This is a genomic window from Halolactibacillus sp. JCM 19043 (assembly GCF_001310395.1).
Classification (GTDB): Bacteria; Bacillota; Bacilli; order Bacillales; family Amphibacillaceae; genus Halolactibacillus; species Halolactibacillus miurensis.
Genome location: NZ_BAXD01000009.1, coordinates 1 through 57,671 on the forward strand (window position 1 = coordinate 1; position 57,671 = coordinate 57,671).

Consider the following 57,671-nt stretch of genomic DNA (forward strand, 5'->3'; position numbering starts at 1 on the left):
CAACCTTACTTTTAAGGAGGAATATCCAATGATGGATAAAAAAATACCCGGGTATATTTAATGATGGTGTTACCCGCGTTAATATTATTCTTTAGTTTTCATACCTTTCCATTGATGCAAGGGATTTTTTATAGTTTCACAGATTATCGTGGATATGGTGATTGGAACTTTATCGGTATCGAAAATTATATCAATGTTTTTAAAGACCCACGCATTTTAAACTCCTATCAATTTACCTTTAAATTTGCGATCATATCAACGATCTTAGTTAATATCATCAGTTTAACGATTGCACTTGGTCTTAATTCAAAAGTGAAGTTTCATAAGACATTACGAGGCATCTACTTTATGCCAAATATTTTAAGTATTCTCATTGTAGGTTTTGTCTTTAAGTTCATTTTCTCCGTGTTCATTCCTGAAATTGGCCAATCTTTTGGTATTGAAGGACTTGCGAAAAGTATCCTCGGTGACAAAGATTCTGCTTGGATAGCGATCGTCATTGTCGGTGTTTGGCAAGCTGCTGCACTAAATGTCATTTTATACTTATCGGGACTAGCGACGATTCCAGAAGATTTATATGAAGCATCAGGCCTTGATGGAGCCAGTAAGTGGCAACAATTCCGTCACGTGACCTTCCCGTTAATCGCACCATTCTTTACAATTAACATGGTTCTTGCGATGAAAAACTTCTTAATGGTATTTGACCATGTTGTTGCGCTAACGGGTGGTGGACCTGGTCGTTCGACACAATCCATCTCACTATTAATTTATGAAGATGGCTTTACAGGCGGTCAATTTGCCTTGCAATCAGCTAACGCTGTTATTTATTTCTTTGTGATTGTCACCATTTCTATTATTCAGATTAGATTCCTGCAGAAACGGGAGGTGCAAATGTAATGCGTAATAAAACAAATTATGTCACGACAATTTTATTAATGTTAGGATCAATTTTCATCCTTTTTCCGGTATTTATTACAATTGTGAATGCTTTTAAAACACCGGCAGAGACAGCTCAATCGATTCTATCATTACCATCCACATGGACCTTTGATAATTTTAAAACCGCGATTGAGATGACGAATTTCTTCAACGCGTTTGGTAACAGTGCGTATGTGACCTTCTTTACCGTGATTTTAACGATTCTATCTAACTCACTTGTCGCTTATGCAATTGCTCGTAACTTACATCGTAAGGCATTTAAATTCTTGTACTTCTATTTAGTCAGTGCGATGTTTGTGCCTTTTCCAATTATTATGTTACCGATTGTTAAGCAAATGAGTGCGCTTGGTCTAATGAATCTTAATGGTTTAATTATTCTTTATGTTGTGTATGGATTAGCTTTTAATACGTTCTTATACACGGGCTATGTTAAGACAATTCCGAAGGAATTAGAAGAAGCTGCCATTGTAGATGGCTGTTCAAAGTGGGGCGTGTTCTGGCGAATTATCTTCCCAATTTTATCTCCAATGAATGCGACTGTGGGTATTTTAACAGCACTCTGGGCATGGAATGATTTCTTATTACCACTCGTCGTCTTATCTGATCAAGGTGACCGTACGTTACCACTTGTTCAATATGTATTCCAGAGCCAATTTGCGACGAACTATAACTTGGCGTTTGCCTCATATCTCATGGCGTTACTACCAATGTTAGTTGTGTATCTCTTCTTGCAAAAACGCATTATTAGTGGAGTCACACAAGGGGCAATTAAATCATAAGAAAGTAGGGTGACTATGACAATCTATTTTGATAAAGAGACAAAAATATTTCACTTACAGACAAACCAATCAAGTTATCTATTTCAAGTTGTAAATAACGATTATCTAGCTCATTTATATTGGGGTAAGCGTGTGCGTTCGACCTCTATGCCGAAAAGCTTACGCTATATCGATCGAGGGTTCAGTGGGAATCCGAATAAAGAAGACCGTACGTTTTCTTTAGATACATTACCACAAGAATACCCTGCCTATGGACATACAGACTTTCGTTCACCTGCTGTTCATATTGAAACAGCTGATGGCGGACGAATTACCGATTTACGTTATGTAAGTCACGAAATCTTACCAGGTAAACGACGGCTTGAAGGGCTTCCGGCTACCTATGTAGAAGATACTTCAGAAGCGGATACGTTAAAGGTATCTATGCTTGATGAAGTCACACAGTTACACGTGACATTAATTTATACCGTTTACGCAACAAGAAATGCCATCACACGTGCGGTACACGTTGAAAATAAAGGAGAAGACACACTTGGGCTTGAAAAAGTGGCTTCGATGAGTGTTGATTTTAGAGAGACTGATTTTGAGATGATCAACTTACCAGGTGCTCACGTGAGAGAACGTGATATTGAACGTGCACCTCTGCGGCGGGGGATGCAAAGTGTGGAGAGTAGACGCGGTTCAAGTAGTCATCATCAAAATCCTTTTATCGCCTTAGTGCGAGAAGAAACAACAGAAACGACAGGTGAAGTCTATGGTTTTAGTCTAGTCTATAGTGGCAACTTTAAAGCTGAAGTTGAAGTGGATCAAACATGTCAATCACGTGTCATTATGGGCATCAATGACTTTGATTTTAAGTGGTTATTAAAACCAGCTGAAACATTCCAAACACCTGAAGTCGTGATGGTCTATACGGACCAAGGTTTAAATGATATGTCGCGTATGTATCATGATTTATACGGCAGAAGGTTAGCTCGTGGCAAACATCGTGACGCGGAGCGTCCCGTGCTGATTAATAACTGGGAAGCGACGTATTTTGATTTTAATGAAGATAAAATTTTAACGATTGCTGATAAAGCAAAAGACACTGGCGTTGAGTTATTTGTTTTAGATGACGGTTGGTTTGGAAAACGTGATGATGATTTTACATCACTCGGTGATTGGTTTGTTTATGACGAAAAACTTCCAAGTGGTCTTAAAACACTTGCTGAAAAAATCAATAAGATGGGCATGCAGTTTGGTCTTTGGTTTGAGCCTGAAATGGTGTCGCCAGAAAGTGAACTATACAAAGCGCACCCAGATTGGTGTCTGCATGTGCCAAATCGTCGTCGTTCAGAAAGTCGTAATCAACTCGTATTAGACTTTTCGCGTCCAGATGTGTGTGATGAGATGATTCAACGCGTCACCGCTATTTTAGAATCTGCGCCGATCAGTTATGTGAAATGGGATATGAATCGTAATATGACTGAAATCGGTTCGCATTATTGGCCAAAAGAACAACAAAAAGAAGTGGCCCACCGTTATATGTTAGGGCTTTACCGGGTGATGGAAACTATTACAGCTAAGTTCCCTGAGATTTTATTTGAAAGTTGTTCGGGTGGAGGCGGCAGATTTGATCCAGGGATGCTTTATTATATGCCGCAAACATGGACAAGTGATAATACTGATGCAATCTCACGCCTACGGATTCAATACGGTACGAGTTTAGTCTATCCAATTAGTTCAATGGGGTCTCACGTATCTGAGGTGCCTAACCATCAAGTGGGACGAATCACGCCTCTTGAAACAAGGGGACATGTCGCTATGGATGGGAATTTAGGTTATGAGCTAGATGTAACAAAATTATCTGATGAGGAAATTAGCGGTATTAAAACGCAAGTAGACTTATATAAATCTATTCGACAAACGATTCAGTACGGAACATTCTATCGTTTAGTGAGTCCGTTTGAGACAGGTAATTACGGTTCGATTCATGTGAGTGAAACAAAAGATAAGGCTGTCTTTATTTATGTGCACACACTTGCTGAGGCGAATGGACTGTTTAAAGCCGTTAAATTACAAGGTTTAGATCCTGAAACAGATTATTGCGTATTAGAAACAAATGATGTGTATAGTGGCGATAGTTTAATGCATATTGGGCTTAATGTCCCGTATGCCAACCATGATTTTAAAAGCACGCTTTATCGTCTAGAAGCGGTCAAGTGAGAAAGGGGAGGTTACTTTGATAAAATTAAATCAACCTTTCACCTTAAAACAAGCACCGGTTGATGTGTTATCGATTGGTGAGATATTAATTGATATGATTTCTGATAGCTATCATTCTCTCACTGAGAATAATGGTTTTCATGCATTCTTCGGTGGCTCGCCAGCTAACCTTTGCATGAATATCAATCGTCTTGGTGGTGAAGCGCGCCTTGTTGCTGCGGTAGGTGACGATCGATTTGGTGACTTTTTAATTCACCACCTTGAGAAAGAATCTGTTGATACGACATTGATTCAGCGGACAGATAAATCAACCAGTATGGTCGTCGTGAACAAAAGTAAAGGCAGTCCGACTCCGATTTTTTATCGGGGCAGTGATTTTGATATTCGTTTAACAGATGAACTTGAACAAGCAATTAGAAATACAAAGATCATGCATATTTCATCATGGCCCTTGTCTAAATCATCATCCAGAAAAGTCGTTTATGACGCCGTTAAAATCGCAAAAGAGGCAGAAGTCCTTGTCGGCTTTGATCCGAATTATCACCCAGGGTTATGGGATGAAGATGAAGATGGGATTCAGATTATGAAAGAGATGATTAGTCAAGCAGATATTGTTAAGCCATCAGAAGACGATGCTTTCAGGTTGTTTGGTGACGATTCCCCTGAGAATCACATTGAAAAGTTTCATGCGCTAGGGTGTCCCATTGTTCTAATGACCTTGGGAAAAGATGGCGCCATTGCTTCATTTGATGGAGAAAAAACGTACTATAAAACAAAAGCAACGAAAGTTGTCGATACAACTGGGGCAGGAGATGCTTTTTGGTCCGGTTTTTATACAGGGATTACCCAAGGAAAAACGGTAGAACAAGCGCTTGATTTAGGCTTTTCAACAAGCGCTTATAAACTGCAATTTACAGGTGCAGTAGTAAAATTACCGCATTATGAAGAATTTTTAGATAAAGAACCACATCTGTAAGAAGGGAGAGCGACGTGTGCTAAATAATAATGTTCAACTCATTACGTATCCAGATTCATTAGGTGGCGACCTCAAAGCTTTGGATTACTTATTAGACAAGCATTTTTCTGATGTTTTCACTGGGGGTGTGCATATCTTACCGCCATTCCCCTCATCGGGAGACCGAGGGTTTGCGCCACTAAATTATTTAGAGATTGAGCCTCAGTTCGGTGGCTGGGAGGATATTAAAAAGATTGGTGAGAAGCGTGATGTATTATTAGATTTGATGGTCAATCATATTTCCCAGCAATCACCGTATTTCCAAGATTTCTTAAAGAACGGCCGTGACTCAGCGTACGCGGATTACTTTTTAACGCTCGATAAAATTTGGCCGGATGGTGAACCAAAACAAGCGGACATTGATAAAATGTTTTTGCGACGTAAGGTACCTTACTCAACATTTGAGATTGAAAAAACGGGTGAGACCGAGCGTGTATGGACCACATTTGGTAAGACAGATCCGTCTGAACAAATTGATTTAGATGTCCATTCTGAGAAGGTAAAGGCACTCTTTACCGAGTTCTTTTTGAACTTCAAGAAAAATAACGTCAGTATCGTTAGACTTGATGCGGTCGGTTATATTATTAAGAAGCTTGGTACGAGTTGTTTCTTTGTCGAACCAGACATTTATGATTTTCTCGATTGGATTAAAGACTTGGCGGACTCACTTGATATCACACTTTTACCAGAGGTACATGCGCATCATTCTATTCAATATAAATTAAGTGAACATGGCTTTTGGATTTATGATTTTATTCTACCTTACCGCATTTTAGAAGCATGATCAATGGTGATTCAGAAGCGTTGACGGCTTACTTAAAAGACCGCCCATCTAATCAATTCACCATGCTGGATTGTCACGATGGTATTCCGGTTAAGCCAGATTTAGATGGTATGGTAGATACGAAAGAAGCAAAAGCTTTAGTGGATGAAACGGTCCAAAGAGGATCTAACCTAAGCTTAATCGTATCTGAAGACCATAAAGATCCTGATGGTTTTGATGTGCACCAAATTCGTTGCACCTACTATTCAGTCCTTAATGAAGATGATGACCGTTACCTTGCTTCGCGTGCGATTCAGTTTTTTGCCCCTGGTATTCCTCAAGTGTATTATGTAGGATTACTCGCTGGTGTGAATCAAGACCAACGCGTAAAAGAAACAGGCGATGGCCGGGAAATTAACCGGGAGAATTTCTCAGTTGCAGATGTCGAACAGCATTTGGAAAAAGAAGTTGTTCAGCGATTACTTGATCTCATTCGCTTTAGAAATGAATATCCGGCGTTTGATGGTGACTTTACGGTCTTATCAAGTTCATCAGAAAAAGTGGCATTGCGCTGGGATAAAGATCTGTACTATTGTGAGCTACATGTTGATTTATCATCAGGTCAATCAGCCATTCACTATGTCGATGAATTAGGAGAACAAGCGGTTTACACTATTTAATGTACCAGACGATGGTAGATTATATATGATAAGATAAATATGAAAAAGCGGGGAAGACATCGTCTTCTCCGCTTTTTATGATGACATTATTTTAAGTTTTTAGCGACGGCTTTTACTTTTTCTAAGCCTTCTGCGATGATTTCATCAGATTTCGTTGGGTCTTGGTTATGACCTTCGATGATCACTTCATCAATGATTTCCATGCCCATCACACCACCGAAAGATGTGCGCATATAGTTAACAGCCATTTCTAGTGGTTGCATTTCTTTTGTTGAGTATACGCCACCACGTGCGTTAAGAAGAATGATTTTCTTATCATTCATTAATTGAATCATGTTGCCTTCTGCATCATATTTGAAAGTAAAACCTGCAGAGAAGACGTAATCAACAAATGTTTGTAACTTAGCAGGAATGGTTAAATTCCATAATGGGAAAACGAAAGCGATTGTATCTGCCTTTTCAAATAAGTCACGTGCTTTTGATTGTGCATTGAATAAACGTTCTTCTGATTCTGTTAAAGGCTCATGACCTTCTAGTTTCATGTATGCATTAAAGATGTCTTGGCCTAAGTATGGTGTGTCTTCTTCGTAAACATCATAGACGGTCACATCAACGTTATCGTTTTGTTTTAATTCCTCCATAAATGCGTCATACATTTTTGGTGTTGTTGCTTGACTTGATGGGCGATCGTTTGCCTTTACTACTAATAAATTCATAAAAATAATTCCTCCAAATAATTCTTTATATTTAGCCACATATAAAAAAGAGTTTTAAATAGTAGCTACATTTGGTATTATAATATTATCTTTGATTCAAGACAAATAATATGAATCCAAAATATCTATTTTTATCAAATATGTGACATTTGATCTATAAACGTCTAAATTCAACCATGAATAAGATGAGGATGAAATCATGACAGATGGGGAGAGAACCTATGCAAACAGACCCAAGAATTATTCGTACGAGAAAAAGTGTCGTAGATGCTTTACTGGCACTTATGTCAGAACGAGAAATAGAAAAAATTACGGTGAAAGATATTACACAAAAAGCAGATGTGAATCGGGCGACCTTTTATCATCACTTTAAAGATAAACAAGCCTTATTACAATATACATTAGAGGAACATTTGATTCGTTACTGTGTCGAACCGTTCAATGAGATAGACACATTTTCTCGTGAGCTTATCTTAGGGGTATTAGAAGCCATTATTGAGTTACATGATTACTTAGAGGGACATTGTCAATTGAATTTTCATAAGTTCTTACTTGATATTGAACAAGAAATAAAATCAACGTTAATTGCACGATTTTTCCCTATTGTTAAACAGGGCTTGAATCATCCATCTGATGATTATGCGCTACTTGAGACTTACAAACTTGTAGGTGGCCTATATAGCAGTGCTGTTGCGATTAGAAAAGTTAATCATCAACGGAGTCAGTTGATTAATTATACGGCCGATCAATTGATAAAATAGTCTGTCCTTTTTGGTTTAAACTGACTGTTGGGAGGGGAATAGGTCAGTGTAAGTATAAAAGGAGGCGACATGTATGCAAGCACGTTTAAAGAAGTTACGACGATTTAATTTGATTATGGGTGGATTCCACCTAGTACAAGCAATTATCATGTTGTTTTTAGCCACGTCTGTCATTCAGACGATTTCAGAGTTTAGTCCAACGATTACGCAATTCTATTTATCTTTTAACCCGGAAACGCAATCACTTGAACTCGCGCAAGATCAATTATTTGATTTACCGTTTGGTATCATTGTCAGTTCATTTCTATTTATTTCTGCTTTGGCGCACGCGATTATTGCCTTGCCTAAGAAAACAAATGACATTTACAATCGCGATTTAGAACGGGGCATTAATAAGTTTCGCTGGTTCGAATATGCCTTAAGTTCATCGATTATGATTGTACTCATTTCAACCTTATTTGGTATCTATGATATTGCGTCACTCATTCTAATCTTTATCGTGAATGCGACGATGAATTTATTTGGATTAGTGATGGAGCAATTAAATGAAGGACGTGATAAAGATAACGTTCGCTGGGGTGCTTTTATTTGGGGATCGATTGCGGGGATAGCCCCATGGATTGCCATCTTCCTCTATATGTTTGGTACGGGTAACTTTGATATGGTGCCGTGGTTTGTTTGGGCCATTGTTGTCACGTACTTCATTGCTTTTAATACGTTCCCGGTAAATATGATTTTGCAATATAAAAAAGTAGGTAAGTGGAAAGATTATTTATACGGTGAACGCGTGTATATTATCTTAAGTCTTGTCGCTAAATCGATTCTTGCTTGGCTCGTTTTATTTGGGGCGATGCAACCATAAATAGTCTAGACATAACTAAGTTTGATGAAAATACCGTCCTTGTGAGCTAACCAGTCACAAGGACGGTATTTTTAGATGTGATCCATTAAGTGTTTAGCGACACGGGTATAGTCATCGCGGTCTAAACCTGGTGCGAAAAATTCAGGTAAACTCTCTAAGTCAGGCATCTTTCCGCCAATCGGTGTGCCTTCTCTTACCGTTAATTGAGCATTTGTTTCTGGATGTGTCCCAGTGAAGATGTCTTCAATGCCCAAGTAATCGCCGACCTGATTCCAGTTGTAAAGGACATTGCCAAGTCCTTGGTCTTCAAATTTTTTAGCGGTATCAAATGTCTCATTAGACACATTAGGTATGGGCAGTAGTTTACCTAGAGACACGCCTGTTAATGATTCAATCGCTTTTTGGTAAGCGACGACATGGGTCCCACCTCTCACGAGTAAGTAACCAATCATTTCTCTTGCAGTAGGGTGGTCAGTCATTTCATATACGCGCATTTTGTGTGTACGTGCGCCAATCTCTAAAAAGAAATTATGCAACAAATCAAGGACAAGGTTACCGCTTGAAAAGACGTTATCTCCTGTCCAACTATTTCCTGTTGCGTCAATCGGTAACGATGTATTAGCAGAGTGAATAAAGTGTTTCGGATGCGGGAATGTGACGGCGCTCTTTAATGCAGTATCATTCACATCAAAGGGTACCTCTGTTGTATCTTTGAATAAGAGATTAATCGTATGACTGACGAGTTCCACGTGCCCGAGTTCTTCGGCGGTAATGCTTGAGACGAGGTCATAGTAGGGTTTGAGTTTTTTACGTTCTCTAAAGTTAAACGACTGAAATAAGTAATTGTTTAAGGTGGATAACTCACCAAACTTTCCGCCCAATAATTCCTGTACAGCGAGCGCGGCTTTTTTGTCCCCGTAGTCCGGTTCAGGTAGATCAATCAATAGCTTATTTGTCCGTTGAAACATCTCATCACCTTTTCTCTATATATTAGGCTAAACCAAAAATATTTATCATATAGCTGTTTAAGAGGTAGAAAAATAATTTTTGGTGCCTTTGTAGCTACAGTATATGTAACGATCAGGACTTTTGTGCGAAAATTAAGAAAAACATCGCTTTGGATTAGGAGGTTTGTTATAATTGGTAATTAGTAGAAGTAGTGCCTTAAACGAATGGAATAGGAGGTGGATGTGATGCATGAGACGAGTTTAGTGCTAGAAGGTGGCGGTATGCGTGGTGTATTTACTTCTGGGGTTCTGGATTATTTAATGACTGAAAACATGTATTTTCCCTATGTCATTGGTGTATCAGCCGGGGCGTGTAACGCGCTGAGTTATTTATCAAGACAACCGGATAGAAGTCGCTATATCAATGTGAATTTTGCGAATGACCCACGTTACATTAATATGCGCAATCTGCTTAAGGGCAAAGGGATGTTTAATATGGACTTTTTGTTTAATGATATTGCCAATGAACTTGTCCCGTTTGATTTTAAAACCTTTCATCATATTGATGAACGTTTCGTCATTCCAACAACAGATTGTGAAACAGGAGAGGTGCGTTATTTTGATAACTCTCAGGAAACGGACATCTTTACAGCTGTGCAAGCTTCAAGTAGTTTACCACTTGTAGGCGTCCCGATTGAGCTTGATGGCTATACATTACTAGACGGTGGAATTGCTGACCCGATACCGGTTCAAAAAGCCATTGACGATGGTTTTAGACGCCATGTTATTGTATTAACAAGACCGAAAGGGTATCGAAAAAAACCATTTCGAGCGAAATTTACATCAAAATTACTTTATCGAGAATACCCAAAACTAGTTGAAACGATGCTTAACCGTCATGAGATTTATAACGAGACACTTGATCAATTAGAAGCACTTGAAGACCAAGGTGATGTATTTATTATTAGGCCAAAAGGTCACGAACAAGTAAAACGCGCTGAAAAAGATCAGGCGAAACTGAATGCTTTACATGAAGCGGGTGTTTTACGTGCTAAAGAACAGATGCCAGCCTTAAAAGACTGGTTAAACGCCAATAAACAAGTTGAAATTCATTAATTTTTTCGAGGTGAACGATGAAAAGTGGCAGAAAAATAGCATATTTTACGGTGTTTGTGCCCTTATAGGCATTCTTTTAGGTTTATATGCTGGCGCAAGTGATCCGTTTTATGAACCAATACTTCAACATGTAACGTTTCAAAATGGACTTATTGTTTTCATTTTTATTTTTGTAGGCTTATTTTTAGCTATTAATATTCATGAGTTTGGTCACTTTGTCTTAGGCAAACTCGCGGGGATGACATTACTGATTTACCGGATTGGCTTTTTAGAATGGAAAAAAGTCAACGGCACGTTCCGTGTATCTTTTGAAAAGATGAATGGCTATGGTGGATTATGTGGCATGATTCCTAAACGATTAGGGAAGATATCAAACCGCTCATTTATCGCCTATTTCATGGGTGGTGCTTTGTTTAACTTTCTTTCAGCTGGACTTGCTTACCTTTTAATTTTACATACATCAGGTTTTCTCAGTCTTTTTCTCTGGGTGTTTGTCATTATTTCAGTATTTTTAGGTGGAGCAAATATTTTCCCGTTTAAAACATCGGCTACGATGATGTCGGACGGGGCTTACATTGCTGGGTTAGTAAAAGGTGATAAAAAGGTGATTGATTTGTTGGAGATGATGAATTTTTCAACGCAATTACAAGCAGGAGTGACGCCTGGTGAACTGAATTTTGATTCGGTTAAAGGAAACGACAGCATCCATTGTGATCTGCTTAAACATCTAAAAGCGCTAGAACAGTTAGATTTTAAAACATTAGAAAAGACAAAAATGACGCTAAGTGAGCGGATAGATACGTGCAATTTTATGACGCGCCCAAGTGTTTTAAATGAAATCGTAGTCGCGTGTATTTTGTTAGATGATCATGAAGGGGTTAAAATGTGGCGTGAGTGTTTAACTCATCTAGATAAAGATTGTGATGCGAACGGCTATCGAGTAAAAGCTTATCTTGCCTATTACGATCGTCATATCGCACTAGCAAAAAAGTATATCGATAAGGGGCGGTCCGTGCTTCACTATTATCCGAGTCTAGGGCAACAAACAACTGAAGCCGTCTTGTTTCAATATTTGGAAAAAGATTTGTTGGGGTCACTTCACTCTGCAGAGAAAACGTCACAAGTATAGTAGAAATGAATATAAATGAATATATTAGTAAGAATAAAAAACAATCGGCAACGGTTGTTTTTTATTCTTATGATTATGTTAATGCCTTATTAAAAAAATGAAGGACTCTATACATTCTCAGTATAGGTAATTAATCTAGCGTTTGTAGACATTCCATCGTTTTTACACAAAAAAGAACGCGTTTTTTGATTGACATTTTTTAAAAATACCGCAATAATATATAGCATGCTATGTAATTGTGAGGAGGTTCATCTACGTTGCCAAATGATTTAATTCTTTACATACGCTTCGTATACTTTGCGCTTGAACGTGAAAAAAATCAGTATTTTGAACAGCACAATCTCACGTCTTCTCAAGGTGATATTTTACTGTTTTTAGGCGGAGCCTACTATCACAAAAGAGATGTGAATCAGAAAAATATCGAAGAACATTTTCATTTGACGAATCCAACGGTCACAGGCTTACTAAAACGTTTAGAGGAAAAAGGCTTCATTGATCGCAAGAAAAGTGAAACAGATGGACGTCAGAAGTTAATTTCTTTAACTGATCAAAGCATGCGAGTATTAGAAGATTTTCAGGTGTATAAAGAAACAATCGATCAAAAACTTTTACAAGGTATTGATTACGAAGAACGAGACAGTATTGTAGAACATTTGAAAAAATTATTAAGTAATTTAGAACCAGAACACAATAAATGTAAGCTTGATGGGAGGAAAAAAGATGATTAAAAAGCTGCTGCCTTTTTTAGGCGAGTATAAAAAAGCCACCATTTTAACACCAATTATGGTTGTGTTTGAAGTTATATTAGAACTCATGATTCCGCTTCTAATGGCAAGGATCGTCGATTATGGTATTCAAGGCGAAGGGGGTATGAGTTACACTATTCAGATGGGGTTACTGATGATCCTAATGGCCATTATCGCCCTTATTTTCGGCGCGTTAAGTGGTAAATATGCCGCAGAAGCTGGGATGGGGTTTGCGAAAAACATTCGCTCAGGTTTATTTGAGAAAATACAAGGCTACTCATTTGCTAACGTTGATAAGTTTCAACAGCGTCACTTGTCACACGTTTAACAACGGATGTAACTAATACGCAAAATGCGTTTATGATGATTATTCGGATGGCGATTCGGGCACCGATTATGTTAATTGGTGCAACCATTATGGCGGTATCGATTAATGCAAGACTATCCATGATTTTCTTGATTTCAATCCCGGTATTATCTTTAACGCTCTTCTTTATTGGTAAAAATGCGCATCCACGCTTTTTAACGATGCTTGAAAAATATGATGGATTAAATGAAAAAGTTCAAGACTTTATTGTTAATATTCGTGTCGTAAAAGCCTTTGTAAGAGAAGATCATGAAGAATCACGCTTCTTGGAAAATGCTAAACAAGTGCGCGATGCGCAATTAAATGCTGAAAAACTCGTGATTTTAAACATGCCAATTATGCAGCTGACCATTTATACGAGTGTCGTTGCGATTCTTTGGTTTGGCGGTAATATGGTTATCGATGGCACGTTTAATATTGGACAGATGTCTAGTTTCATTATGTACATTATGCAAGTACTTATTTCTCTTATGATGATTTCAATGATTTTCATTATGATCATTATTTCCCGTGCGTCCTTCTCACGTATTATCGAAGGTTTAGAAGAAAAACCAACGCTTGATGATGAAGGGACAGATCCGAACCTTCAGTTACATGATGGGGCGATTGAATTTAAAGATGTGTCATTTAGTTATACAAATGATCCAGACAATGTCGTATTAAATCAGATCAATTTATCAATCGAGTCAGGTGAAACGATTGGTATTATTGGTGGAACGGGCTCTTCAAAAACAACCCTTGTGCAATTAATTCCGCGTCTATATGATGTCTTATCAGGCGAAGTCGTCGTAGGTGGGCATAATGTAAAGGATTATAAATTAAATGTGTTACGAGATAATGTGGCGATGGTGCTGCAAAATAATGTCTTGTTCTCAGGGACGATTAAGGATAATTTAAAATGGGGTAATGAGCATGCGACAGATGAAGAAGTAGAGGCAGCGGCCAAAGCAGCCCAAGCACATGACTTCATTACATCATTCCCTCATGGTTATGATACCGACCTTGGTCAAGGTGGCGTTAACGTTTCGGGTGGCCAGAAACAACGATTAACGATTGCGAGAGCGCTACTGAAAAATCCAAAAGTGATGATTTTAGATGATTCAACAAGTGCGGTTGATACGGCGACAGATGCGAAAATAAGAACTGTATTCAAAGAGACATTTGATGATGTCACCACATTAATTATTGCTCAACGCGTGAGCTCCATCTCTGATGCTGATCGGATTATCGTATTAGATGACGGGGAAGTTAAAGGGTTTGATACCCATGAGAACCTCATGCAATCAAATGAGATTTATCAAGAAATCTATCAATCTCAAAGTAAGGGAGTGAGTATCGATGGCTAAAGCAAGACCAATGGGTGGTCCAGGTGGTGGACCAAAAGGTATGGGAAAACCATCTAATATACCAGAGACTTTAAAACGGATTGCCAGTTACATGAAAGAAGATAAATGGATTTTTCTGATTGTCTTCCTTACAATTATTACGAGTGCACTCAGTAACGTCATCGGGATTTCATTCTTACAGACGATTATTGATAATTATTTAACGCCACTAATGGAAGAACAAACGGCAGAACTGATGCAAGAGTTCGTCATGGTGATTGGTACAGTGGCTGTTATTTACCTCGTTGGTGCAGCGTCAACATACGTTTTTAATCGTTTGATGGTTGGGATTTCAACCCGGACATTATACAAAATTCGTGTCGATTTGTTTCAAAAGCTAGAGAAATTACCACTGAAGTACTACGATACCCATACCCATGGAGACTCCATGAGTCTCTTTACGAACGATATTGATACGTTAAGACAAGTGTTATCGAATTCGATTACAGGTGTCATTAACTCATTAATCACCGTTGTTGGTGTTTTCAGTATGATGATTTTCTTTAGTTGGCAATTGACGATTCTCGTGGTGATTATGCTCGGAGTTATGTTGTTTGCGGTAAAAGAAATTGGTGGACGTAGTGCCAATTTCTTTGTCAAACAACAACAAGAGCTTGGACAAGTGAATGGTTACATTGAAGAGATGATTGAAGGACAAAAGGTCATTAAAGTCTTTTCACGACAAGAAAAAGTATACGATGAATTTGATACGTTAAACGAAGGTTTAAGACAAAGTGCCACGACGGCGAATACATTTGCGAATGTGTTAATGCCCATTATGGGTAACTTATCGTATATTCTTTATTCCATCACCGCGATGGTTGGGGGGCTCCTAGCTATTGAAGAGATTCTAACGCTTGGTACGGTCGTTGCCTTCTTACAATTTACGCGGACATTCTCTCAACCCATTATGCAAGTGTCCCAGCAAATCAATGCCGTCTTAACAGGACTTGCTGGAGCGGAGCGGGTATTTAAAGTGATTGATGAACAACCAGAATTTGATGAAGGTACTGTTGAGATGGTGCCTGTTACTATAGATACTGAAGGTAACATGACAGAGGTCGCGGAGCGGACAGGTGAATTTGCTTGGAAGGACCAAGGAAAACTCACACATGTCAGAGGTAGTGTTGTCTTTCATGATGTTGTTTTCGGATACGAGGAAGATAAAACCGTCTTAAACGGGATTTCTCTTTATGCTAAGCCTGGTCAAAAAATCGCCTTTGTAGGCTCGACAGGAGCAGGTAAAACGACCATTACCAACTTAATTAACAGGTTCTATGATGTACCAGGTGGTAAAATCACGGTAGACGGTATTGAAATCAACCGCATTAAAAAACCAGACTTACGTCGTTCACTTGCGATGGTACTGCAAGATACCCACCTCTTTACTGGTACAGTAATGGAAAATATTCGTTACGGCCGTTTAGATGCTACAGATGAAGAAGTCATTGAAGCAGCAAAATTAGCGAATGCCGACACGTTTATTCAACACTTAAAAGATGGCTATCAAACGGCATTAAAATCAGATGGTAACAGTTTATCACAAGGTCAACGTCAATTGATCGCAATTGCGCGTGCTGCTGTTGCCAAAACACCTGTGTTGATTTTAGATGAGGCAACGTCATCGATTGATACGCGAACGGAAGCGCTCATTCAAAAAGGTATGGACCGTTTAATGGAAGGTAAAACGTCCTTTATTATTGCCCACCGTTTATCAACCGTTCGTTCAAGTGATGCAATCATGGTACTTGAACAGGGTGAAATTATTGAACGCGGTAATCACGATCAATTAATCGAACAAAAAGGAAAGTATTATCAACTTTCAGCTGGTATGTTTGAGTTAAGTTAAGTAGGACAGAATAAAACACCCGTTCTTTGCTTTTGGCAAATGACGGGTGTTTTAAGTCTGTGTGGTTTGATGTGTAGTTTTAGCTTGCTTTATTAATAGAGTGCCTCTCAAACGACCGAATATTTTGTTTCATCACAAGTGAAATAACAAAAGCGATACTGACAAGACCTGCAAAAATATAAAAGGCGGTGTTATAGCTACCAGTGGCATCATTTATATAAGCGACAAGTAGCGGACCAAATACACCAGCTGCAGACCAAGCTGTTAAGAGTAGTCCGTGGATGGCACCAAGTTGACGCGTACCAAATAAATCACTAATAAAGCAGGTAGTAAAGCGAACCCACCGCCGTACATCGAAACAGTAATAAAAATTAATACTTGTAGCAACAACGCATTCGTCACATTTGGCAAGAGAAGCATGATCATAGCTTCTACACCGAAAAACATCAGGAATACGTTACTACGTCCTAAGCGATCGGAAAATGCAGACCAGCCAAGCGTCCACCACCGTTGAATAACCCCATAATACCTACCATTGTTGCCGCAGCTGTAGCGGTCATACCCGTTTTTGTTTGGGCAAGGGGTGATGCTGCTGAAATAAGCATAATGCCAGTAGAAATGTTAATAAACATCATCATCCATAACAACCAAAACGTGGGGTCCGAATGGCTTCTTGTGCATTTAATTGCTGTAAACTAGGCGTAATTTTTTTGGCTTCTTAGCTTTCGTTGCTGTTAAGTTCGGCATATAACCTTCTACAGGTTTCACAATATAGCTTGCGCCACTAATCATTAAGATAAAGTAGACGGCAGCCATAATGAAGAACATGTTGTGTAAGCCGACCCCTTTGATTAGTTGGGTAATAACTGGGGCAGCAATCAAAGAACCTGCACCAAATCCCATAACAGCCATACCTGTTGCAAGACCTCGTCGGTCGGGGAACCACTTCACTAGTGTTGAAACTGGCGAAATATAACCAAGACCTAAACCAATGCCACCAATGACACCGTAACCTAAGTAAAACAAGGTCACAGATGATGAAAGCATACCGAAGCCAGCGATGACTTGACCGCTCGCAAAGAAAAAGGCAGCAATCGTTGCTGACTTTCTTGGTCCCCATTTTTCAACAAACCTTCCGAAACTCGCCGCAGATGTTCCAAGTAAAGCAATCGCAATCGTAAATGATACGGTAACGGTTCTGTCACTCCAACCTAGATTTTCAACGATTGGATACTTTAAAACACTGTAGCATAGACTGAGCCAATTGATAAATGAATGGCTATAGCAGATAATGCTATAAGCCAACGATTTTTCTTCATGATAACCTCCATAGCTATCAAACCACATCCACTGGCTATAACTATATCAGATAAACCCATGTGAATCAGTGAACAGATTGTGAACAATTGAAGAATAGCTAAGAATTTTGTTAGATGACAAGTAGCAATGACTCAATGTTTAACTTTTAAATGACAAAAGTCCCAACATTGGTAATTAAAGACGAATGACAGATTGTTTATAAATGCAAGCATCGCTTATACATGGTCATCAAAAGTAAATGATTGACATCGCTCAGAGAAAACGTCATATAAGTCGATATGCCATAGTGCTTTATTTTCATCATAGACAAGTCGATCGATAACGAAAATCTCAGCTGGGTGGGGACGATGGCCTTTATAGACTTTCTGAATAACTTGTTTTCGGGTGAGAAACGTCTCTTGCCGTTTATCTTTTGATGATCGTCTCATCTTTTTGGTATTTGCAACTCGAGGGTAGTGTTGACTAATGGAGTGATACCACACATCAACATAATCACCCACATCATAGTTTGTTTCCTGTTCATTGACCCATATCAATTCATAGTATCGTTCTCTACCACCGTATGGCCGCATATTTTTTGGTCTTTCGGCTTGTATCAGAAGACGATGGGGTGTTTTTTGAATAACATACCCGGTAAGGTCTGGGGGTGTTTGTCTCATAAATATGAGAAACCATAGCGTGACAACGCCTAATATTGATAAAGAAATATAGATCTGTTTTCTTTTCATAATCACTATCCCCCTTTTTAAAATTAGGCTTTTGTAAGCCCTCGCTTCAGTTTAAGTGGTGGGTAATTGACCATTTAAACACTGTCATATATTAGACGGTTCAACATCCTAATAAGTTACATTAATATGTGAATTTTCTTATAAATTCGACAAATCTGTCTGGGATAGTTATTTAGCTGTAAAAAAGGTAAATATAATATCTTTGTTTGGGGCAAAATGGAAAGAGGTTTAATACGAGTTAAGATGTCAACATAATTGCTTATTTATAAATAGATTTTTTTAAGTGAGATCGTCGAAGATTTAGCATTTACTCAACATGACTTTTAAAATGTAGATCTGTTATGTGTGCTCTTTACGAAAAGCTTGAGATACAAGTAGCTGATCTTAGATAAGAAAAAAAGTTATGAATAAAAAGACCGCTTAGTCAAGGGGTGTATCATCTTGACTAAGCGATCTTTTTGATTGTCTAACTGTATTTTAAGATGCGTTTATGGCATATAAACGTGCATGTTTCCTGTGTGAAAATGGTAAGTGATTAATTAATCAATGCTTGAAGTGGCGCTGGTATGCGTCCGCCACGCTTAATCATCTTTTCAGAGCTAAATGGTTTGACACCGATAATTGGTGCCCGACCAAGTAAACCGCCGAATTCAACCATGTCACCTTCATTTTTGCCGACAACAGGAATCACTCGAACCGCAGTTGTTTTCTTATTAATCATGCCGATGGCAGCCTCATCTGCGATAATAGCTGAGAGTGTTTCGGCTGGTGCGTCGCCATTTAAGGCGATCATATCAAGACCGACCGAACACACGCAAGTCATCGCTTCTAATTTATCTAAGGTCAGTGACCCATCTTGAATCCCGCGAATCATGCCGTTATCTTCACTGACGGGAATGAAGGCACCACTTAGGCCGCCGACGTATGAACTAGCCATCGCGCCCCCTTTTTTAACAGCATCATTCATTAAGGCAAGTGCGGCGATGGTTCCATGGGTTCCAACGCTCTCAAGGCCGATTTCTTCTAAAATCTCAGCGACACTGTCATTCATTGCATTCGTAGGAGCAAGTGATAAATCCATAATCCCAAAAGGAACGTTGAGGCGCTCAGCAACGACACGACCAAGTAACTCACCAGCACGGGTGATTTTAAAAACAGTCTTTTTAATGACGTCAGCCACTTCACCTAAATCTGCTTCTGGATAGCGTTTAAGCGCATTTAATACCACGCCGGGTCCGCTGACACCGACACTTAAAACGGCTTCACCTTCACCCGCACCATGAAAGGCACCGGCCATAAACGGGTTATCTTCAACAGGATTACAAAACGCCACAAACTTCGCGCAACCAATACTATCTTGGTCCTTTGTCAGTTCAGCGGTTTCTTTGATGACATGACCAAGTTGACCAACGGCATCCATATTAATACCTGTTCTCGTTGTTCCAATGGAGACGGAACTACACACACGATTTGTTTCGCTTAAAGCCCGTGGAATCGATTTAAGTAGAGTTTGATCTGCCTTTGTCATCCCTTTATGTACTAAAGCAGAGTAACCACCAATAAAATCTACACCGGTTTTTTCAGCAGCTTGATCGAGTACTTTAGCGAGTTCAACGGCTTGATCAACGGTTAAGTCACCTAAAATTTCAGCAATAGGTGTGATAGAAATACGTTTATTCACAATCGGAATCCCATATTCTTTTTCCACTTGTTCTGCTACTGGCTTTAATTGTCCAGCATAACTGACAATTTTATCGTAGACGTTTGTTTTTACTTTTTCAAAATCACTATCTTGACAGTTACGTAAACTAATCCCCATTGTAACGGTACGAATATCTAAACTTTCCATTTGAACCATGCGGATGGTTTCTTGAATCTCTGAGTAATGAATAGCCATTTTTTCTCCTCCTTAAATTCGGTGCATTGCTTGGAAGACGTCTTCTAATTGAACGCTGATCGTTAAGTTCATCTCATCTTCCACTTGTTCAAATGCTCCAAGTAAATCTTCTAATAAGTCTTTGTTTTCCATTTCAACAATCATCATCATAGTAAAATAATCTTGAAGAATCGTTTGGCTAATATCGTGAATATTCATTTTATGTTCCGCTAATACGGTGGTAACTTTTGAAATAATCCCTACTTGGTCTTTCCCTACTACTGTGACTACTGCGCGTTTTTGCATGTCTTTCACCTCATATGTTGTATTTTTGAATAAAAAAAGATTGGAGTCAATCCCCAATCTCTAAAGACAACAAGCTATTTAGCTCATATTGTCTTCTGTCCTTTTACCTGAGATTGTGAATCCTTCGGTGCCGCCATTAGAGCGGTCTCTCCAGAAGTTGCTCCCACTATAGTGTCACCCATAATGATCGTTGCGACTTATTTAATTACTAAGCATCGTACCAAGATTTTAAGAAAAGGTCAACCGTTGTTTTTGTCTGTTACATTGGACAAGGGCGATGCCACAAGTGACATCGCCCTTTAAAGGTAAAAATATTTGTTTTTCACTACAAATTGCCGCGGTAGTTCATTTTAAATGCTTCTAACTTAAACACATAATCCCTACCTCTATTATGTTCTTACGACTCTTGAGTCGATCCAGTTGAATAAGTGTTACGTTATTATTGTTTATCAATTTGCAACCATGATAAAATCCGTTCAATAATCGTGTCGTTCATCATACCGTCATGATGTGTATACAAAACATCTAAAATAATGCCCATTTACCTTGCCTTTTTTCGGCCAACACTAATTATCGCATAATATCATGGATCTGTCAATAGTTACAAGTTAAATCATCTGATGGAAGTTTAAATCTATATGACGTCTACAGATTAATATAAACGTGTCTAACTAGTGTCGAACATGAAAAAATGGTATGATTGAAACGATTGTTAAGGGGGAAAGTATCTATGGCAGAACAAATAAAATTAGTGGCATTAGACTTAGACGGGACACTTGTAGAACATGGTGGGAAAGTTGTGACCCCACGTTTAATCGAAGCGGTCAAAGAAGCGAAAAAACAGGAAGTTGATGTCGTTATTGCGACAGGCCGACACCGTACGACAAGTTTATCGATTGCCGAAACACTTGAGTCGATCATTTAATTACGTTGAACGGAGGAGAGGTTTGGACAACTCGCGGAGAATTATTGCTTAGACAATCGATTCAGCATGATGATGTTGAAAAAATCATCAGTCAATTTGAACGCCTAGATAGCCATTTCTGGCTTGTGAGTGACCAAGGGGTGTTTCAACGTCAACTACCTGATAATTATCAAGAACATGAATGGATCAAGTTTGGTTTTGATATTTTAGATGAGAAGTTACGTGATGAAGCCGCGCGTTATTTCAGTGCGATTCAAACGCTAGAGCTGACCAATTCGAGCCCAACAAATATTGAAATCAACAAGCGCGGGACACATAAACGTCAAGCGATTGAGTATTTACTTGAATCGAGACATCTCGATTTTAGTCAGGTCATGGCCGTGGGCGATAGTATGAATGATATTAAAATGATTGAACATGCTGGTTTTGGTGTGGCTATGGGCAATGCTCAAGCTGAAGTCAAAGAAAAAGCTCGTTTTGTGACAACACGCTTTGATGAAGACGGGGCGGCACTAGCGATTGAAAAAATGTTGTCAGGTGATTTTTGACATATAATTGATGTGAAAAAAGTCGATGTGAGAAAAAAATGAATTTTTAAAAAATTCATTTGCATCTGACGTAAATCTGTTATAACTTAGTATATGTAGCATTGGGGTTTTATGTGGATAATTTGCGCTACTGCCAAAATCCACGTATGATAGAAATAGAATCACATAGACAAAGGAGCTAAAAACATGACAAAACAACAATTTGGTGTCATTGGTCTTGCGGTAATGGGGAAAAACTTGGCTTTAAACGTAGAAAGTCGCGGATACTCTGTATCTGTCTTTAACCGTACGTACAAAAAAACAGAAGATTTTATGGCTAACGAAGCCAAAGGAAAAAACTTCTTTGGTGCAGAAACAATTGAAGCATTCGTGGATTCATTAGAAAAACCACGTAAAATTATGTTGATGGTAAAAGCAGGGCCAGCAACAGATAAAACGATTGAAACACTTCGTCCGTTACTTGATGAAGGTGATATTATTATCGATGGTGGTAATACATTCTTCCAAGATACGATTCGTCGTAACAAAGAACTTGACGAATCAGGTATTCACTTTATCGGCACAGGCGTTTCTGGTGGTGAAGAAGGCGCGCTTAAAGGTCCGTCAATCATGCCGGGTGGTCAAGCAGAAGCCTATAAACATGTGGCACCAATCCTAGAAGCCATCTCAGCTAAAGTGGAAGGCGATTCATGTGTTACGTATATCGGACCAAACGGTGCGGGACACTATGTGAAAATGGTGCACAACGGTATTGAGTATGGTGATATGCAACTGATCGCAGAAGCTTACTTTATTCTGAAAAATGTTCTTGGTCTATCTGCAGAAGAATTACACGATGTCTTCAAAGATTGGAATCAAGGCGAATTAGATTCATACTTAATCGAAATTACGACAGATATCTTTACGAAAAAAGATGATGAAACAGGGAAACCAATGGTGGATGTCATCTTAGATAAAGCAGGCCAAAAAGGTACAGGTAAATGGACAAGTCAAAGTGCGCTTGATTTAGGTGTGCCACTTCCCGTTATTACTGAATCTGTTTTTGCTCGTTTCATTTCAGCGCTTAAAGATGAACGCGTGAAAGCAAGCAAGATTCTTTCAGGTCCTTCAGCAGAATCACTTCCATATGAGGGAGATAAAGAAGAATTAATCGAAGCGATTCGTCAAGCGCTTTATATGAGTAAAATCACATCATATGCTCAAGGGTTTGCGCAAATGCGTACAGCTTCTGAGGAATATGAATGGAACTTAGATTATGGTGAAATTGCGATGATTTGGCGCGGTGGCTGTATTATTCGTGCGCAATTCTTACAAAAAATTAAAGAAGCATTCGACCGTGACAAAGCACTCGCTAACCTAATGTTAGATGATTACTTTAAGGACATCGTTGAGAAGTATCAGTCGTCACTTCGCAAAGTATTAGCTGTTGCGATGGAACGTGGTATTCCGGTACCAGGTTTTGCAGGGGCGTTAGCTTATTACGATAGTTACCGTACTGAAACGTTACCAGCTAACCTTATTCAAGCGCAACGTGACTACTTTGGTGCTCACACATATGAGCGTGTAGATAAAGACGGTGTCTTCCATACAGAATGGTTGGATAAATAAGATATTCTCCATTATTTAAGATGTGTATGAAATAAAAGATAAAAAGTCGCTGACGGGTGTTTAGACGCTTGTCAGCGGCTTTTTATCTTTGGATAATCAAATGGGTTAAGTAAGGTGATTTCACGCCTCTATTCGTTAAAAATACGCAAAATATAAGCAGGCCATTGGCCTGCTTAAGATTTTCATGCGTTTAACTTATGATTGCTCACCATCGCGTGAACATGTTTCCCACCAGTGGAAACCATCTTTATTTAATAATTGATCTGATGCGTCTGGCCCCTGTGTGCCCGAGGCGTAATTAGGGAAATCAGCTATTGTCTTTTCCCAGCGATGAGTGATCGTATCGATAAATTGCCAAGAGAGAGCCACTTCATCCGCGTGGACAAAGCTTGTTGAATCTCCGTTTAAACAATCATTAATCAACAGCTCATAAGCTTCTGGAACTTCAACGTTTTCTAAGCTTTTATCATAGTGCATCGTGATGGGTTTACTTGTCATACCGTAATCGGTTTTCTTGGCATTTAAGTGCATTGTAATACCTTCTTCTGGTGCCACGTGAATGACTAAAAGATTAGGGTTAATGGTCCCTTCATTATCTTTATATAAGTTAAGTGGTAAGTCTTTGAATTGTACGACAATTTTTGTGCACTTTTCTTTCATGCGCTTACCTGTTCTAACGTAGAAAGGTACACCGGCCCAACGGAAATTGTCAATCATAAATTTACCAGCCACAAAGGTTTCGGTATTAGAATCAGGTTCAACACCGTTACTTTCACGGTAGGCATTGACTTCTTCACTATTAACAGTGCCTTTGTTATATTGGCCACGAACGAAATAGTCTTCGACGTTATTTTCATTCAGTGGGCGCAGACTACGCAATACTTTTACTTTTTCATAACGGATATCGTCTGGGTGAATTTTTGCGGGTGGTTCCATCGCAACAAGAGACACCATTTGAAGTAAGTGGTTTTGAATCATGTCACGCAGGGCGCCAGATTCATCATAATAACGTCCCCGTTCTTCTACTCCTAATACTTCACTTGAAGTGATTTGCACGTTCGCAATGTATTGATTATTCCATAGCGGCTCAAACATCGCATTCGCAAAACGAACGATTTCAATATTTTGAACCATTTGTTTACCTAGATAGTGGTCAATCCGATAGATTTGATCCTCATCAAAGGCTTGACCAATTTGATCATTCAGTGCTTGGGCTGTCTCATAATTATGTCCGAATGGTTTTTCTATCACGAGACGTGACCAACCCTTGTTGTCGGTGAGTCCTTGAGATTTTAAGTTAGCAGCGATAGGACCAAAGAAGTTTGGTGCCATAGCCATATAGAATAAACGGTTTCCCCCTGCTTGATGGGTGTGATCAAGTTCAGTGATAAATTTATCAAGCTTTTGATACTCTGATAAATGTTGAGCATCGAATGGATTGTAATGAAAGTGTGAGGCAAAGTCATCATGGTCAATCGGATCGTCTTGATACTCTTCGATAGATGCTTTGACATTGTTTCTGAAATCTTCTTGCGTTAATGGCCTTCTAGCTACCCCTACGACCGCGAAATGATCGGATAATTTTTTATTCCGATATAGACGGTACAAAGCAGGGTACAATTTTCGATTAGCTAAATCCCCGGTTGCTCCAAAAATTACAATAATAGCTCTTGGTGTGTCTTGTGTCATTGGCTTTAACTACCTCTCTTTTATAGAATAAATGCTTAAATGTCGTATGTAGGCCCTCTCTATATTTAACATACCACTTTCAAGCCTTTAGATAAACCATTTTACATTTCTCTCTGTTTAAAGTTATAATTTTAAAGATGGTTATGTTCTATCTTATCATGTATTCAGAAAATAACAAATAGTTTTACAATTATTATTTACAGGGGGATTTTTATGAAGACATATAAAGGCTACCTTATAGACTTAGATGGGACGGTTTATAATGGTACGGAAAAAATACCGGCAGCAGTAGACTTTGTGAAAGCATTGAATGAAAAGGGTATTCCATACTTATTCTTAACCAATAACTCCACAAAACATCCGCGTGATGTGGCAGAAAAATTACGATCAATGGCTATTCCAGCAACAGAAGCGCAAGTATTAACAACGAGTATGGCAACAGCAAAGTATGTCAGTGAAAAAGATCCCGGTGCCAGAGTTTATCCCATTGGTGAAGAAGGGTTGATAATGGCCTTAGAAGCAGAAGGATTAATCTTGACCGATGAAGATCCAGACTATGTTGTCATGGGACTAGACCGCGATATTAATTATGAAAAATTATCAATAGGTGCACTGGCGATTCGTAACGGAGCTAAATTTATAGCAACAAATGGTGATATTAAGTTGCCGAGTGAACGCGGATTTTTACCAGGAGCAGGATCGATTATTTCCGTTTTATCTGTAACAACAGAAGTTAAACCGACATTTATCGGTAAGCCAGAACCGATTATGGTTGAGCAGGCACTTGAGGTATTAGGAACAAGTAAAGAGGAAACGCTTATGGTTGGTGATAATTATTACACGGATATTTTAGCCGGTATTCATGCAGATGTCGATTCTCTATTAGTTTTTACAGGGGTGACAACATCAGATGATTTACAAGCGGTTGATAAACAACCGACGTATACGATACAATCGCTAACGGAGTGGGATTTTTAAAGGAGGTCGTCACATGGCAATTTCATATGAGATTATTAAACATATAGCCGTATTATCTGAGAATGCATCGGGTTGGAAAAATGAATTAAACCTCGTATCATGGAATAATCGTGAACCAAAGTATGATTTACGGGATTGGTCAGATAACCATGAAAAGATGGGTAAAGGACTGACGTTGTCTAAAGAAGAAGTAGATGAACTTAAGCAAGCGTTACAATTAATCGAATAGAAAGAAGAAATTATGTGAACACTATGCTTGAAATTTTTTAAATAGGGTATAGAATCATATAAGTGTATATAACAAGGAGGACAAAGTGTATGTTTAAAAAATTATTTGGAAAAGAAGAAAAAATTGATCATGAAGTACTCGTATCACCTATGACAGGAGAAGTGGTTGATGTAACAGAAGTACCTGACCCGACTTTCTCTGAAAAAATGATGGGTGACGGTATTGCTTTTAAACCAACAGATGGTGAAGTCGTAGCACCCATCGGGGGAGAAATCGTGAACTTATTCCCAACAAAACATGCGATCGGTATCAAATCTAAAGCAGGTGTAGAGTACCTTATTCACATTGGTTTAGATACGGTAATGTTAGATGGTGAAGGGTTTACCGCACATGTGAGTCAAGGTGATAAAGTTAATGTGGGTGATAAATTAATTACCGTTGACTTAGATTTTGTATCTGGGAAAGCAAAAACGATTACACCGCTTGTCATCACAAGTGATGTTGGATCAATTGAGAAAGATATTAATAAATCAGTTGTAAAAGGTGAGACAGAAATTTTAACTGTACACTTATAAGTCGTTCAATTAAAGTATAAAAAAAGCGAAGACGAGCGTATGTCTTCGCTTTTTTATGTCAGCTATTAACTTATGACTGCATCTTCGTTTCTTCTAAATGTTCTTCTGTTTCGCGTTCGTCTTCTTTACTTGATATGGGTCTATTCGTAGCATCGCTTATCGCCATTAAAGTCCCTTTAGCAACCGCTAAGAGTGGGTCATCAGCATATGGATTGGAACATGTAACGCTTGTTCGAGCCAAGGAACGATCCCTTTAAGTAAGGCACCACCGCCGACTAATGTGATGCCAAAATCGACAATGTCTCCGCTGAGTTCTGGGGGTGACGATTCTAACGTTTGATGAATCATTAAAACAATCTGATTAAGTGTATCGACTAAAGCCGCTTGTATTTCTGTCGACGTTAACATGACAGATTGAGGCAATCCAGTAAGGAGGTCACGCCCTCTTACACTCATTGATTCCTCTACATGCTCACCTGGTGCGTAGCCAATCGTTTGTTTAACATACTCAGCCGTTTGTTCACCAATCATGAGATTGTACTTATTTTTAACATACTGAATGATCTCCTCGTCTAAATCATCCCCTGCGGTCCTTAGTGAACGGCTCGTTACCACGCCGCCGTAAGATATAACGGCAACCTCTGTTGTCCCACCGCCAATATCAACAATGGTACTACTAATCGGTGCCGTAATAGGTAAACCAGCACCAATGGCTGCTGCGACAGGCTCTTCAATTAATTGTACGGATTTGACACCAAACGAATGCATCGCATTTTCAATGGCGCGCTTTTCAACGGCCGTACTGCCAGACGGAACACAAATGGTCACGCGGGGCTTTCTAAAACGTTGATTAAGATTATTTTGCACTTTAGATAAAACGAGTTTTAACATTTGACTCGTCAGATCAAAATCAGCAATGACGCCTTCTTTTAGTGGCCGCACAGTTTCGATATGGGCGGGTGTTTTTCCGACCATGGCTTTAGCATCGAGCCCAGTTGCTGTGATTTTATTTGTCTGTCGATTGACAGAAATAACGGTCGGTTCATTGTAAATCATGCCTTTATTTTTATGATAGACTAAGGTGTTGGCGGTACCTAAGTCAATGCCTAACTGAATAGATTGAAACATACATAATCCCCTTTATCATGAATTGATCCGTCAATCGTGCTTCTTTATCTAGTATTGGTTACAATAGACGGTCTTATTCTTTTATCTTCTGCAGTCTAGCATAGGCAAGCGTTTGACAACAAACGTCATTAGACCTAAATCGACAAAGACACAACTACAGGTTCACGAAAGATTAAAAATCTATTATAATAAATAAGGATTAAGTCTATTTTTTAAGTGAAAGCCTAGGTATTCTTTCGGGTACTTAACAAATAGATAACAGTTCAAATACAATTATTTTACGGTGTGTCTCAAAAGTGTGACAAAAATTAGCACCATTGAAGGAGAAGACAAATGAAAACGCTATGGATATATTTATATGCGATTATTATTACGATTCAAACATTACCGCAATTAAAACGAGCACAAAAAATGCCAGATGATCCTTACGGACCAAAGGGGCAAGCGATTTATACTATCCCGCAAAGCGTGTCTCGTCGAGTGATTAAGAAAACAAAAACACGTGTAACGGTAACGGGATTAGAAAATATTCCGGAAGGTCCTGTGTTATTCGCATCTAATCACCAAGGCTTGTTTGATATTCTTTTACTACTCGGTTATATGGAACGCCCGATTGGGTTTATTGCGAAAAAAGAAATTAAAAAAATCCCGATTATTCGAAGTTGGATGAAAGAATTGCAATGTGTCTTTATTGATCGAAGTAATCGCCGTGCGGCGATTAAAGTCATAGAAGATGGTGTGAACAGTCTTAAAAGGGGACAGTCGATGGTTATTTTTCCAGAAGGTACCCGCTCAAAAGGTGGACCAATCGTGCCGTTTAAGTCCGGTAGTTTAAGGTTAGGTACTCGAGCAGAAGTGCCGATTGTGCCGGTGACAATTAATGGGACATATCTTATGCTTGAAGCTAATGATGGAAAAATGAAACAAGCAGATGTATCTTTAACGATTGGAAAACCGTTGATGCCAGACGTATACAAAGACTTAAAGTCACAGAAAGTAGCCGATATTATTTACGAGCGAGTGAAAAGTCATTTGTAGATATAGATTCTTGATCGACATATTTAAATAATCACGTGTAAAAAGCAATCGACCTCACTTTGCTGTCGGTTGCTTTTTCAGTAGAGTCTATAAATCTAGGTGAGTAAAATAATGAAGAATGAATGAAAACGTTCTAAAGATTATGGTTTAAATGTCGATATAAGTACATAGACGTTTAAATTTCGTTGGATGAAGACGTTGAAGACTGTTTTTTAAGTTATTTTTACGATAACAACTAGGTTTTAATATGAAGATTCGTTATACTAGTAAGAGATAAAAGGTAAAGAATCCAATATAACCAATAAATTACAATGAGCCAAAGGTGATGCTATGACGAACCCATCTATTACAGACATGTTAGAGCAACAAACATTGAGTCAATTACTTGAACAATTTAAAGAACAACAGCTTGCTGAAGATGAATTAAAAAAACACCTTTATACATATGTCTCTACTAAAGTCTTTTCAACCGACGAATTGAATAAGATTGTGAGTCGAACATTTGATATCATTCTTTTGGATGAAAAAGGTTATTTAACCTATTGTGATCAAGATTTTGCTGAACACTTGGGTTACTTACAAGAAGAACTTATTGATCACCATTATCGCATGCTACATGCAAAGGTCCATGATGATCAATTTTATAATGATATGTGGCAAACCATTCAACAAGGTGATGTATGGACAGGCGATATAGCCACAGCCGCAAAAACCAATGATGTTTTTTGGTATCGAACAACGATTATTCCGATTCTTGACAAAAACCAAAAACCGTATCAATTTATTGTGTTTCGAACCGATATCACCGATGTGAAAAAGAGTGATAAAGCAATTTTAGAGCAGTTAGATGATGATTACCGAAAAGTGTTAAGTCATGTGATGAATTTGACCTTTCGAGTAAATAGAGATAAAACGGTGAACCGTTATCGCTTTCGACTATTTGAAGGGAAATTGATTCGGAAATTGTCACCATCATTTGATCAAATCGTGACAGGTCATGAGGTTTTCTTTAGTCAAGAGCCAATCTTAACCTCCTACTTTGAGCGGGCATTTGAAGGTGAAGAAGTCCGATTTAAACATCAATATAAAGAGATGTCTTTACTAACAACCCTCGTCCCAATCGTTGAGAAGGGACAAGTCATTGAAGTAGTGGGGAGCTCGAGTGATGTGACATCACTCGATGAAGCAGAAAAAAAGGCCAATCGATTAACTTACTATGACTTACTGACCGATTTACCGAATAGAGAAAAATTCAAACAGGATTTGACAGATTATTTGCGTCACAAACCACGTGATTTATCCTTGTTAATTTGTGATATTGATAAATTGAAAAACATTAATGACACCCTTGGTGAAGTGATAGGGGATGATGTCATTCAAGCGGTTGTTAACCGAATTCGAGCTGAATTAACAGATGGAGATACGCTTTACCGGTACGGTGGTGACGAGTTTGCGATTATTACGACTGGTGATGAAGATAAGTTAAAAGATTTGACGAATCGAATGATTCAAGCGATTAATAAACCTGTAACATCACATCGTCAGGATATGTTTATTTCAGCCTCAATCGGTGTTAGTCGGTTTGGAGTTGATGCGACAACAGAACAACACCTTGTGCGACATGCGAATGTTGCCGTTCATTATTGTAAACTTAACGGTCGCAATCATACGCTATTTTTCTCTGAAACGATGGAGGAGGATTATAACGAAAACTTAATTTTGGATGCTGATATTAGAAAGGCCCTGCATAATAATGAATTTGAACTTTATTATCAGCCGCAAATTAATGTTATTACAGGTGAAGTCATCGGCCTTGAAGCGCTGATACGGTGGGTACATCCGAAAAAAGGACCTGTCTCACCAGCAAAGTTTATTCCACTTGCAGAAGAGTCAGGCGTGATTACTCAAATTGGCGAATGGGTTATTCGAGAAGCGTGTCATCAACATCAAACGTGGGTGAAACAAGGTTACCGGCCGATTCGAATCGCCGTGAATGTGTCGGCAATTGAGTTACAAAGAACCGACTTTGCTGAAAAAGTGAAAAAGATCCTCTCAGAAACAAAGATGGACCCGCACTTTTTAGAAATTGAGATTACAGAAAATAGTGTGATGCAGAATACAGAAGAATGTATTTTAACAATGAACTGCTTACGACGTATGGGTATTTCTCTTTCCATCGATGATTTTGGCACAGGCTATTCTTCATTCGGCTATTTAAAACAATTTCCGATTAACTATTTGAAAATTGATCAGTCGTTTGTTCGAAGTGCCCTTAAAGAACAAAGTAGTGCTGCCATTGTAAAGGCGATGATTCAATTGGCGCATAATTTTGGTTTAAGAGTTGTCGCAGAAGGTGTGGAGGATGAAGACGTGCTAACGTTATTAAAAGCAGAGCACTGCGATTTCTATCAAGGTTACTACTACAGTAAGCCGGTGAAAGCGATAGACATTGAGAATAGAATATTAAAAGCCTATTAGAAAAACAAGTGATCATTCATCCGCAAAGTATCGTGATGAAGGGATCACTTGTTTTTTAGAAAGTTGAATATTTTTAACTTAAGGTATTTTTAGCTATAATGAAGTGTAATCTATAAAAAAAGGTGGTATATACTATGATAAGGGTATTATTTGTTTGTCTCGGTAATATTTGCCGTTCACCGATGGCAGAAGCTTACTTTAGAGACTTAGTTAAAAAGAAAGGGCTAGCTGATCAATTTGATATTGATTCTGCTGGGATTGGGAATTGGCATGAAGGTAAGCCGCCTTATATTGGCACGCGTGATAAGTTAGATGAAGCAGGTATTTCTTATGAGGGAATGACAGCGCGTCAAATTAAACATGCCGATTTGGATGCGTTTGATTACATCATCACGATGGATCATCAAAATTATCAAGACGTGATGACTTTAAGAGAACAAGCACCAACGGCTAAAGTCTTCAATTATATGGATGTCGTCGATGGGGATTTAGAAGAAGTACCCGATCCGTATCATACGGGTAAGTTTGATGAAACATTTGAATTAATTGAGTTAGGTGCTCATCAATTATTAACAGACATACTAAAAGAATCTAAATAATAGGAGTGAGAAAAATGCGTAATAAAAAAATGATAGGTTTTATCGCACTAGGAGCACTAACAGGTGCCGCCATTAGTTTACTAGATAAAAATGTCCGATTAGAATGTAAAGAAACGCTTGACCAACGTATGACAGAATGTCGTTACTATTCGAAACATCCGGCTGAACTTATGCATCAATGTCATAAACAACTTGCTTGGATGATGGATTTATCAGAAACGGCTTTAGACCTTACGGTTCAATCTGTAGATAAGGTAGAAAATCTGTTAGACAGCATTGAAGAAAAAATAGAGTAAGAAGTAATAATATAAAGGAGGCAGGCAAGATGAAGAATGTCCACTTAAAAAAGATGAAGCAATTCGGGATAGATTTATTTAAAAACTTTACCGAAGATGAAGTCACTTCTTTATCTGCGCAAATGGCTTACTTCTTTTTACTTTCACTCTTTCCATTATTAATTTTTCTTGTGACACTTGTTGGTTACTTTCCGATTGATGCCGCATCACTGATTTCTGACTTGAGTGGCTATATTCCCGGGGAAGCTATGAGCTTGATTGAATCAAACTTAGATCAAGTTGTCGATGCAAGTGGTGGAGGGTTGTTATCTATTGGTATTATTGGTACCCTGTGGTCTGCTTCGAATGGCATTAATGCGGTGATGCGCTCGTTAAATAAAGCTTATGATGTTGAAGAAAATCGATCATTTTTAGTCGGGCGTCTGATTGCGATTTTACTGCTTGTATCGATGTTGATTCTTATCCTTGTCGCGTTACTATTACCTGTGTTTGGTCGGGCAATCGGGGTGTATATTTTCTCTTTCTTCGGTGCATCAGAGACATTTATTGATGTATGGAACATGTTAAGATGGGTCATTTCTTCGTCAATATTCTTTATCGTTTTCTTATATTTATATCGCTTAGCTCCAAACGCTAAAGTCTATATCAAAGATACGATTTACGGTGCATTATTTGCGACGCTTGGCTTTCAATTAGCTTCATTTGGTTTTAGCTTTTATGTGAATAATTTTGGTAATTACTCAGCTACCTATGGTAGTCTTGGTGGTATCATTATTTTAATGTTTTGGTTCTATATAACAGGCATTGTCGTGATTACTGGTGGAGAAATCAATGCTTTAACCGCTAAATATCGGGGACGTTCTAGTCAAAAGAATCGGAAAAAACATCAGAAGAAAGATCAATCTCACCCCTCAAGTAAACATGAAATAACTAAAACAAGCATTGTGACAGAAACAAATGATCCATCTGTGACTACAAATGCAGCAGCGAATCAAACAGCGGTGATGAAGAGAGAAAAACAACAGTTAATAGAAGTTGATGAACCTATAAATAAACAAGACGATAAATAATATCGTCTAATAAACTAGGGAGAAAAGATATTGATCGCTTTTGTGAGGTCAATATTTTTTCTAACCACAGGCTCAATAATCATCTAAAAAAAATAAGTAGCAGCTTTTTTAGAGGTGAGTCCATAGCAATAAAGCAATGTTTTCAATCTTTAATAGTCGGAATAATTACATTTCTATAGGTGAGCAGGTGGGGGTATGGGGTATTTTGTTCAATTCCAATTGAACGTATTTGCACTCTTTATTGTGGTGATTTTATACGTCATGATTAAATTAAAACTAAAGGTAAAGAGTTATGGTAAGTTCTTGTTGGGGATTATTATGCTTGTTTCAGCAGTGGCGATCATTGTTGAGCCATTGACGTGGATGTTTGACGGGAAGTTGTTTCCGTTTAGTTACTCGTTAGAGTACGGAAGTAACGTCATGTTATTTCTTGTCGGTCCACTATTAGGTGGTCTATTGATGAGTTATGTAGATTATCATACCTTTCACAATCCGAAGCGATTGAGTAAACGGTTGTTTTATCAACAATGGAGTATATTTACGATCGTTATTCTTATCATCAATTGGTATCATCCGATTTATTTTAGTGTAGATCCAGTGACAAATAGTTATTCAAGTGGTGATTTTAAAGATGTGCATTATGTGGTGCTCGCAAGTATATATATGTATATGCTTGTATCACTATACCGCCATCGTCATCTTGTGACAAGACAGGCCCAACAGATTTTTATCTGGTTTTTTATGTTGCCGATTCTAGGTATGGTCGTTCAATTGTTTAATTCAAGACTCTACTTTTCATGGACATCCGTCGTACTCGGTATTTTAGTTGCCTATATTTTCTTAGAGTCACAAGCAACAGAGGAAGATCATTTAACGAAATTATATAATCGTCAAAGCTATGAAATGTTTGTTGGTCATCTCATTGAAAGTAATCAACCGTTTACCCTCGTATTGTTTGACCTTAATCATTTTAAAAAAGTAAATGATACGTATGGTCACCACGCAGGAGATCAAACATTAATTGCCTTTGGTCAAGCCCTTAAACAAGTTTTTGATAAGAAAGCACTCGTATCTCGCTTAGGTGGGGATGAGTTTGTTGTGGTAACGGAAGAAGTGTTAACTACCGATGACTACTCTAAAAAGATCAAACAAGTCTTGCGACAATATGATGAAATATATATTCAACAATTATCATTTAGTTCAGGTGTATCGATCCGAAATGGCTCTGAATCGACAGAACAAATATATCAATATGCTGATCGGAAGCTCTATAGTGAAAAACGTGCTTTTCATCAAAATCTAGCAGACTAATAAGAGGATAAGAAAAAGAAGTAAGCGAGGCGTGTGCATGCACATTTATCGCTTGCTTCTTTTTGTTAATGATAGACAAATACAAGTTTTACCCATGAAGAGGGGCTTGTTTAAATTTGAGTAGACGGAGCCCGTTTAAAATAACAAGAATCGTACTTCCCTCGTGTCCAACAACGCCAAGCGGCAGATTAATGAATTGGAATAAGTTTGACACGATAAGCAAAATGATCACCGAAATAGAAAAGAAGATATTTTGTTTCACAATCGTATTCATCCGTTTTGACAAACTAAAAAGATCCACTAATTTAGCCAGTTTGTTTTTGATTAGGACAATGTCGGCTGTTTCTAAGGCCACGTCTGTACCAGCTCCCATAGCAACGCCAATATGTGCCGTCGCAAGAGCAGGGGCATCGTTAATACCATCGCCAACCATCATAATCGTATCAAATTCCTCTTTTAACGTCTTTAAAACATTGACTTTATCTTCAGGCATACAGCTAGCGACATATCGGTCTAAGCCTACTTCTTTTGCGATTGCTTCAGCCGTTTTCTCATTATCGCCTGTCAACATGATAGTCTCGATACCAAGTGATTGAAAAGTTTTAATGGCTTCAATGGTATCTTGTCGGATGTCATCTTTTAGGGCAACAATCGCCACGACGTCATTATTTTTCATTATATAGACAAGCGTTTTTGCCTGTTCTTTTAAGATATTTGCTTGTTCACTGTACCAATTATCCGCTGAGGCAGTGAATAATTTTTCATTCCCAATTGCCCACTCATCACCATCAAATGCTGCTTTAACCCCTTTACCTGTCACCTCAGTCATCTCATCTGAAGCTTCAATGATGGTTGGGTCGAGATACGTTTTACTAAACCTTATCATCGCTTCAGCAAGTGGGTGACTAGAGCCTTTTTCGATTTGAACAATCCGCTTAACAATCGCTTCATCTACTTCTTCGTCCTTCGTGATAAAATCTGTGACTTCCGGTCGTCCAACGGTCAGTGTGCCTGTTTTATCAAACGCAATAGCGGATACTTTATCAAAATTTTCTAAGTGAACGCCACTTTTTACGAGCATGCCGCGTCTAGCGCTTGTCGAAATAGCCGACAATGTTGCAGGTGTGATAGAAGCAACAAGTGCACAAGGGGAAGCAACAACGAGTAAGATCATGGCCCGGTAAAACGTTTCATTCCAACTCCACCCGAAAATAAAAGGAGGTAACACCATCATGAATGCGGTGACAGCTAAGGTGATATAACATAAATGTTTTCAAAGCGTTCAATGAATAATTGAGCAGGAGATTTTTCTGATTGTGCTGAGCGCACAAGCGTCATAATTTTTTGAACAAATGACTCACTACTATCCGTTGTTACTTTAACGGTTAAGCTGCCGCTCTGATTCATGGTCCCAGTGAAGACAGGATCATCGATTGATTTTTCGACAGGAATAGATTCACCTGTTAAGGCACTTTCATCAATCGCTGTTTTACCTTTCACTATTTTACCATCGGCAGGCATTCTTTCTCCTGGTTTGACATAGATCAAATCACCAATCCGAAGAGCATCAACGGAAACAAGTTCTTCCTTACCGTTATTAATCCGTAAGGCTTGATCCGGTTGTAAATGCATTAAATTTGATAAATCACGTTCACTTTTTTGCATCGTGTACGTTTCCATGGCACCTGAAAGGGAGAAAATAAAAATCAAAATCGCCCCTTCCACCCAGTAGCCGATAATGGCCGCCCCAATGGCTGCCAAAATCATTAATAGTTCAACGTTTAACGTTTTATCAGCTAGTGTTTCGGTGATGCCTTCTTTCGCTTTAGCATATCCACCGATGAAAAAGGCAAGAACATTTAAGGTAATGTAACGTCCTTCTGGCAAGGAATCGTGAAACGCCCACGCCATTAAAATCAGCATGCCGCTAACTAAGGCAGCGATTAATTCCTTATGTTTTCGCCCTTTAGCCAACACCCCCTGTACTAATTGAGAATGATTCTTATTGTTATTTGTAATCTTTTTAGTTAGTTCACTCATTTATAACCCCTCCGTTTTCTAATTGAGAATTAAAATCATTTGAATGATACATAAATCCTTTATTTATATGATGTATATGTGTTTATAATGAATATTATAAATTATAATGATTATAAAATAAGTATAACAAGTATTTTAAAAAATACAAGATACAGAAGATAATAGTAGAATAAATGTGAACATTTTGTGACACAGGTGTCAAGACAGTCCGATTTGTTATAATACAGAAATCAAGAAAAAATATAGTACAGTTTGTGTTTTTCTATTGCATTGCCTCTGAATAGTTGATATAGTGAAAAGCGTTAAAGAATGTTATCAGAAAATTTACAAAGGGGATGGAAAAGTTGAAAAAGATACTTGCGATGGTTTTGTTTATGGGTGTCGTTGTCTTAAGTGCCTGCTCAGAAGAGACAACATTATACGATGAGATAACAGAAGAAGGTGTGCTTACTGTAGCAACATCAGGCACATTGATTGCGGCCTCATACTATAATGATCAAGATGAGTTAACTGGCTTTGACGTGGAAGTGGCACGTGAAGTCGGACGTCGTTTAGGTGTAGACGTTAAGTTTGAGATTATGAGTGTAGATGGCATGTTACCAGCTGTTGATACAGGACGCGTTGATTTAGCAGCTAATGATTTTTCAGCCACAAAGAACCGAAAAGAAACCTTTACTTTTTCTGAACCATATAAATATTCCTATTCAACAATGGTTGTAAGAAAAGTGATTACTCTGGTGTGCGTTCTCTTGAAGATTTAGCAGGAAAAATTAATGGCGGTGGGGAAACAACGATTTCGTCTGAAATCGCTCGACACTTCGGGGCAGAGGTTAGAACTTATGGTAATGCGAGTAATGAAGCTTACTTAAGAGATGTCTCTATCGGGCGAACGGATGTCGTTGTAAATGACTATTATTTAATTAAGTTTGGTGTGGCAGCTTTTCCTGATTTCGATATTATGATGCATCCAGATTTAAAGTTTCACCCAACCGAACAAGCACTTGTCATGAAAAAAGGTGAAACAGCACTTGAAGAAGCCGTAAACGAAGCGTTACAAGCAATGCGTGATGATGGGACATTATCAGACATTGCGATTGAGTTCTACGGTGAAGATGCTTCAGAACAGACAGAAGCCGATGTTGAGATCATTGAAGGATTAGATATTTAATTAATAGATTAGGAAGGGAGCGGTAAAGATGATGACATTACACGTAGTTTTTTTTAATCTAGATAAAGCCATTGAGAATTTACCGCTGATCCTTTCAGGATTACCGATGACGATCGCGGTGTCTTTCCTTAGTATGGCGATTGGTCTGGCTCTTGGTCTTCCCGTTGCTCTGTTACGAGGAAGTGAACGAAAACTGTTTCGGTTACCGGCACGTGTGTATATATCGTTTATGCGCGGGACACCCGTATTAGTCTTCTTATTTATTCTTTATTTTGGTTTACCAGCGGTCGGCATTGAGTTTTCTGCTTTTCAAGCGGCGGTGATTGGATTTGGTCTAAATGCAACGGCTTATATCGCTGAAGTCAATCGAGCAGCTCTTAACAGTGTGGAGCATGGGCAGTGGGAAGCAGCTCAATCACTTGGTTTGAATTACCGTCAAACAGTCACGGGAGTGATCTTACCACAAGCAATGCGGATTGCCTTACCGCCACTAACAAATATCTTTTTAGATTTAGTGAAAGCTACGTCACTTGCCGCTGTTATTACAGTGCCAGAATTGTTTCAAAAAACACAGATTGCTAGTGGACGTTCCTTTGATTTTTTAACGATGTATATATTAGTCGCTATGATCTACTGGCCACTGAGTATTGTCATCAGCGCTTTCCAAGAACGGTTAGAAAAAAGATTTTCTAAGTTTGTTGAAAAAAATTAGACAGAGAATAGTAAAAATGAGCCGCTTATAGCAAGCCGCTCATTTTTACTATTCATGATCATATTTTTAATTAGTGGATTTAATTGTTTTCCATCACTCTTTTTGGTGTAAATAAAATGAAAAGCAGCGAAATGACCAGTAGCATCACTGCTAAACTGTAAAACAGAGACACTTGTGGGAAGTGTTGAATGACTGAACCACCAAAGTACGGGCCAATCATGCTTCCTAAACTAAAACTAATGCCGCACATAATATTCCCAGCTGGCAAGAGCTGTTTAGGTAATGAATCGGTCATAAAAGAGACCCCCATTGAAAAGAGTGAACCTAGTAAGCCACCGGCTACTATAAAGGTTAAAATAATAACAAAAAAATGATGTTCAAAGACGGCACCGAGAAAGAAGATAACAGTCCCTGTAGATGTTACCATGGCTAGCATTTTCTTTCGCCCAATCTTATCACTAAGTGTGCCTAAAGGTACTTGTGTAAAGAGCGTGGCGATTGAGAACAGTGGGATGATATAAGCGATTGTATCCACAGAATAACCAATTCGAACCCCATATACAGGAAAGATACCGTGTAAGACAGCTTCTAAAATGCCATAAGCAAAAGGGCCAAGTAAGCTTAACCAAGCGAGTTTAATGGTCAGCCCAAAGCGGGAAAATGTCGATTGGACTTGAATGGTTTGAATAGCGTCGTCTTGTTCAACGTGATCATTTTGAATAAATAGCACAAAGATCCAAGCAACGAAACAGAAAAAGCTAGCGAGCAAGAAAGGTAAATGTTGATGTACTTTAACGAGCTTTAACATGAATGGACCGAGTGCAAAGCCTAGACTAAAAAACAGTCCATAGATGGCAATGATTTTTCCGCGTTTATATTGAGGGGTTGAAGATGTGATCCACGTTTGTGTCGCAAAATTCAACATATGGTCCCCTATACCGACACCCAGTCTTAGGATAAACCAAGCAAGTAGTGAAGGAAATACCGGGAACAGTAATAAAGAAATAAACACTAACGCCCCACCAGTGACAATCATCGGTTTGTAACCGAACCTATGTAATGGTTTCTCCATAAATGGTGACGCTATGAGCACACCAATATATAGCCCTGTCGCATGTAAGCCATTCATACTAGAAGAGACCCCCATATCTTCTAATAAAATCGCTAAAAGCGGTAATAACATTCCTTGAGTAAAACCTGAGATGGTAACAAAACTGATTAATATATTAAAACGCATTGATTTAGACATCGTACTTCCTCCAAATACACAGTAAATTAAGACAACAGTCTTACTTTAATATGTTTACTTTAAAAAGACAAGTGACTTTAGACGAAGAAATGTATGAGAAAGTGTAAAAAAAAGTGAAAAAATCCAAGTGTTTATCTGAGCATCAGGAATAAAAAAGTGATAAACTAAATAATAATAGAAAGATTGAATCTTCAACTGAGTCATCAAATGAAGATCAACCGACTATAATCATAATTGGATAAGCTATAAGAAAGAGAGAATGATGCTTATCATACCTTAATATAGGGAAAAGAAAACTATCGAAAGAAAGGGAGTCGATCTTATGTTATTTAAATTTAAAGAAGAAGGTATTCGCGTCGAAGTGGAATATGGTATTTTAGATATTTCTGAAGATCCTTACCACGGTTATAAGCCAGAACACTTATTAGTGGCTTCCATCGCAGGATCCAGCGCAAAAGAGTTTACGGATCTATTGGAATTGCATCATACGCACGTGGATGACTTTTTTATTCGTACAGAAGTGAAAAAAGATCCAAAAGATGATCATAAAATGACAAAGATTAAATTACACTTTGTTGTTAAAGGGCGTAATTTAAATATTGATAAACTGTACCGGTTACTAGAACAAGCGAGACAACGTTGCATGATTAGCCGCGCGTTAGAAAATAGTGTCGAAATTGATGAGACATTAGAAATTGTATCGCTGAGATAATCCGTTGATAGAAAGTATGTATTACGAAAAGACGACTTGTCTTTTTGTCGTACATGCTTTTTAATTTGGATTAAAATCAGGCGCGAATACCTAAAGTATATCACCTCATATTTTCTTTTTAACGTCATACACTATGAATACAAGCGTTAAAAGAAAGAAGGGATGGGATTGAAAAGACGTAGACTCATAATAAGTTCTGTCTGTCTAGGTATCATACTCTGTTGCATGAGTATTCTTGTTTTACTAACAAAGGGAGAAGAGCCTTTTAAAAGTATTAATCAAAATAATACAGTCCTCATGCCAACGGACATGACAGAGTCATGGTATGAGACATTAAAAGTGCCTATAGATAATCCAGAATTAATTGAGACACTTAATAAAAGTCAGTACACGACCGCTTTTTACACATTAGGTAGAAGGTTCAATTTTTCTCGGTAGATGGTTGTTGACATGCCAGATTGATGACATTCAACCTGTTCCGTACTTTATTGAACTGACGGCCGATGTTCTTAAAATGGATGACAATATACTTGAGTTGAAGAAAATGAAGCATATAACTATCGAGGAAGAACGTGAGCTACTGGATGTATTGATTTATATACGACCGGATGAACTCGACCACTTAACTAACGAAGTGACATTAGACCGTACAATGACATTACAAGAGACAATGGTGTTCACCTCATCTACCCGCGTATTTATATCAGGCGTTAATATTACTGGTCAAACAACAACTGCGGATGTCTATCTGAAGATAGAAAAGAATCAACCGCATTTAATTGTTAAAAATATAGTGAAGGCAGAAATCGATACGACATGGATTGATGAAGGGGCTTTTAAGGTAATGAATTAAATACAACAACCACAACGAGCCTTTTACTGCTCATTGCGGTTGTATGTTTCGGTGATATGAATCGTTTGTTGGGGCATCTTAACGTTGTTTTTATACATATGCTTGGCAATAACCGTTCTTACACTTCGGGCATTACCGAAGTAAGTTAAATCACCGACCAAACCAGAAATAATGTAGCGATACCCTTGATGTTGGTCATTGATAGAGTCCACACCAAGTACTGTAAAGGGTTCAATGGGTTGACCTGAGACATTCTGCTTTAAATAATCTTTTAATTCGTCATTGAGCTCATCACAAATTTCTTCTAGTATACGTAATACGCGAGAAGGGTCTTCGTAGTAACTGACGGTTACACGTTCGATGACGCGCATCTTATTTTTATTGAAGTTTTCAACGCTTCTGACTTGGCCATTGTTGATTGAGATGATCGTCGCTGACCAGTCGCGAATTTTTAATACGCGAAAACCAACTTCTTCAACGACACCTTCATGTGCTTCATTGACAATAACCCAGTCACCTTTTTGGAGTTGTTTCTCATACACAATAAAGAATCCGCCAGTAAGTCTTGAACGAGACTTTGGGCACCAAAACCAATAATAATACCGAGCACCCCAGCACCTGCCAACATGCCACCAACATCTAAACCAAAGACGCTTAAGGCAAACAATAAAAAGCCGATGACCGCGATATATTTAATAATGGATTGTAGTAGAGAAATTACGGTGTCTGACTCTTTACCGTCCATTAACTTCGTCCGACTAAGAACGGAACGTACAACGCGTTGTAAGAAAACGGCGATAAAGAAGATGACTAAACCACCAATGATTAATTGGGTTATGTTATTTTCTAAAATCGCTTCTAGTAATTCATTTATTTGTTTTATCGACATATGTGTCCTCCTAACTATCTATTTCTCGGTAGTTATTATAACATACTAGACAGGTTACTGCTTTTTATGTACGATAAGAGAGACTTATATCATAAAGGAGCTTTTTCATGCCAGAAAATCCAAAAATTCAACAACTAAAACAACAGCTAGAAGCTTTTCTTCAACAGTTAGATGAGCTCGAACCGAGTGAAACCTCTCTAGAAGATATTGATCGCCTTATTGAGATGATTGAATCGATGGAAAAGAAATTAAAATGAGAAAAGACAAGCCTTACCCAGGGCTTGTCTTTTTTGATAACTATTTTTTTATAAGTAGACGGTTATTCTTTCAATTCTACATCGAGCATGCTTATCTGCCTTTTTCGAGAATGAATATGGACATTTTGTGAACGACGAAGAGAAAAGCTTTACCTCCTCCGTCATTCATAATATGATGAGAGTGTAATTAATAATGATTCTCATTACCATCTAAGAGGAGGCACGTGATGCTTTATTTACATGAATTAAAGATAGGTGAATCCGCACAAATTCTGGATTTAAAAGAGACCCATGCTCTTATTCAAGCGCGTCTCCATCATTTAGGCATTAGTGAAGCGTGCAAAGTATGCATGAAAAATAAATTACCCTTTGGTGGCCCGTGTATGATTGAATGCGGGGGACAATGTATTAGTATGCGGCAGAATGATTTAAAAGCCATTCGGGTGAGTAAAATATGAAGGCCACATTAATAGGTAATCCGAATACGGGAAAAACATCGTTATTTAATGCTTTGACCGGTTCATATGAATATGTAGGTAACTGGAGCGGTGTGACCGTTGAAAAGAAAGTAGGTCAACTTAAATACTTAAATGGTGAATTGATTGATTTACCAGGGATCTATTCTCTCCATCCATTATCAAAAGATGAAGCGGTCGTGACTCGCTTTTTGTTAACAGATGATTGTGATGTATTGATCAATATTGTTGATGCCTCACAACTGAAGCGTCAACTTCAATTAACCGTTCAGTTGTTAGAATACGGCAAGCCAGTTGTGGTGGGTTTAAATATGATGGATGTGGCTAAACAACGAGGCAAACAGATTGATATCGGTCAAATGAACGATTATTTAGGCACCTCTATTACGCCGATTATTGCTAGAAAGGAACAAGGCATTGATCAGTTGGTGCGTGCGGTAGAACGCTCACATCAACATCAATCAAAACCACTCACATTAGATTATGGGTTAGTGATTGAAGAAGCGTTAGGAAAGTTAATACCACTTATGCCGAGTGAAATAATGAATCAACGGTGGTTAGCGCTGCAGTATTTAGATGACAATCCCGTAGTGATTGACTATTTGAGTCAGAGAGAGAATGTTGATCGCTGTGAAAGCATTAAGTTCGAGGCAAATACACAGATACAGGATATATCAGGTCTTACCTTGAGTCGACAGTTGTTTCAAGTAAGAGACCACTATATTGTCGAGTTGCTGCAAGCGACTATGAGGGAAAACGACAGAAATAAACCGACGTTAACTGAGACGGTCGATCGATTCGTGACCAATCGCTTTTTAGGCATACCTATCTTTTTAGGCTTGTTGTATGTGATGTTTATGCTAACGTTTGATTGGCTAGGTTTTCCACTATCGGATTTACTTGATGCCTTTTTCTCTGGGCCTTTGACGTCTGGTGTTATCATGATACTTGATGCGATTGATGCATCGGCCTTTATTCGAGCGCTCGTATTAGATGGGATCATCGGTGGCGTTTTTGGTGTATTAGTCTTTGTGCCGCAAATTTTTATATTGTTTTTCTTTATTTCGTTATTAGAAGACTCTGGTTATATGGCTCGCGTGGCAACGGTTATGGACCGAATGATGCAAAGTGCTGGGTTAAGCGGAAAATCGTTTATTCCTATGATTATAGGCTTTGGGTGTAACGTGCCTGGTGTCATGGCGTGCCGAACAATTGAACAGCCAAAAGAACGCACGTTAACGATTTTATTAACACCCCTTATGTCATGTTCAGCAAGGTTACCGGTGTATGCGCTCTTTGCGAGTGCGTTTTTTAGTAACCATCAAGCACTCATTGTCTTATCACTGTATGTACTCGGCGTTGTCTTAGCGTTAATCCTCGCCAAATGGTTTTCTAGCACTCTTTATAAAGAAGACACGTCTTTGTTTATTGTTGAGTTACCGCCTTATCGCCTGCCGCAACTAAAGACACTTTGGCGCAGTACGTGGGAAAAAGGAAAAGGTTTTGTAAGAAAAGCGGGGACATTTATTTTTGCGGGATCTGTCTTTATTTGGTTGCTTACTTATACAGGACCAAATGGTATCGGTGTACCGATGGACGATAGTTATCTTGCGCTTATTGGTGGCATCATCAGTCCGCTTCTTTCACCACTTGGTTTTGGTTCGTGGCAAGCAGCGGCTGCTTTGTTAACGGGTTTTCTCGCAAAAGAAGTCGTCGTATCGACGGTGACCATTATTTATGCTGTACCTGAAGCGGGACTAAATGATGTCTTATTACAAGCATTTAGTCCACTATCGGCCTATAGTTTCATGGTGTTTATTTTGCTTTACGTCCCGTGTTTAGCGACAGTAGCAGTGATTGGAAAAGAAACACATTCGAAACGACTCGCGATCTTTAGTGTCGTCTACGCTTTAGCACTAGCTTATGTGTTATCTTTCATTATTTATCAAGGCGGCCAGCTGTTCGTTTAATCTAATAAGATTCTGGAGGCGTTTGTATGTTAGATATATTGATTGGGTTTGTTATTTTTGGTTATGCCTGCCTTGTTTTTGTCCGCCATATCCGTTTAAGAAAGCAAAGTAAGTGCGCTGCCTGTCCATTAAAAAAACATTGCGAACAAACGGGAACGCTATGTATGTCAAAACAATTAGAGAATCATAAATAACAGTGATCTATGTATAAAAAACATCCTTCATTCACACGTTAATAAAAACGGTGAAATGAGGTGTTTTTTATGTCAGAGAATGTATGGGTTAAAGTAACGACATGTATCCTATTACTCATGATTGGATCCTTGATGACGACTGTATTCCATACGCCAATCTATGCGTATGGATTTGGTTATAAGCGCGGGGAAAATAATCAGCCACCAGAGATTGGACACTATCAATCGTTACTAGAGCAAGGCGAAGGTTATTATCTTGATCGATCAGGAGAAAAGGTTATTTATCTTACCTTTGATCATGGTTATGAAAAAGGCTACACCGAGGGGATATTAGATGTATTAAAGGAAGAAAGTGTGCCGGCTTGTTTTTTTGTGACCGGTCATTACGTACGAAGTGCCACAAATATCGTCAAACGAATGGCTGAGGAAAATCATTTGATAGGAAACCACACGTATCATCACTATGATTTAACGACATTAACAGAACAGTCATTTAAAGAGGAAATTAAGTCTTTAGAAAAAGCGATTCAGTTATTGATTCCAGATGTGACAATGATGTATATGCGTCCACCTAAGGGTATTTTCAATGAACAGACGTTATCATGGACGAGTGATTTAGGTTACCGTCAAATGTTTTGGTCAATCGCTTATGTTGATTGGCATGAAGACCAAGAGGTAGGTTATGAGTATCCTTATAATCAAGTCATGAATCAACTCCATCCAGGAGCAGTCATCTTGATGCATGCGGTATCAGAGGATAATCTTCTGGCACTACGTGCCATTATCCATGAAGCTAAACAACAAGGGTATCGTTTTGGTACGTTAGATGAACTTGTTTTTAAGGAAAAAGCTCATACGATATTTTGGTAATGAAAAGCCCGTTCGTCACTTTAATTGTGATTAACGGGCTTCATTCAATTAATCATGTCTTAATGAATGGATGATTGATAGGCTAAGTCAAAGAGGGATAGCTGGCTTGAAATTGCTTGGTCACTTGGTTGATGTTTATATTCGTAACAACCATTCGGTAATTGAAAACGTGCTTTCTGGTTATCAGCCAGTTGTACTGTTAATACATCCATCACGCGTTTTTTATGACGCCGGTCTAGCACAGGGAAAAGTAATTCGATCCGTTTGACCATATTACGTGTCATCATATCACATGAAGCCAAGAAGACTTTTTCTTCCCCATGATGGTGGAAATAATAAATACGACTATGTTCTAAAAAACGACCGACAATACTGGTCACGGTAATGTTTTCGCTCACCCCTTTTATCCCTGGTTTTAAACAACAAATACCACGCACAATCAAGTCGATTTTCACCCCTTTATTTGATGCTTCGTATAATTTTAATATAAGAGGTTTATCGGTTAACGCATTCATCTTTGCGACGATATGTCCATCATGATGCTGTTCGTGATAGCGTATTTCTTGTTCGATGTAGTCGATAAAGTCATGTTGAATGTGATAAGGTGCCATCGACAAGTGGTGGAAGGTTGGTTTAAATGTATAGCCGCTCAAGAAATTAAAAAACAATGTCGCGTCAATCCCAAACTCGCGTCGTGACGTTAAAATAGATAAATCGGTATAAAATTTGGCGGTTTGATCATTATAATTTCCTGTACTTAAGTGAACGAATCGTTCAATCCGATCCGATTCTTTTCTGACGATCAGCGTAATTTTACTATGCGTTTTTAATCCGGTAATACCATAAATGACGTGACAACCGGCCTTTTCTAATGCTTTTGCCCACTGCACATTCTTTTCTTCATCAAAGCGTGCTTTTAATTCCACGAGCACCGTCACTTGTTTCCCGTTTTCAGCCGCAAGCTTTAAACTATTCACAATGGGCGAGTCCCCGCTGACACGGTAGAGTGTTTGTTTAATCGCAAGCACTTGAGGATCAAGTGCGGCTTGTTCAATCATATCGACAATCACTTCAAATGATTCGTAGGGGTGATGCAACATAATATCTTTTCGTCGTAATTGATCAAAAATATTGACTAACGGCTCAACCTCTTTTGGTGGTTGGGGGATGAGGGTTTGAAAGACTAAATGTTCAAATGTCTGTTTTAATTGTGAATAGACATTTAATAAAAATGTGAAATCAAGTGGACCGCCATGATAGTAAAGGTCATCATTTGAAACTTCTAGGACATATTTTAAAAAGTTAATTAAGTGCTGATTATGGGCGCCTTTTTCGCCCATGATTTCTAAGCGCACCGCTACTCCCCAGCGACGTTTCTTTAATTCCTTCTCAATTTCTTTCAGTAAATCTCTTGAGCCCTCTTCGTGGATATTCATATCGGCATTACGTGTAATTCTAAAACAAATCGTATCCTCCACCTTGTAGCCAGTAAATAAGCGATCGATATAGTAGCGAATCACATCTTCTAATAAGAGATAGTGGTGCTTATTTTTAATTTTAACAAAGCGATCTAACAAGGCGGGTACTTGAACGATGGCGGTTAATTTTTTATCTGTCTCATCAGGATGATGCAGTGTGACGGCAATATTTAATGATAAATTTTGTAGTAACGGAAACGGTCGATAAGCATCAATCGCTAACGGTGTGAGCACAGGATAAATGACCTGTTCAAAATGCTGTTCTAGCCACTTTAATTCTTTTTTTGATAGCTTATCAATCGAACCAATATGAATATTTTCTTCAGCTAGCTGTTGTTTTAACACATGATAATAATCTTGTTGCGTTTGGACAAGCGGATGCGCTTCTTTTGTAATGGCCTCAAGTTGTTGTAATGCTGTTAAGCCGGATTTATTATCGGGTCGATTAAATCCAGCTCTAAATTGATCTTTTAATCCTGCCACCCGAACCATAAAAAATTCATCAAGGTTATTTGAGAAGATACCGATAAAGCGCAAACGCTCTAGTAGAGGATTTTGTTCATCCATTGCTTCTTCTAACACCCGTTTATTAAACCGTAGCCAACTAATTTCTCGATTGTTGAAGTGCTCAGGTGCATCTATGGTGATCGTGTCAGTCATGATTGTCACTCCTTGTCTTTTGTATCCTTAACAAAGGTTAAATCTACGGGTCGCTTTAAGGCTTTTTCAAGATGTTTCTTTTGTTTTTCCGCTTGATAAATTTCAGGAGCGGCATTTTTTGTATAAGCTAAGGTCAAAAGAATCTTTTTCTTTTTAACGTTAACGTCGATATTATGAATGACATGTCGTTTGGTTCCATCTAGGCAGTAAGTAAATTTAAGTAAAGCCCCAAGTAACATCAGTTTTTTGCGTTCGGTTTTCGTTAACCAACTTTTATAAGGGCGGACAAACTGTTTAAAGACTGTTTTATTTTTAAACGAGGCGACAAGTGCCAAGTCAAGTTTTTCGCGATGGCTCAGCCCGTCAATCGTACGATTACTTAATAAGTAAAACGTATGCTGGGCGCTTGACTCATGATCAATGTAGTCGCCCATGTTAAAGACATAACTTGCTCGCCTGAGCAACGTCCAATCTTTTTTTGTGAGCCCTTTAATTTTATGTTGAACGAGCGAGTCAAAATTTCACGGGTTAAATGTTGGACTTGGAACGCTTGTTTCACATCTAAGTCAAAATCTGAGATTAATTCTTGAAAACTATCTTCTAACACATTGGGTGAATAAGGTTCCTCTTGTTTATGAAAGAGCAGTTCATAGTTAATGCCGTCTCGCAATCCTTTTTGACTTAAGACAAATCTGTCGGCATGGGTATGTTTATAAAGGGTGACAAACGTCATAATGGCTGGTAGGATAATATCCGCTCGATCTTTTGATAAGCCTTCCACTTTCATTCGTTTCTCATTAGAAAGGCTAAGTAAATGATCTTTAATCCGATGTAAATCTTTCAGTAGCATGGGATACTGATGGAGCCCTGCCATCGGATAATCTTTATCGATTTGATCGATTTGGGCCACGTTTCTCGCACTCCCACCAATCGCTATAATGGGCACGGATAAGTCTTCTAACCAACTCAAGGTGCTGAAGGCTTTTTTAACATAACTCTTTACCGTGTGTAAATTATCTGCTTCTGATACATTCTCATCGTACAAGTGACGTAAACTTAATGTACCAAAAGAGAAACTGTGCGCATGAATCAGTTTCCGGTCTTTAAAGTAAGTCACCTCAGTTGAACCCCACCCATATCAACAGTGACCCCTTCCGTGAGAGATGTTGAATTGACAATGGCTAAATACCCATAAAAAGCTTCTTCTTCCTCTGAAAGTATCTGCATGTCCCAACCGAGTTGATCTTTCACTGCTTGAACGAGCGTAGCTTTATTGTTAGCTTGTCTCACAGTGGCGGTCGCAACGACCGTGAAATGTTTCAGTGGATATATTTTCAACACATCTTCAAACTCTTTTAATGTATCGATGAGGATTGTTTGCCCCTCATCCGATAAGTAACCGTCCGCCGTTAAATGATTTCTTAATCGTGCGACCGCTTTAACATTTTCGACTTCACGAAATCGTCCCGCTTCATTCGGTAAATAAATAACCAGGCGCATCGTGTTCGAACCAATATCAATGAGCGCATAATAATTATCTTTTATAGAAGTCATCTTAATCCCGCCTTTTAAATAGTAAGCTCTAATACGTATATATACCACAATATCGACATATTTAACCCTACAAAAGGGTGAGAAAGTTAGCGTGTTGGGGTGTTTTCAAACACATAATAAACATGTCTATTAAAAAAATGAATCAAAACACTTGAAAGTCAAAGAAGGTCAAAGTATACTATAATCAGGAAAGGTCAAAGATAGTCAAACGTTAGTGACCTTCCGTTATTAATACGATTGAACTAAGGAGGAACGAAAAAATGAAATGTCAAAAATGTCAAGTCCGTCCCGCAAATGTTAATGTGACCCTACGTATAAATGGTCACACTGAACAACTTCATGTCTGTGACACATGCTTTAAAGAAATCCGCAATGAATCTCTCCAGCCATCTAACTTCTTCGGACAATCTGGTTCGGCATTTGAAGAACAATCTGGCTTCACAAAACGTCAATCACATGTGAAAACAGAAACGCCGAATCACCATGATGGCCTACTTGATCAGCTTGGTCGTAATCTAACCGATCATGCGAAACAAGGTCTCATTGATCCTGTTATTGGACGAGATCAAGAAGTGACACGCGTGATTGAAACGTTGAATCGACGTAATAAAAATAACCCAGTATTAATTGGTGAACCTGGTGTAGGTAAAACGGCGATTGCGGAAGGATTAGCCTTAAAAATTGCACAGGGTAACGTCCCGAAGAAATTAAAAGATAGACAGGTATATTTACTCGACGTTGCGTCACTTGTCGCCAATACAGGTGTCCGTGGACAATTCGAAGAACGAATGAAAGGTCTGATTAGTGAACTCCAGGATCGACAAAATGTCATTTTATTCGTTGATGAAATTCACTTACTCGTGGGTGCTGGTACAGCTGAAGGATCTCAAATGGATGCGGGTAATATCTTAAAACCAGCACTTGCTAGAGGAGAACTCCAACTTATTGGCGCCACAACGTTAAAAGAATATCGACAAATTGAAAAAGATCAAGCTCTTGAACGTCGCTTTCAACCGATTATGGTGAAGGAACCAACAGAACAAGAAGCGATTCAAATTTTACAAGGAATTAAGGAGCGTTATGAAAGTTATCACCATGTTACTTATAGTGATGAGGTCATTGAACAAGCGGTGCGTTTATCCAAACGTTACATCCAAGACCGGTTCTTACCAGATAAAGCGATTGACTTAATTGATGAAGCAGGTGCACGGTTAAACTTAACCTTGTCTGAGTCAGATCAATCAACGATTGAAGACGAATTGAAATACCTTGCTGAGGAGAAACAAAAGGCAGCTGAAAAAGAGGATTATGAAACCGCTGCGCATTTGCGACATAAAGAGTTACAGCTTGAGAAAAAGCTAGCGACGCACGAAGGTGTACCCTCGATTGACGTGACGACAGAAGCCATTCAACTGCTTATTGAAGAAAAAACAGGCGTACCTGTGAGAAAAATGCAAGCGGATGACCAACAAAAGATGAAAGATTTAAAACGCCATCTTGAAAAGAAAGTCATTGGTCAAGAAGTGGCAGTCGATAAAGTCGCTAAAGCCATTCGTCGTAGCCGTGCTGGTCTAAAATCAAAACACCGTCCGATTGGGTCATTCTTATTTGTTGGGCCTACGGGTGTCGGTAAAACAGAGTTAACAAAAGTACTCGCAGAAGAAATATTTGGCCATCAAGACGCGCTGATTCGTCTTGATATGAGTGAGTATATGGAAAAGCATGCCGTTTCAAAAATAATCGGGTCACCGCCAGGTTATGTTGGTCATGAAGAGGCAGGACAACTTACAGAGAAAGTTCGCCGTCAGCCATACAGCGTCATTTTACTGGATGAGATTGAAAAAGCCCACCCAGATGTCCAGCATATGTTTCTGCAAATTATGGAAGATGGTCGTTTAACGGATAGTCACGGTCGAGTGGTCAACTTTAAGGATACCGTCATTATTATGACAAGTAATGCGGGAAGTGCCGTAAAGGAATTACACGTTGGCTTTAATAAAACAGAAACCGATGCGATCTCAACACTTGATCAGCTCAAGGATTACTTTAAACCAGAATTCTTAAACCGTTTCGATGCGATTATTACCTTTAATCAATTAGAAGAAGAGCACTTAATCAAGATTGTAGACTTGATGCTGAATGAATTAGAAGAGAATCTAAAAGAACAAGGATATAGACTTGAAGTAACCGAGAAAGTGAAAAAACATTTAGCTGATATCGGCTATGATCGTCAATTTGGTGCACGGCCACTTCGACGCGCTATTCAAGAAACTCTTGAAGACGGGATTACCGATGTCTTACTAGAAGAACCAGACATCATGGCTTTAAAAGCAGATGTCATCGATGATAAGATTGTTGTAACAAAGGTGTCTGAATAGGACTAAAGCTAAATGAAACATCAAATAAGTAATATCATACGCTCTTTACTCGGGCGTATGATATTTTTTTGAAGAAAAATTATCTGAATATTTATTCAATAAATCCATCGTTTTAGTGGGTAATATCAGAAAAACATGTTGTTTTGTGAATAAAGATAAACGTTATTGGATAAAGCTATATTTGACAACGGTTCTGTCAGTTTTGTTTGTGAAAAAATCTGGTATAATAGTGAAAAAGTAAGCTGAAGGGGAGAGACACAAATGACAGCAAAGAAAGCTACCGTATGTCATTCGGAATATGACAGGTTAACCCGCGTCATCGTGGCGGAACCTACTTATATGGCAATCACAGAAGTGATTAACGAAACACAAAAACATTTTTTATCAGACAATATAGATACAAAAGTCGCCACAGATCAACATCAAGCGTTTGTGAGTGTATTAAAAAGAGAAGGGATTGAAGTGGATCACCTTCCGGTGAAAGACCATCTAAATGAACAGGTGTTTACCCGAGATATCGGGTTTACGTTAGGTCAAACCTTGTTTATTGCTAATATGGCGAGTGATATTCGTAAACAAGAGACGGATATACTCACAGATGTATTAAACAAAGATGACACACCGTTTCACCCATTAACCGGCCCATCGATTGAAGGTGGCGATGTCTTAATAGATGGGAAAAACATTTATATTGGCGTCAGTGAACGAACGACTCATGATGCGATTGATATACTTAAACAACAGTTACCGGACTATGATATTTATCCACTATCATTAGCGGGGGATATTTTACATTTAGATTGCACCTTTAATATTGTTAGCGGAACGGATGCGCTTATTTATCGCCAAGGTCTAACAGAAGAAGCTGTTTCACTATTAGAAAAACGTTACAACTTAATCGACGTCTCAGCTGATGAGCAGTTTACGCTTGGTACGAATGTCTTATCGGTTGGTCATAAAAAAGTGATTAGTTTACCTAATAATGAAGCGGTGAATAAACAACTAGCTGACAGAGGCTATCACGTCATTGAAGTGGCCTTTGATGAGATTATTAAATCTGGTGGGTCTTTTAGATGTTGTACTTTACCTGTTGTAAGAGTGAAGGATTAAATGAATGTATTTCAATTATATAAATCAAGACAAATGAAAAATGCCTGTCCCCTTTACATGTTGAGTCATGTAAGGAGACAGGTTTTTTAGTCATTATAATCGTTCTTTTTGGTCAAATAACTTGAAGCTCAGTAAAAGGAGGGCAATACTTGTAGCCAGCAGCAATCCAATATTTAATAAGAGATTGGTTGATACGGCTCCCGTTTGTAGCATCTTTACAATCAGCGAGGATAAATTGTTATAAAACCAAGGGATTTTATGATGGAAGATCCCATTAATAATCGATCCTGCTGCTAGTGTAAGAATCGTGGCACCGACAATCATATACTGTTGGCGAATCACAGCTGCATACGTGAGTGTTAGGCTAATGACAAAGATGAACCAACAGCTATAAAAAATTATCGCTAGCATCATATAGATAACAGATAAAGAGCCAAACAAAATGCTGACGTAATACCAACTAAATAATAAGCTGATGATCAGTGCACCGGTAAACACAACCATTTTAGCCAGGGCCTTACTACCAATATAATGTGAAGCATTGATTGGCTTCACTAATAATAGTTCACTGACGCCTGTTTGACGTTCTTGGCTGATCGATGAAGCGGTTAGTAAAATCGTAATGAGTACACCAAACATACTCAGTTCAGATAAGCTGAGGCCAAACGCTTCACTGGCTGGAACAGCAGGTATTTCGAAAGCCATACCTTCAGGCATTCCACCAACATTTTCTAAAATGACAGGTAAGAAGTAAGTGGTGATAGGTCCATGATCGCTAAGAGAATAAAGACAATAGGAACCAGATGAGACTATTATTACGTTTATGCATGAGTAACTCTTTTTTAATCATGGTCAGAAGAAGCTTCAAATCCAATCACCTCCAAAAACATTTCTTCAAGTGTTGTTTTGTCGATAGAAAAATGAGTCAACTCAAGATGTTTATCTATAATCAGCGACAATAAAGACGCACGTGTTGCGTCCATATCTGTCGTTTCAAGATAAATATGTTGCCCTTCTTGTCGCGTTTGTTTGACATAAGGTAAAGTTTCAAGTGTTTGAATGAAGTGATCCGGTTGTTCGCCCACGGCAAGTTTAATCACTTGTTTTTGATATTTCTTCTCTAAGTCATGAACATGCCCTTGTTCAACGACACGCCCTTTATTCATCACGACTAAATAATCACTGATCTCTTCCGCATCCGATAAAATATGCGTGGAAAACAGAATGGTTGTTTCATTTTTTAACGTTTTTAACAAGTTTAAGACGTCGCGTCTTCCAACAGGGTCAAGTGATGAGACAGGTTCATCAAGAATCAATAATTTTGGTTGATGGATCATCGCTTGAGCAATGCCAAGGCGTTGTTTCATCCCGCCAGAATAACCACTGATTCGTTTATGTTTTGCTTCGTCAAGGCCTGTTCTTGTTAATAATAGCTCGGCGCGCTCTTTGGCCTCCGCTTTTGACATACCACTCAGTTCACCCATTAAAATAAGGAACTCAAACCCTGTCATCCAACCGTGAAACTGAGGGTATTGTGGTAAATAACCAATATAATGACGGTGATCCATACTCGGTGCGACTTGATCAAATTGAATGGAACCTGATGTTGGTTTAATCAGTCCTGCCAGCATGCGGAAGGTCGTTGTTTTACCCGCGCCATTAGGACCGAGTAAAGCAATCGTTTGGCCTTCCTCTAGTTGAAGGTCAATGGATGAAACGGCGACAGTGTTCTGAAATTTTTTCTGGAGTGCTTTGATATGAATCATTGGTTAATCTTGTCTCCTTCCGAAGATAAAAAATAAAATTGGACCAATCGTAGTGATAATTAAAATAACAAACAACCAGAGCCATCTATTACCGTTTAAGCGCATGTCTTGGTCGGCTTTATACCAACTCATCACCGCAACAATAGTTAAAATAAACTGTAACACAATAAGGGGCAACAGTAATAATACGATATTAACAGGTAAATCATTCATGAGAATCCTCCTCTTGTTCATGGCGATAGAGTACATAAGAATAGATGGTTGGAATGAGTCCAGCTAATATTGCTGGGATCACAATCACATAAATCATTAAATCAACAGGTAAGAAGGGAATAAGGAAAAATAACACACCACAGACCATAAATAATTTTGAACCTAATCGGTGTGTTTTTCGCCAGACAGTTTCACTGGAAAGTGTCCAAGGCGTACGAATGCCCATAAACCAGTTGGCTTTAACGGTCTGCATATAGTTACCGATAATGATAAATAAAATACCGATCAGGATGGGAATGACTATTTCAATGTTTAAGTCATAACCGAGACTTTGAAAAATAACAAAAGCATTCACAAAGACTAACAGACCGAGGGTAGCATAAATAATAATCCAATAAGCTTTTGATGTGTATAAATAGCCTTTGCGTTTTGGATCTAACTTCGGACTGAGGACAAGAATCGGGTAAATCACAAGTAAAATCCCAACATTCATCAACATCCCTAATAGTTTTGGTGCGGTCCAGTTAACGCTGCCATCAGGTCCCCACTGCATCGGAATCTCATCAGGTAAACGCGGAAAAGCAATGATCCACATGATGAGGGTGGCGCTTAATAAAAAAATAAAGGGTAAGTGTTTACGCATCTGTATCATCTCCTTTTGTAAAAGACATCGCCCAACTGATTAATTCTTGAAAGACGGTCGTGTTTAAATGGTAGTAAATATATTGGCCTTGTTTCTCATCTTCAATTAAGTTAGCAGCTTTTAAAATTTTTAAGTGTTGTGAAATGCTCGGTTTTGACATCTCAAATTGATCGGCAATCTCCCCAGCCGTAAGGTCTTTCGCCTTTAATAAATCAAGGATTTTCCTCCGTGTTGGGTCGGCGAGGGCTTTAAATGCCTCTTTCATGATGTGGCCTCCTTAATTAAGTATTTAAGTAATTAACTAAATAATAAAATATAAATGGTTGAAAGTCAATATATAATAGAGCATCATAAAAAAAGTGATAAAATAATGTCCTGGGAAATAATTTTACCTTGTCAAAAGATAATAAAGTTTGTATAATACGTAATAGACAGATTAAGGGGCATTAGCTCAGCTGGGAGAGCGCTTGTCTGGCAGACAAGAGGTCAGCGGTTCGATCCCGCTATGCTCCACTTATTCTCATTTGTTTTTCTTTAGTATATTTCTTTTTGGCTATAAATAGAACAGTTCAATAAGGCAGTGACTGCCATCATTTAATAATCAATAAAAAAGCATGCTTATCGCTAAAAGCATGCTTTTTTATGTGCTTAATCTATTCATTTAGCCTACAACATAGGTGTTGGTTGGGCTACCGTTTCTTTTTCAGATTGATCAAGAGGTGATTCAAGTAGTCTAAGGTAATTTTCTGTTACAACCGATGTATCTGTCAAGAGATCCACGACATGTTGTTTGTAACGCGTGAAAATCGTCAGGCTATACATAATCCAAAGCACTTTTTGTAAGTAACGGCCAAATCCTTCGCGTACAAGGACGGTTGTCCAACTTAATGTTTCTTCATTAATGGCAATCACGCGAATACCGAAAATCATTTTACCGAGCGTTTGTCCATTGGTGAATTTAGTCATACAAATGAAGTAGAGTAAGTAAATAAAGAGTGACAGAACGGTTTTTAATAGACTCTCATTCAAATAGAATAACAATAACCGAGACAGTGATTGAATCATGATCATGTCTACAGTAAAGGCGAACAACCGAATGAAAAATCCAGCATAAAAGTAATCGGGATAATCATTAAATCGTCTAATCATATTACAGCCCCCTGTAGAGATACTTAAAGGTTGGAGCTTCTTCTGTCTGTCCAATGGAATCTAGTGGTGTTGATTCCGCTTGTGGTAAAAGATTTTTCATTGATAAGAAAAACTGATCGAACATATTTAAAGATGTTCCATCATATTGAAAGACTTCAGCGCCAGACAATTCAAAGTCACTTTCAAGTGTCGCTAAAGCGTCATCGAAGTAACCGAGTTCATCAATGAGTCCAAGTGTTTTAGCCTGTGCCCCGCTATAAATCCGTCCGTCAGCTAAGTCGAGCACGCGCTCGCGTGACATATTGCGCCCGTCTATAATTTCACTAACAAAGCGCTCATACATTCCGTCAACAATCTCTTGTAAGACAG

At 38.5% G+C, this 57,671-nt stretch carries 55 protein-coding genes, 1 tRNA gene, 5 pseudogenes and 1 riboswitch (1 of these 62 running past the window's edge); of the genes and pseudogenes, 39 read left to right on the forward strand and 22 right to left on the reverse strand.

Annotated features, from left to right (window positions below; genetic code table 11):
• Positions 1-60: 60 nt before the first annotated feature.
• The 5 genes and pseudogenes from JCM19043_RS06460 to gtfA all read left to right on the forward strand — a co-directional run bounded on the left by JCM19043_RS06460 (position 61) and on the right by gtfA (position 6,381).
• Positions 61-897, forward strand: coding sequence for a carbohydrate ABC transporter permease (locus tag JCM19043_RS06460; protein ID WP_062321025.1), 837 nt, complete (start codon positions 61-63; stop codon positions 895-897).
• Positions 897-1,718 (forward strand): carbohydrate ABC transporter permease, encoded by an 822-nt coding sequence (locus tag JCM19043_RS06465; RefSeq protein WP_062321027.1) that lies wholly within the window; start codon positions 897-899, stop codon positions 1,716-1,718. The genes JCM19043_RS06460 and JCM19043_RS06465 overlap by 1 nt, the downstream gene beginning before the upstream one ends.
• A gap of 15 nt (positions 1,719-1,733) precedes the next feature.
• Positions 1,734-3,923, forward strand: a complete 2,190-nt coding sequence (locus JCM19043_RS06470; RefSeq protein WP_062321028.1) for an alpha-galactosidase — start codon at positions 1,734-1,736, stop codon at positions 3,921-3,923.
• Between the two features lie 16 nt (positions 3,924-3,939).
• Entirely contained in the window at positions 3,940-4,899 is a 960-nt protein-coding gene (locus JCM19043_RS06475; RefSeq protein WP_062321031.1) for a carbohydrate kinase family protein, read from the forward strand.
• A gap of 16 nt (positions 4,900-4,915) precedes the next feature.
• Positions 4,916-6,381: pseudogene (gene gtfA / locus JCM19043_RS06480) on the forward strand (sucrose phosphorylase).
• An 86-nt stretch (positions 6,382-6,467) separates the two neighbouring features.
• Here the strand turns inward: gtfA and JCM19043_RS06485 are convergent.
• Positions 6,468-7,097 carry an FMN-dependent NADH-azoreductase gene (locus JCM19043_RS06485; RefSeq protein ID WP_062321033.1) on the reverse strand — a complete coding sequence of 210 codons (630 nt, stop codon included), beginning with the start codon at positions 7,095-7,097 and terminating at the stop codon, positions 6,468-6,470.
• Between the two features lie 221 nt (positions 7,098-7,318).
• Here JCM19043_RS06485 and JCM19043_RS06490 point away from each other — a divergent pair, with 221 nt between their 5' ends.
• Together JCM19043_RS06490 and heR are read left to right on the forward strand one after the other, a co-directional pair.
• Positions 7,319-7,858, forward strand: a complete 540-nt coding sequence (locus JCM19043_RS06490) for a TetR/AcrR family transcriptional regulator (protein ID WP_062321035.1) — start codon at positions 7,319-7,321, stop codon at positions 7,856-7,858.
• 73 nt (positions 7,859-7,931) lie between these two features.
• Entirely contained in the window at positions 7,932-8,720 is a 789-nt protein-coding gene (heR, locus tag JCM19043_RS06495) for a heliorhodopsin HeR (RefSeq protein WP_062321037.1), read from the forward strand.
• 71 nt (positions 8,721-8,791) lie between these two features.
• On the opposite strand, the gene JCM19043_RS06500 is transcribed toward heR, so the two are convergent.
• Positions 8,792-9,688 (reverse strand): manganese catalase family protein, encoded by an 897-nt coding sequence (locus tag JCM19043_RS06500; protein ID WP_062321039.1) that lies wholly within the window; start codon positions 9,686-9,688, stop codon positions 8,792-8,794.
• A gap of 222 nt (positions 9,689-9,910) precedes the next feature.
• On the opposite strand from JCM19043_RS06500, the gene JCM19043_RS06505 reads away from it, so the two are divergent.
• The 6 genes from JCM19043_RS06505 to JCM19043_RS06525 all read left to right on the forward strand — a co-directional run bounded on the left by JCM19043_RS06505 (position 9,911) and on the right by JCM19043_RS06525 (position 16,259).
• Positions 9,911-10,783: a patatin family protein gene (locus tag JCM19043_RS06505; RefSeq protein WP_197274758.1), complete on the forward strand. Its 873-nt coding sequence runs from the start codon at positions 9,911-9,913 to the stop codon at positions 10,781-10,783.
• Between the two features lie 10 nt (positions 10,784-10,793).
• Positions 10,794-11,912 carry a M50 family metallopeptidase gene (locus tag JCM19043_RS06510; RefSeq protein ID WP_197274759.1) on the forward strand — a complete coding sequence of 373 codons (1,119 nt, stop codon included), beginning with the start codon at positions 10,794-10,796 and terminating at the stop codon, positions 11,910-11,912.
• Between the two features lie 257 nt (positions 11,913-12,169).
• Positions 12,170-12,640 carry a MarR family winged helix-turn-helix transcriptional regulator gene (locus tag JCM19043_RS06515; RefSeq protein ID WP_062321055.1) on the forward strand — a complete coding sequence of 157 codons (471 nt, stop codon included), beginning with the start codon at positions 12,170-12,172 and terminating at the stop codon, positions 12,638-12,640.
• Positions 12,633-12,986 (forward strand): ABC transporter transmembrane domain-containing protein, encoded by a 354-nt coding sequence (locus tag JCM19043_RS18115; RefSeq protein WP_255349944.1) that lies wholly within the window; start codon positions 12,633-12,635, stop codon positions 12,984-12,986. Before JCM19043_RS06515 ends, JCM19043_RS18115 begins: the two co-directional genes overlap by 8 nt.
• Before the next feature lie 32 nt (positions 12,987-13,018).
• Complete coding sequence (locus JCM19043_RS18120) at positions 13,019-14,371, forward strand: ABC transporter ATP-binding protein (RefSeq protein ID WP_255349945.1); 1,353 nt, start codon at positions 13,019-13,021, stop codon at positions 14,369-14,371.
• On the forward strand, positions 14,364-16,259 hold the full coding sequence (locus JCM19043_RS06525) for an ABC transporter ATP-binding protein (RefSeq protein WP_197274760.1): 1,896 nt from the start codon (positions 14,364-14,366) through the stop codon (positions 16,257-16,259). Before JCM19043_RS18120 ends, JCM19043_RS06525 begins: the two co-directional genes overlap by 8 nt.
• 79 nt (positions 16,260-16,338) lie before the next feature.
• Here the strand turns inward: JCM19043_RS06525 and JCM19043_RS06530 are convergent.
• The 4 genes and pseudogenes from JCM19043_RS06530 to JCM19043_RS06545 all read right to left on the reverse strand — a co-directional run bounded on the left by JCM19043_RS06530 (position 16,339) and on the right by JCM19043_RS06545 (position 20,489).
• Positions 16,339-17,578, reverse strand: a pseudogene (locus JCM19043_RS06530) (OFA family MFS transporter).
• 216 nt (positions 17,579-17,794) lie between these two features.
• The gene (locus tag JCM19043_RS06535; RefSeq protein WP_062321058.1) at positions 17,795-18,307 is read right to left on the reverse strand and encodes a DUF3221 domain-containing protein; all 513 of its coding nucleotides are present in this window, start codon (positions 18,305-18,307) and stop codon (positions 17,795-17,797) included.
• Between the two features lie 535 nt (positions 18,308-18,842).
• The gene (locus tag JCM19043_RS06540) at positions 18,843-20,204 is read right to left on the reverse strand and encodes a PFL family protein (RefSeq protein ID WP_062321060.1); all 1,362 of its coding nucleotides are present in this window, start codon (positions 20,202-20,204) and stop codon (positions 18,843-18,845) included.
• A gap of 12 nt (positions 20,205-20,216) precedes the next feature.
• Positions 20,217-20,489, reverse strand: a complete 273-nt coding sequence (locus JCM19043_RS06545) for an ACT domain-containing protein (RefSeq protein WP_062321062.1) — start codon at positions 20,487-20,489, stop codon at positions 20,217-20,219.
• Positions 20,490-20,574: 85 nt separating this feature from the next.
• A riboswitch (glycine riboswitch) is annotated at positions 20,575-20,653 on the reverse strand.
• Between the two features lie 566 nt (positions 20,654-21,219).
• On the opposite strand from JCM19043_RS06545, the gene JCM19043_RS06550 reads away from it, so the two are divergent.
• The 3 genes from JCM19043_RS06550 (at position 21,220) to gndA (ending at position 23,570) form a co-directional block, all read left to right on the forward strand.
• Positions 21,220-21,414 carry an HAD family hydrolase gene (locus JCM19043_RS06550; protein ID WP_062321063.1) on the forward strand — a complete coding sequence of 65 codons (195 nt, stop codon included), beginning with the start codon at positions 21,220-21,222 and terminating at the stop codon, positions 21,412-21,414.
• A gap of 5 nt (positions 21,415-21,419) precedes the next feature.
• A complete protein-coding gene (locus tag JCM19043_RS06555; protein WP_304438234.1) occupies positions 21,420-21,962 on the forward strand; it encodes an HAD-IIB family hydrolase in 543 nt (180 codons plus the stop codon).
• Positions 21,963-22,148: 186 nt separating this feature from the next.
• A complete protein-coding gene (gene gndA, locus JCM19043_RS06560; protein WP_062321067.1) occupies positions 22,149-23,570 on the forward strand; it encodes an NADP-dependent phosphogluconate dehydrogenase in 1,422 nt (473 codons plus the stop codon).
• Positions 23,571-23,765: 195 nt separating this feature from the next.
• Here gndA and zwf read toward each other — a convergent pair whose 3' ends face one another.
• Positions 23,766-25,259, reverse strand: coding sequence for a glucose-6-phosphate dehydrogenase (gene zwf, locus JCM19043_RS06565; protein WP_062321070.1), 1,494 nt, complete (start codon positions 25,257-25,259; stop codon positions 23,766-23,768).
• Positions 25,260-25,472: 213 nt separating this feature from the next.
• On the opposite strand from zwf, the gene JCM19043_RS06570 reads away from it, so the two are divergent.
• The 3 genes from JCM19043_RS06570 (at position 25,473) to JCM19043_RS06580 (ending at position 27,041) form a co-directional block, all read left to right on the forward strand.
• Entirely contained in the window at positions 25,473-26,237 is a 765-nt protein-coding gene (locus tag JCM19043_RS06570; protein WP_062321072.1) for a TIGR01457 family HAD-type hydrolase, read from the forward strand.
• A 13-nt stretch (positions 26,238-26,250) separates the two neighbouring features.
• Complete coding sequence (locus tag JCM19043_RS06575) at positions 26,251-26,466, forward strand: YdbC family protein (protein ID WP_062321074.1); 216 nt, start codon at positions 26,251-26,253, stop codon at positions 26,464-26,466.
• An 89-nt stretch (positions 26,467-26,555) separates the two neighbouring features.
• Complete coding sequence (locus tag JCM19043_RS06580; protein WP_062321076.1) at positions 26,556-27,041, forward strand: PTS glucose transporter subunit IIA; 486 nt, start codon at positions 26,556-26,558, stop codon at positions 27,039-27,041.
• Between the two features lie 169 nt (positions 27,042-27,210).
• On the opposite strand, the pseudogene JCM19043_RS06585 reads toward JCM19043_RS06580, so the two are convergent.
• Positions 27,211-28,169, reverse strand: a pseudogene (locus JCM19043_RS06585) (rod shape-determining protein); the annotation flags it as partial.
• Between the two features lie 333 nt (positions 28,170-28,502).
• On the opposite strand from JCM19043_RS06585, the gene JCM19043_RS06590 reads away from it, so the two are divergent.
• From JCM19043_RS06590 to JCM19043_RS06615, 6 genes are all read left to right on the forward strand, one after another.
• Positions 28,503-29,207, forward strand: a complete 705-nt coding sequence (locus JCM19043_RS06590; RefSeq protein WP_062321078.1) for a 1-acyl-sn-glycerol-3-phosphate acyltransferase — start codon at positions 28,503-28,505, stop codon at positions 29,205-29,207.
• Between the two features lie 330 nt (positions 29,208-29,537).
• A complete protein-coding gene (locus JCM19043_RS06595; protein WP_062321081.1) occupies positions 29,538-31,685 on the forward strand; it encodes an EAL domain-containing protein in 2,148 nt (715 codons plus the stop codon).
• Between the two features lie 134 nt (positions 31,686-31,819).
• Positions 31,820-32,284 (forward strand): low molecular weight protein-tyrosine-phosphatase, encoded by a 465-nt coding sequence (locus JCM19043_RS06600; RefSeq protein WP_062321083.1) that lies wholly within the window; start codon positions 31,820-31,822, stop codon positions 32,282-32,284.
• A gap of 14 nt (positions 32,285-32,298) precedes the next feature.
• On the forward strand, positions 32,299-32,580 hold the full coding sequence (locus JCM19043_RS06605) for a hypothetical protein (protein ID WP_062321085.1): 282 nt from the start codon (positions 32,299-32,301) through the stop codon (positions 32,578-32,580).
• Between the two features lie 29 nt (positions 32,581-32,609).
• A complete protein-coding gene (locus tag JCM19043_RS06610; protein WP_082394455.1) occupies positions 32,610-33,650 on the forward strand; it encodes a YihY/virulence factor BrkB family protein in 1,041 nt (346 codons plus the stop codon).
• A gap of 195 nt (positions 33,651-33,845) precedes the next feature.
• Complete coding sequence (locus tag JCM19043_RS06615; protein ID WP_062321087.1) at positions 33,846-34,961, forward strand: GGDEF domain-containing protein; 1,116 nt, start codon at positions 33,846-33,848, stop codon at positions 34,959-34,961.
• A gap of 88 nt (positions 34,962-35,049) precedes the next feature.
• On the opposite strand, the pseudogene JCM19043_RS06620 reads toward JCM19043_RS06615, so the two are convergent.
• Positions 35,050-37,001: pseudogene (locus JCM19043_RS06620) on the reverse strand (heavy metal translocating P-type ATPase).
• Positions 37,002-37,345: 344 nt separating this feature from the next.
• Between JCM19043_RS06620 and JCM19043_RS18725 the strand changes: the two are divergent.
• The 3 genes from JCM19043_RS18725 to JCM19043_RS06630 are packed head-to-tail and all read left to right on the forward strand — an operon-like array spanning position 37,346 to position 38,881.
• Entirely contained in the window at positions 37,346-37,762 is a 417-nt protein-coding gene (locus tag JCM19043_RS18725) for a transporter substrate-binding domain-containing protein (protein ID WP_369813793.1), read from the forward strand.
• Entirely contained in the window at positions 37,741-38,169 is a 429-nt protein-coding gene (locus JCM19043_RS18730; RefSeq protein ID WP_369813794.1) for a transporter substrate-binding domain-containing protein, read from the forward strand. Before JCM19043_RS18725 ends, JCM19043_RS18730 begins: the two co-directional genes overlap by 22 nt.
• 28 nt (positions 38,170-38,197) lie before the next feature.
• Complete coding sequence (locus JCM19043_RS06630; RefSeq protein WP_062321090.1) at positions 38,198-38,881, forward strand: amino acid ABC transporter permease; 684 nt, start codon at positions 38,198-38,200, stop codon at positions 38,879-38,881.
• 79 nt (positions 38,882-38,960) lie between these two features.
• Here the strand turns inward: JCM19043_RS06630 and JCM19043_RS06635 are convergent, their stop codons facing one another.
• Positions 38,961-40,130, reverse strand: coding sequence for an MFS transporter (locus tag JCM19043_RS06635; protein WP_062321093.1), 1,170 nt, complete (start codon positions 40,128-40,130; stop codon positions 38,961-38,963).
• Positions 40,131-40,452: 322 nt separating this feature from the next.
• Between JCM19043_RS06635 and JCM19043_RS06640 the strand changes: the two genes are divergently transcribed.
• From JCM19043_RS06640 to JCM19043_RS06650, 3 genes are all read left to right on the forward strand, one after another.
• Positions 40,453-40,842 carry an OsmC family protein gene (locus JCM19043_RS06640; protein WP_062321095.1) on the forward strand — a complete coding sequence of 130 codons (390 nt, stop codon included), beginning with the start codon at positions 40,453-40,455 and terminating at the stop codon, positions 40,840-40,842.
• A 225-nt stretch (positions 40,843-41,067) separates the two neighbouring features.
• A complete protein-coding gene (locus tag JCM19043_RS06645) occupies positions 41,068-41,280 on the forward strand; it encodes a YfkD family protein (protein ID WP_156321353.1) in 213 nt (70 codons plus the stop codon).
• Positions 41,281-41,284: 4 nt separating this feature from the next.
• Positions 41,285-41,695 (forward strand): hypothetical protein, encoded by a 411-nt coding sequence (locus JCM19043_RS06650; protein ID WP_197274761.1) that lies wholly within the window; start codon positions 41,285-41,287, stop codon positions 41,693-41,695.
• Between the two features lie 23 nt (positions 41,696-41,718).
• On the opposite strand, the gene JCM19043_RS17425 is transcribed toward JCM19043_RS06650, so the two are convergent.
• Positions 41,719-42,237, reverse strand: coding sequence for a mechanosensitive ion channel family protein (locus JCM19043_RS17425; protein ID WP_062321101.1), 519 nt, complete (start codon positions 42,235-42,237; stop codon positions 41,719-41,721).
• The gene (locus tag JCM19043_RS17430; RefSeq protein ID WP_062321103.1) at positions 42,147-42,584 is read right to left on the reverse strand and encodes a mechanosensitive ion channel domain-containing protein; all 438 of its coding nucleotides are present in this window, start codon (positions 42,582-42,584) and stop codon (positions 42,147-42,149) included. Before JCM19043_RS17430 ends, JCM19043_RS17425 begins: the two co-directional genes overlap by 91 nt.
• Before the next feature lie 107 nt (positions 42,585-42,691).
• Here JCM19043_RS17430 and JCM19043_RS16765 point away from each other — a divergent pair, with 107 nt between their 5' ends.
• From JCM19043_RS16765 to JCM19043_RS06675, 5 genes are all read left to right on the forward strand, one after another.
• Positions 42,692-42,841 (forward strand): SE1561 family protein, encoded by a 150-nt coding sequence (locus tag JCM19043_RS16765; RefSeq protein ID WP_177220695.1) that lies wholly within the window; start codon positions 42,692-42,694, stop codon positions 42,839-42,841.
• 227 nt (positions 42,842-43,068) lie between these two features.
• Positions 43,069-43,299, forward strand: a complete 231-nt coding sequence (locus JCM19043_RS06665) for a FeoA family protein (RefSeq protein WP_062321105.1) — start codon at positions 43,069-43,071, stop codon at positions 43,297-43,299.
• Positions 43,296-45,287, forward strand: coding sequence for a ferrous iron transport protein B (gene feoB / locus JCM19043_RS06670; protein ID WP_062321107.1), 1,992 nt, complete (start codon positions 43,296-43,298; stop codon positions 45,285-45,287). The genes JCM19043_RS06665 and feoB overlap by 4 nt, the downstream gene beginning before the upstream one ends.
• A gap of 26 nt (positions 45,288-45,313) precedes the next feature.
• Entirely contained in the window at positions 45,314-45,481 is a 168-nt protein-coding gene (locus JCM19043_RS16335; protein WP_143103165.1) for a FeoB-associated Cys-rich membrane protein, read from the forward strand.
• A 69-nt stretch (positions 45,482-45,550) separates the two neighbouring features.
• On the forward strand, positions 45,551-46,351 hold the full coding sequence (locus JCM19043_RS06675) for a polysaccharide deacetylase family protein (RefSeq protein ID WP_082394456.1): 801 nt from the start codon (positions 45,551-45,553) through the stop codon (positions 46,349-46,351).
• 59 nt (positions 46,352-46,410) lie between these two features.
• On the opposite strand, the gene JCM19043_RS06680 is transcribed toward JCM19043_RS06675, so the two are convergent.
• The 3 genes and pseudogenes from JCM19043_RS06680 to JCM19043_RS06685 all read right to left on the reverse strand — a co-directional run bounded on the left by JCM19043_RS06680 (position 46,411) and on the right by JCM19043_RS06685 (position 50,043).
• Positions 46,411-48,489, reverse strand: coding sequence for an RNA degradosome polyphosphate kinase (locus JCM19043_RS06680; protein ID WP_062321109.1), 2,079 nt, complete (start codon positions 48,487-48,489; stop codon positions 46,411-46,413).
• A 5-nt stretch (positions 48,490-48,494) separates the two neighbouring features.
• Positions 48,495-48,953 carry a hypothetical protein gene (locus tag JCM19043_RS18735; RefSeq protein WP_369813795.1) on the reverse strand — a complete coding sequence of 153 codons (459 nt, stop codon included), beginning with the start codon at positions 48,951-48,953 and terminating at the stop codon, positions 48,495-48,497.
• Positions 48,869-50,043, reverse strand: a pseudogene (locus tag JCM19043_RS06685) (hypothetical protein). Before JCM19043_RS06685 ends, JCM19043_RS18735 begins: the two are co-directional and overlap by 85 nt.
• A gap of 260 nt (positions 50,044-50,303) precedes the next feature.
• Here JCM19043_RS06685 and JCM19043_RS06690 point away from each other — a divergent pair.
• Positions 50,304-52,421 (forward strand): ATP-dependent Clp protease ATP-binding subunit, encoded by a 2,118-nt coding sequence (locus JCM19043_RS06690; protein WP_062321110.1) that lies wholly within the window; start codon positions 50,304-50,306, stop codon positions 52,419-52,421.
• A 261-nt stretch (positions 52,422-52,682) separates the two neighbouring features.
• Positions 52,683-53,531: a dimethylarginine dimethylaminohydrolase family protein gene (locus JCM19043_RS06695; protein ID WP_062321112.1), complete on the forward strand. Its 849-nt coding sequence runs from the start codon at positions 52,683-52,685 to the stop codon at positions 53,529-53,531.
• A gap of 93 nt (positions 53,532-53,624) precedes the next feature.
• Here the strand turns inward: JCM19043_RS06695 and JCM19043_RS06700 are convergent, their stop codons facing one another.
• From JCM19043_RS06700 to JCM19043_RS06720, 5 genes are all read right to left on the reverse strand, one after another.
• On the reverse strand, positions 53,625-54,236 hold the full coding sequence (locus tag JCM19043_RS06700; RefSeq protein ID WP_156321354.1) for an ABC transporter permease: 612 nt from the start codon (positions 54,234-54,236) through the stop codon (positions 53,625-53,627).
• Between the two features lie 137 nt (positions 54,237-54,373).
• Positions 54,374-55,297: an ABC transporter ATP-binding protein gene (locus tag JCM19043_RS06705; protein ID WP_062321116.1), complete on the reverse strand. Its 924-nt coding sequence runs from the start codon at positions 55,295-55,297 to the stop codon at positions 54,374-54,376.
• A gap of 3 nt (positions 55,298-55,300) precedes the next feature.
• A complete protein-coding gene (locus JCM19043_RS06710) occupies positions 55,301-55,510 on the reverse strand; it encodes a PLD nuclease N-terminal domain-containing protein (RefSeq protein WP_231631428.1) in 210 nt (69 codons plus the stop codon).
• The gene (locus tag JCM19043_RS06715; protein ID WP_062321120.1) at positions 55,503-56,153 is read right to left on the reverse strand and encodes an SdpI family protein; all 651 of its coding nucleotides are present in this window, start codon (positions 56,151-56,153) and stop codon (positions 55,503-55,505) included. Before JCM19043_RS06715 ends, JCM19043_RS06710 begins: the two co-directional genes overlap by 8 nt.
• Complete coding sequence (locus JCM19043_RS06720) at positions 56,146-56,418, reverse strand: autorepressor SdpR family transcription factor (RefSeq protein ID WP_062321123.1); 273 nt, start codon at positions 56,416-56,418, stop codon at positions 56,146-56,148. Before JCM19043_RS06720 ends, JCM19043_RS06715 begins: the two co-directional genes overlap by 8 nt.
• Positions 56,419-56,593: 175 nt before the next feature.
• On the opposite strand from JCM19043_RS06720, the gene JCM19043_RS06725 reads away from it, so the two are divergent.
• Positions 56,594-56,666 (forward strand) — tRNA-Ala (locus tag JCM19043_RS06725).
• A gap of 153 nt (positions 56,667-56,819) precedes the next feature.
• On the opposite strand, the gene JCM19043_RS06730 is transcribed toward JCM19043_RS06725, so the two are convergent.
• Together JCM19043_RS06730 and sppA are read right to left on the reverse strand one after the other, a co-directional pair.
• Positions 56,820-57,302, reverse strand: coding sequence for an RDD family protein (locus tag JCM19043_RS06730; RefSeq protein WP_062321125.1), 483 nt, complete (start codon positions 57,300-57,302; stop codon positions 56,820-56,822).
• A gap of 1 nt (position 57,303) precedes the next feature.
• Positions 57,304-57,671, reverse strand: the final stretch of a protein-coding gene (sppA, locus tag JCM19043_RS06735) for a signal peptide peptidase SppA (RefSeq protein ID WP_062321127.1). Its footprint extends 649 nt past the window's final position; only the last 368 of its 1,017 coding nucleotides appear in the window; the start codon falls outside the window, past its right edge — the gene reads right to left on this strand; it ends in the stop codon at positions 57,304-57,306.

Coding starts and splice junctions, on each gene's coding strand:
- JCM19043_RS06460 (WP_062321025.1), top strand. CDS start 61: ATGATGGTGTTACCCGCGTTAATATTATTCTTTAGTTTTCATACCTTT.
- JCM19043_RS06465 (WP_062321027.1), top strand. CDS start 897: ATGCGTAATAAAACAAATTATGTCACGACAATTTTATTAATGTTAGGA.
- JCM19043_RS06470 (WP_062321028.1), top strand. CDS start 1,734: ATGACAATCTATTTTGATAAAGAGACAAAAATATTTCACTTACAGACA.
- JCM19043_RS06485 (WP_062321033.1), bottom strand. CDS start 7,097: ATGAATTTATTAGTAGTAAAGGCAAACGATCGCCCATCAAGTCAAGCA.
- JCM19043_RS06490 (WP_062321035.1), top strand. CDS start 7,319: ATGCAAACAGACCCAAGAATTATTCGTACGAGAAAAAGTGTCGTAGAT.
- heR (WP_062321037.1), top strand. CDS start 7,932: ATGCAAGCACGTTTAAAGAAGTTACGACGATTTAATTTGATTATGGGT.
- JCM19043_RS06500 (WP_062321039.1), bottom strand. CDS start 9,688: ATGTTTCAACGGACAAATAAGCTATTGATTGATCTACCTGAACCGGAC.
- JCM19043_RS18115 (WP_255349944.1), top strand. CDS start 12,633: ATGATTAAAAAGCTGCTGCCTTTTTTAGGCGAGTATAAAAAAGCCACC.
- JCM19043_RS18120 (WP_255349945.1), top strand. CDS start 13,019: ATGATGATTATTCGGATGGCGATTCGGGCACCGATTATGTTAATTGGT.
- JCM19043_RS06525 (WP_197274760.1), top strand. CDS start 14,364: ATGGCTAAAGCAAGACCAATGGGTGGTCCAGGTGGTGGACCAAAAGGT.
- JCM19043_RS06535 (WP_062321058.1), bottom strand. CDS start 18,307: ATGAAAAGAAAACAGATCTATATTTCTTTATCAATATTAGGCGTTGTC.
- JCM19043_RS06540 (WP_062321060.1), bottom strand. CDS start 20,204: ATGGCTATTCATTACTCAGAGATTCAAGAAACCATCCGCATGGTTCAA.
- JCM19043_RS06545 (WP_062321062.1), bottom strand. CDS start 20,489: ATGCAAAAACGCGCAGTAGTCACAGTAGTAGGGAAAGACCAAGTAGGG.
- JCM19043_RS06550 (WP_062321063.1), top strand. CDS start 21,220: ATGGCAGAACAAATAAAATTAGTGGCATTAGACTTAGACGGGACACTT.
- gndA (WP_062321067.1), top strand. CDS start 22,149: ATGACAAAACAACAATTTGGTGTCATTGGTCTTGCGGTAATGGGGAAA.
- zwf (WP_062321070.1), bottom strand. CDS start 25,259: ATGACACAAGACACACCAAGAGCTATTATTGTAATTTTTGGAGCAACC.
- JCM19043_RS06570 (WP_062321072.1), top strand. CDS start 25,473: ATGAAGACATATAAAGGCTACCTTATAGACTTAGATGGGACGGTTTAT.
- JCM19043_RS06575 (WP_062321074.1), top strand. CDS start 26,251: ATGGCAATTTCATATGAGATTATTAAACATATAGCCGTATTATCTGAG.
- JCM19043_RS06580 (WP_062321076.1), top strand. CDS start 26,556: ATGTTTAAAAAATTATTTGGAAAAGAAGAAAAAATTGATCATGAAGTA.
- JCM19043_RS06590 (WP_062321078.1), top strand. CDS start 28,503: ATGAAAACGCTATGGATATATTTATATGCGATTATTATTACGATTCAA.
- JCM19043_RS06595 (WP_062321081.1), top strand. CDS start 29,538: ATGACGAACCCATCTATTACAGACATGTTAGAGCAACAAACATTGAGT.
- JCM19043_RS06600 (WP_062321083.1), top strand. CDS start 31,820: ATGATAAGGGTATTATTTGTTTGTCTCGGTAATATTTGCCGTTCACCG.
- JCM19043_RS06605 (WP_062321085.1), top strand. CDS start 32,299: ATGCGTAATAAAAAAATGATAGGTTTTATCGCACTAGGAGCACTAACA.
- JCM19043_RS06610 (WP_082394455.1), top strand. CDS start 32,610: ATGAAGAATGTCCACTTAAAAAAGATGAAGCAATTCGGGATAGATTTA.
- JCM19043_RS06615 (WP_062321087.1), top strand. CDS start 33,846: ATGGGGTATTTTGTTCAATTCCAATTGAACGTATTTGCACTCTTTATT.
- JCM19043_RS06630 (WP_062321090.1), top strand. CDS start 38,198: ATGATGACATTACACGTAGTTTTTTTTAATCTAGATAAAGCCATTGAG.
- JCM19043_RS06635 (WP_062321093.1), bottom strand. CDS start 40,130: ATGTCTAAATCAATGCGTTTTAATATATTAATCAGTTTTGTTACCATC.
- JCM19043_RS06640 (WP_062321095.1), top strand. CDS start 40,453: ATGTTATTTAAATTTAAAGAAGAAGGTATTCGCGTCGAAGTGGAATAT.
- JCM19043_RS06645 (WP_156321353.1), top strand. CDS start 41,068: ATGAGTATTCTTGTTTTACTAACAAAGGGAGAAGAGCCTTTTAAAAGT.
- JCM19043_RS17430 (WP_062321103.1), bottom strand. CDS start 42,584: ATGTCGATAAAACAAATAAATGAATTACTAGAAGCGATTTTAGAAAAT.
- JCM19043_RS16765 (WP_177220695.1), top strand. CDS start 42,692: ATGCCAGAAAATCCAAAAATTCAACAACTAAAACAACAGCTAGAAGCT.
- JCM19043_RS06665 (WP_062321105.1), top strand. CDS start 43,069: ATGCTTTATTTACATGAATTAAAGATAGGTGAATCCGCACAAATTCTG.
- feoB (WP_062321107.1), top strand. CDS start 43,296: ATGAAGGCCACATTAATAGGTAATCCGAATACGGGAAAAACATCGTTA.
- JCM19043_RS16335 (WP_143103165.1), top strand. CDS start 45,314: ATGTTAGATATATTGATTGGGTTTGTTATTTTTGGTTATGCCTGCCTT.
- JCM19043_RS06675 (WP_082394456.1), top strand. CDS start 45,551: ATGTCAGAGAATGTATGGGTTAAAGTAACGACATGTATCCTATTACTC.
- JCM19043_RS06680 (WP_062321109.1), bottom strand. CDS start 48,489: ATGACTGACACGATCACCATAGATGCACCTGAGCACTTCAACAATCGA.
- JCM19043_RS06690 (WP_062321110.1), top strand. CDS start 50,304: ATGAAATGTCAAAAATGTCAAGTCCGTCCCGCAAATGTTAATGTGACC.
- JCM19043_RS06695 (WP_062321112.1), top strand. CDS start 52,683: ATGACAGCAAAGAAAGCTACCGTATGTCATTCGGAATATGACAGGTTA.
- JCM19043_RS06700 (WP_156321354.1), bottom strand. CDS start 54,236: ATGGCTTTCGAAATACCTGCTGTTCCAGCCAGTGAAGCGTTTGGCCTC.
- JCM19043_RS06705 (WP_062321116.1), bottom strand. CDS start 55,297: ATGATTCATATCAAAGCACTCCAGAAAAAATTTCAGAACACTGTCGCC.
- JCM19043_RS06710 (WP_231631428.1), bottom strand. CDS start 55,510: ATGAATGATTTACCTGTTAATATCGTATTATTACTGTTGCCCCTTATT.
- JCM19043_RS06715 (WP_062321120.1), bottom strand. CDS start 56,153: ATGCGTAAACACTTACCCTTTATTTTTTTATTAAGCGCCACCCTCATC.
- JCM19043_RS06720 (WP_062321123.1), bottom strand. CDS start 56,418: ATGAAAGAGGCATTTAAAGCCCTCGCCGACCCAACACGGAGGAAAATC.
- JCM19043_RS06730 (WP_062321125.1), bottom strand. CDS start 57,302: ATGATTAGACGATTTAATGATTATCCCGATTACTTTTATGCTGGATTT.